Below are 54,677 nucleotides of genomic sequence, written 5' to 3'. Positions count from 1 at the left end.
GGTCGGGCTCGAGCTTGTTGGCACGCCGACAGCAGCGGTCGTGCGGGTTTGGGATACGGGACCCGGCATTCCCTTCGAGGAGCGGGGCAACGTGCTCCGGCGCTTCTATCGCCTCGACCGCAGCCGCCATGATCCGGGATATGGGCTCGGATTGAGCCTTGTCGCAGCCATAGCGCGGCTGCATCAATTTTCATTAAGCCTTCGCGATCACGAGGGCGGCGGACTGAGTGCTGAACTATCCTGTCCGGCAGCCCGAGTGAGTAATAGGCTTTGATAAAAAGGGCGATGTGATGGCGACGTCAAGTCCGGGCTTTTAGAGCCTCACTTTCGGCAGAGTCGGCGTAGTGCGGCCATGGACATCCCGGCGTCTCCTGGGACCGTGTTGACGTGAATTTCGGTCGGCACGAAGGGTGCGTTTACCATCCGCTTCATTGGGCTCTCGCACCACCAATGCGCATGCGACAATCGCGCCCTCCGCCAACGACGGCGCTCCCCAGCCGTAGGGAATCGCTCTGTTGTCTGAGGGGATCAAACGCGCTTTGACCTATTTCGGCTTTCCGTCCAACAGCCATGCGCGACACTCCACGCAGCAGGTCGTAACCAGCATAATATCACAGCGAATGGAACGCCAACGCGCAAATTTTCCTTCCGAAAATCCTGGATCGACGCAGGCAGTAATCCCGTTCGCCGCCGCTATCCCCTTGTGCACTCGCCGAGCGTGTTTACTGTAATCGGTTCCAGGTCTGAGGAAGGCTATTGCACGAGGTGCCGGAACGCAGCCACCACATCCTCATAGACCTTGCCCTTGAACGGCACGATCAGGCCCGGCAGATCCTGCATAGGCCGNNGCAGCGGCTCCTCGCCCTTGTCGATGCCGCCTTGCGGCATTTGCCACAGTTGCGTTGCACCGGCATATTCATTGTCCTGTTCTGCATTGCGGCGCCCGACCAGACCAGGCCGTCGATACTGAGGATCATCAACCCGACACAGGGACGATAAGGCAGCGTTTCGCTGCGCATTTCGCAAAAGCCGGACAGTGATTCCGCTAAGTCGCGGACAGCTGTTTCATTAAGTCGCGGACAGTTTGGCGGTGTCGGTTCTCGGGTGCCTTGTTGCGTTCATGGATGATTGATTTCGCCGTTTTCGGCGCCGGTCAAGAGGGGCGCGGCTTTTTGCTTTCGCATGCTGTCGCCCTGGAGCACGATGCGGTGGGCGTTGTGGACGATCCTGTCGAGAATGGCGTCGGCGACGGTGGGGTCGGCAATCAGGTCATGCCATTTGGCCACGGGGGCCTGGGCGGTGATCAGGGTGGATTTGCGCCGATAGCGTTCCTCGACGATTTCGAACAGATGGAAGCGCTGCTGGTCGGTGAGGGAGTGGGTCCCGAAGTCGTCGAGGATGAGCAGTTGCGCGCGGGTGAGCTTGTCGATGAGGCGTGGGAAGCGGCCATCGAGACGGGCGAGCGCCAAATCCTCGAACAGGCGCGGCACGCGCACATAGAGCACGGAATGATCGAGCCGTGCCGCTTGCCGGCCGAAGGCGCAGGCCAGCCACGACTTGCCGGTTCCGGTCTGGCCGGTGACGATCAGGTTCTCATGCGCCTTCAGCCATTCGCCCTGGGCGAGCGCCATGGTGCCGCGCCGGTCGAGCCCGCGCGGCGCGGCAAAGTCGATGTCCTCGATGCAGGCTTCGGGAAAGCGCAGCCTGGCTGAGGCGAGCCGGTTCCGGACGCGCTTGTCGGCCCGCATGGCGACCTCGCGGTCGAGCATTAGGCCGAGCCACTCGTCACGGCTGAGCTCGTTGGCGTTGTTCCGTTCGGCCAGTTCGCGCCAGGCGGCAGCCATGCCGGCCAGACCGAGGGCCTGCATCTGGTCGAGGGTGGGGTTCGTCAGCATTCTTTCTTCCTTTCCTTCACTGGTAATAGGTGGAGCCGCGGATGTTGGCGTGCTGGGGTGTCGGCTTTGCCGGTTCTGCGGAGCTGGCTCGGTCGAGGCCGGCTTTGAGGATGGCGGTGACGGAGGAGTAGGCGATCGCGTTGATCAGCAGCGCCCGCTCGCAGGCGGCATCGAGACGCTCCGGCCCATAGCGCGGCGCCAGCGACAGGATGCCCATGGCCGAGCGGTATCCCTGCTCCGGATGTGGCCGGTCGTGCATCATGCGCTCGACCAGGACGGCGGCGTTGGGGCCGATCCTGGCCGCCCGGCTGATCAGGCTGGCCGGCGTGGTGTTGGCATAGCGCTGGTGCGCCTTGGGCATGTGTTCGTTGACGGTGACATGGCCGGAACGCTGCGAGCGACGCACATGGCTGGCGACACGCTGGTGATCGTGGAAGATCTCGACCACTCGATGAGTGAGCCGCACCTCGACGGTGCGCCCGATCAGCCGGTGCGGCACCGAGTAGAAGGTCTTGTCGACCTCGACGTGGTAGTCAGGATGGACCTTCGCCGACTTCCACTCGGCGTATTCGAACGGTGCCGCCGGCAGCGGCTTCAAGGCAGCCCGCTCGATCTCCTCGAACAGTTCGCGGCGGCTTTGGCCGATATGGCGCATCGGCCGGTTGTTCAACTCCTCGAGCAGTTCGGCGATCGCCGCGTTGAGCTCGGCGATCGAGAAGAAGGATCGATTCCTCAGCCGTGCCAGAATCCAGCGCTCGACGATCAGCACCGCGCCCTCGACCTTGGCCTTGTCGCGCGGCTTGCGGCTGCGGGTCGGCAGGATGGTGGTGTCGTAGTGCTCGGCCATGGCGGCAAAGGTCGCGTTGAGCGTCGGCTCGAACCACAGCGCCTTGACGACACCGGCCTTCAGGTTGTCGCACACGATCGCTCTGGTGACGCCGCCGAAGAAGGCGAGCGCTCGTACCTGGCCCTCGATCCAGTCCGGCAGCTTTTGACTGGAGCTGGCAAAGGCGAAGGTCAGATTGGATGCGCCCAGCACCGCGACAAAGATCTGGGCGGCGTGGATGACGCCGGTAGCAGGATCGATGATCGGCACCGTCTGCCCGGCATAGTCGGTTTGCATCACCGCGCCCGCCGCATGCCGATTGCGGAACGTTGCGCTCGTCCGACGCTCGAAAGCGGCGAAGTGCTCGCAGAACCAGGTGTAGCCGTAACCGTCGGGATGGGCAGCGCGATACTCCTGCCACAACAGCGTCAGCGTCACGCCCTTGCGCTTCAGCTCCCGGACGATCAGCGCCCAGTCGGGCTCACTCAGATCCTGTGGCGGCCGGCCCATCCGGCGGAACAGAAGCCGCTCGAGCGCCGCATCGTCGTCGTAGCCGGGCGGCAACGGCCAACGCGAAAGCCCCGCCTCGCTCGCGCGTAACAGATAGGTCGAAACCGTCGTCTTGCTGATCTTCAGCCGTTCCGATACCGCACGCACCGAAAGGCCATGCTCATGCGTCAGGCGCAAGATCGCTCGGATGTCCTTCACCGTCGTCTGTCTCGTTTGCTTCCGTCTTGGCATGGCCCCTCTCAACGTCATCGTGAGAGGTCAAAATGCCAGAACGGCGCAGCCGAGAACCGACCGTCAAATCCGCCCCGGAAACTGTCCGGGACTTAGCGGAAATGCTGTCCGCGACTTACTGAAATCACTGTCCGGGACTTAGTGAAATCGGCGTCCGGGACTTACCGAAACACGCATTTCGCGATCGACGCGAAGGGGCGGCGTGTCGTCAGTCCATGTGCCGCTGCTTCTTGCGGCTGTTGGCTTGCGAGAACAGCCTCCCCATCAACTTGATAAACATCGTCACGGAATCATCGGTAAGCTTCTGGCCGAGTTTGATGACCTGCGCCACGATCAGGGCGTGCTGACGGCTGGCGTTGAAGTCGTTGGCCAGCCATGCTGGCGTGGCATTGCCTTCGTATATCATCTGATCCCAACGTCCCGAAGAAATGCGGACATGTAACGCGGGGTCGATCTCCAGCGTCGGCAGAAACGTGATCCGCTCGGTCAGTCCAACCAGGTTTGACGCTCCAGGCGCTTCTGACGCTGATCTCAACCAATGAAAGCGCGTTTGACTGATCGTCGGGTCGACCTCCAAACACACGTCCAACGATGCAAGCCGATCAGCTGGTATCGCTTCGATCAGTGGCCCCTCTGCCCGTCGCCGGGCAATGGCCCGCGCCGTGATCCCCATCCGCTCAATGATGTTGGCTGCCGGGAGCAGCGAATTTCGATTGCGGAACTCCGCTGCGATGACGCCAGCTATCGAAGCACCCGCGTCTGTTGTTGAGGCTTTCTCGATTGCCGACAGCAATGCGGCACGCCGATCTTCGGCTGTTGCGTTTCGCTTCTGCAAATAACCCAGGAGGTGAGCAAGGTGATTGCTGCGGGTTTCCTCACGACGAGCATACAACCTGAACATGCAAAGTTGGATCGCAAAGCCGAGCTGATTGTGTTCACGGCGCCGTAGCTGGATTTCCATCAAATCGGCCGGCGAAGGAGAATAGTGGAGGGTCAGACTGGCTTCACCGGAATGTCGAATAGCGCTTTTCGCTCGTGTTCTTTGAGAAGCGCTCGTCGGGCCACTTTCCACTCCACTCCAGAACGGTCGTGGCAAAGCCTCTGTCCAAAGCGGCGTAACGGTACAAGACGCAAATGGCGTATCGACAGCGAGCATCCGGGCGTTCACTCTCCGTTCGACCTTAGCGCGTTGTTTAGCGTACTTTCAACGTAATGCCCTCGTTTAGACTCGGAGCTGATCCTTCCCGGTCTATCACCAGGATTTGGCTCGCGACCCGGCACCGGCGGTTCGTCTTTGTGCGGCGAATCCTCCTGTGTCATCCAGGCCGCATCAACTCGGCCATCAGGCTTCTCACGACTTATGCATGCGATTCCCACTTTTTATTAGCATTCGGCGCGAACCCGCACGCTGCGCTAAACCTGCGAAAGAACCCTTGATTGTTGCCGCTAAAGCTTATTGTCCTCTTGAGCGTTCTCTGCTTCTCGTGGAAGACGCTAAATCCGCTCGTGCGTTATTGCCGGCCAGCAAAGGCTGCGGGTCGGCGGTGAGGGTGTCGAGGGGCGGCGGGCGTTCCCCTTCACTCAATGGTGCCGCCGGCGCCTGGATGATTTCCACGACGCCGCCCCCGCGATCGTAGCCGTTGTTATGATCATCGTGCATGCGCTGCGGTGTTGGGGACATGCTGATGGCTGTGCCGGAAGCACCGGAGACACGTGAACCCTCGGCAGCGGGCAGAGCGGCTTCTCTGTCGCTGCACAGGAAAGCGTAGAGTTCCTTCACGCAAATGCGGGCGTCCTTCTTGTCTTTTTGAAAGGGCGGGACGAGGGGCAACCTGATATCGGCCTTTTGGTAGGACGGACTGCGCTCTTCGTACAGCTGGTCAACCTTCTGCTCGATGTCGGCGCCTTGCAGCAGCGGCCGGCTGGTGTCCTTCTTGAGGCGCCTGCGGAGCTCTTTCAGATCGGTGTCGAGCCAGATCGACCTCGCCTTGTTAAGAATCAGGGCTTGATTGGACTCCTTGCCAAAGCAGCCTCCGCCGCTTGCGATGACGATGGACCCTCTCTCCAACTGCTTGGCGAGCTCTTTGGTCTCCAGGTCCCTGAAGTGCGCCTCGCCGCGGTCAGGGTCGGCGAACATCTCCATCAGATTGCCGTGCTCGGCGACGATACGCTTATCGATGTCGACAAACTCCACCCCCAACTCCTTGGCAAGCTGAGCGCCGATGGTCGACTTGCCGCTCGCCGGCATGCCGACGAGCACGACCGGCCGCGTACCGAGGGCCGCGAGGATCTCGCCGGCTTGCGGCGAGCGAGCGACCGCAATCTGTTGTCTTGCGACGGTGGGCGATCTGGAGGTCCCTGCCGCCCTCGACCTGCTTTCTCCTGACGAGCTCCAGTGTAATATCTCCCAGGCACCACGGGGAATGGGGACCTCCTTGCATTCGCCCTGCGCGCGCTGCGCGAGCTCGGCCTGGTAACTGGCCGGCGTATGGAACTCGAGCTCGAAGCGATAGTTCTGCGCGGTTCTGAACGCCGTGTGAACGCCGCGTAACCCCGGCGTCTCCTTCCTGATGAACCAGTTGGTGGTCTCGACCTCGCTGCAGTCCCGCTCCTCGAAGGTCAGTGCCGCCTTCCTGAAGGCGCGCGTAAAAGCCTCGTCCGGGATCTCGAAGACATGGCGCACGGCATTGGTGACCAGTTGGGCCTCCGGCGCGTTCACGCTCTGATCGGTCAACTCGTCGGCTATCCAGACCTGCCCGCGCGACCGTTGATCCAGATGCGGCACCTTCACCTCGATGCCGTCCTGCCGCAAAAGCTCGGCAACCGCATGCACAGTTTCGTTAATCGCGCTTTCTTGCGCTTCGGCGGGGGCGGCTTCGAGCCTGGCGCGCTCCTGGGCCTGTTCGCTGCTCAGCGTTATCCTGCTGGCGCGGTCGTCGTCGGCCGAGATTGCTAAGGCGCTGGGCAGGATGCGCTTTTCGACGGCGAGGCTGATCGAGGCCTCCATGACCGAGGCCGCCAGCGTGGGGTTGTCCTTCAGATTTGCCAGGCTGCCATCGACGTCGAACAGGCCCTGGTGGAGCTTTGCCGCCTGCGCCTTGACATAGGGCGCCGACTTGAAGCCCGGCCTCCGCTCCAAGAGCCGCTGCAATCCGGTGGTTTTTTGCATGAACATCCGCGCACCGGTATCGGACTTGTAGGCGTCAGTGCCGACCTTGATGCCGACGCTCAACAGACTGATGGCGCTTTCATGCAGATCGTCCGGTTTGTAGCCGTCGGGCCGCGGATCAATGCGCGGCTGGTAGCAGTTGAGCAGGAAATCGATGCGCTTCCTGGCGTCAGCGGTTGCCGGATAGGATTCGCTGAGTTGCGGGAAGAGCGCGCCGGCGTCGGCGCTGACGGCAGGCTTCGCGCCGGTTGAGGCCACGGATAGCGCTAACTGCTGCTTGACGTCCGACTGCTCATGAGCCGGCTCGCTATTGAGCTGCAGGTTCCAGTCCTGGAGCTCAGCCACTAGCAACCCGGCCAGTTCGCAGGCCACCGGATGCCTGGCGGCCTTTCTGTCTTCCCCCGCCCTGGCGATGAGGTCACGGAGGGTCTGGCCATCTGGCCGATCTTCCTGCAACAGTGCGCGGATGTCGGCCTTGAGCTCATGATGAATTCCCTCGTAGGTGCCGAAGATGGCACGCTCGGCAAACCAGCGTTGCGCCTCCAGCGGCTGCGCCAGCAGGTCGCGCTGCAGGCAGCTGTAGGTCTCCAGCACCAGCCCGGTGGCCGACAGGATCTGCTTGGACCGGCTGAACTGGTAGCCGCCTTTCTCAATGGCCGGCGTGTGCGACTTCGGCGGCTTCATCGAGGCGATGCCGCGCGCCTGCAGCTGCGCGTCGAACTGGCGCACATGCTCGTAAAGACGAGGCTGGTCGCCGATGATGACGACCGGGTCGCCGTCAAAATCGCCGTCGAGCATTTTTTGTTCGACGCTCGGAACCGCAACCAAAGAGCCGGGCGCGAACACCTCCGTCGCCTGCAGGATGCCGACGCACTCGAGCGCGGTGTCGGCCTTGACCCGGTCCTTTTTCTCCAGCCAGCGCGAATGGCACTTTACGTCCTCGGCAGACATCACCACCCCGCGCTCGGCGAAGGCCGCTGGCCACATTTCGTCGGGCACAACGATCAAGATGCCTTTGGCAAAGAAGGTCGGGTCGTCGGCGGCAAGCCCAGCCCCCGACCTGTGCGCGACGTTGAAGCTGTATTGGAAGGCCACGCACCGATCCAGGAACGCCGCGGTCCGATCGCCATCGCGCGCCGACCTGACCCGGTCGGCGGCGAACGGGCGCAGGTTGGGCTTGTCATAGGGGGAGCGTCCGACAAGCACGCCAGCGTCACGGGTCAAGGTCTTGCTCTTGCCGGTCGGCACATGCAGGCATTCGTCGCTGGACGGCACGGCGATAGCGCCCGGACCCTCGATATGCCCGCCCGTGACCGTCCGGAACAGCTCCTCGGCGGTGAGGCTTTGATGGGTTTCGAGCCAAGCCAGAGCCTTCTCGCGGGTCTCCTGTGCCACCTCGACGCTGCGCGGATAATGTTGCAGCGCCGAGGGCGGTACCGCCGATTGCTTTTTATCGGCATAGGCAGGCATCCGCTCGGGAGCGTCGTGGCGAGCCCGGGCAATGGACGGCATGCGCTCGGCCAGTGAGGCCCTGATGAAGCCGCAGCCGTCATGCGGCCGCAAGGCGATCTCGCCGTCTCGCCCCTCTAACCGGAAGGGATGCACTGCTCCTGCGGGGCGGTCGGGCAGAAGGGACAGCTTGAAGCACCCTTCCAGCGCATAATCATGCGGGCCAATGTCGGGGATGCCCGGCGGCGCAGCAAATCCGCGGCGCTGGGTATAGTAATAGGCTTCCTTGAACGGCGCCCAGTCCCGCGACAGCTGCTCAAAGGCCGTACCCGGAGCCGTCTCGGCATAGGGGATCGCCAAAAGCTTGCCGCTTGGGGCCTCTGCGGCCGTGAAGGGCAGGTGAGAGGCAAGCTGGTTCAGGCTCTTTTGCGGCGGCTTCAGTTTGCTGCCGCCGAACAGGTCCATGCGGTAGGGCACGCCCTCCACGGTGAACGTGCGTGTCAGCATGGCGCCAGTCGGAGTTCCCTTTAGCTGCACCGCCAACACCTTCACCGAGCCCGAGGTCAAGCGGTGGAAAATGGAATATCGCAACTCGGCTTCGCTGGCCAGCGGCCGGCCTTGCATGTCGACCACCGGCAGCCGCATCAGTCCGGCATCGCCTTGCGGCGGTTTCGGCTCGTGGTCCATGGCCTGAAGGACGCCATGGACATCGAAGCTGGCGGCTGCATGCTGGGCCTGGATCATCGATGCGTTCTGCGCCATGAAGGTGTCGAGCGCTTCGAGCGGCTCCTTCGCCTCGATCTCGGCGATCACGCTCCAGCTCATGTGGGAAAGGTCGGCGTAGATGAGGGCGCGGGAACTGTCCAGGATCTGCCTGGTCTTGCCGTGCAGCTCTTCCTGCCTGGCCTGCAAGGCGCGCTCGTCGCCGTCGACATAGGGCCGCCGATAGAGCGTCTCCAGCACCGCCCGGGTCTTGAGCACCTGATAGATCGAAAGCGCCGGGCAGCGGCTTGAATTGGCGTCGCTGGTGCGCTCGGCCTGGCCTCGTTTGAGATGGGCATCGATCTTGTGTTCCACCACCGGCTGGATGGCGTTGAGCAGGTTCAGCGTCGATTTGCGGTGCCAGCGCAACATCGGCTTCGGGCTGCGAGCTAGTGGCAGCAGGGAGGCGCAAAGATTGCCCATCGTCTCGAGGTTGTTGTCGAGCTTAAACCCGGGAGCGGCACGTAACACCTCGAGCCTGTCCAGCCCCCGCTGTGCCAGCGCACCGAAATCGTCCGACAACTGCGCCTTGCCCAACGCCTTGAATATGCTCGCGATGGCATGGACATCGGCCTGCTGCAGCCGATCCTCGGCATATTGGAGGTAGTGCGCCAGCTGATGCAGCCGGTCCTTCAGCAAGGCGGGTTCCGCGACCTCGCCGGCGGTCTCTCCCTCCTCGATACCGCGCGACAGACCGTTGGCGATCCTGGCTAGCGCAGGCGTGCTGAAAGTAGTGAAACGACGGCCCTTGGAACCGAGCTCGCCGGCGATGGCAACGATCCCCTTGCGTGCTTTTTCTTCTTCCGGCCACTTGCCGAAACCGTTCACCAGATTGGCCAATTTTTGATCCGCGAATCCGTCGAGATTGCCGTCGCGGGCAACCACCGCGCCGGCGATGGCAACCGTCGCTTCACGCGTCTTCTGCTGGTCCGGCCATCTGCTGAAGCCGTTCACCAAATCGGCCAACTCTGAATCCGAAAATCCGTCGAGATTGCCGTCGCGGGCAACCACCGCGCCGGCGATGGCAACAGTCGCTTCGCGCGTCTTCTGCTGGTCCGGCCATCTGCTGAAGCCGTTCACCAAATCGGCCAACTCTGAATCCGAAAATCCGTCGAGATTGCCGTCGCGGGCAACCACCGCGCCGGCGATGGCAAGCGTCTCTTCGCGCGCCTTATGCTGGTCTTCGCGCGCCTTATGCTGGTCCGACATTGCGTCGGAGATGCGATGCGGGCCTCCTTCGCTATCAGGACGCCCTTCTTGTCCGACCAACTCTCCGGTGCTGCCCATATTCCCTCTCCGATCCAGCAAAACGCATCGCCTAAAGCCTGTGAACAACAGGGCATCATTGGTTTGAGGGCGGTCACGCGAGACTGCAACGGCATGCTTGAAAGCCGCAGCATTCACGCAGCGGCAACTGCCTCGACAACGCCGCAATGAAAAGCTTCTTCGCCACTCGATCGCTTCGACATCAGGCTGAAGCTCAAAGGGCTGAGCCCTGTACAAAGGCCCGTAAATCACTGTGAACCCTACCGCTTTACGGGGAGAATCTACGGTTTTTTCATTGCGGTACAGATTGAGCGATATCGATCAGGCAGCGTTCGAAATCCAGTTCAAAAGAGCTGTCTTCGGTTTGGCGCCGACCAAGAAATCGGCCACTTCGCCGCCCTTGAAGATCGCGAGCGTCGGAATGGAGCGCACGCCCAATTGGGCGGCGAGTTCCGGGTTTTCATCGATGTTGAGCTTGGCGACCTTGATCTTGCTTTCCATCTCGACGGAGATTTCCTCGAGGCTCGGAGCAATCATCTTGCAGGGATCGCACCATTCGGCCCAGAAATCGACGACGACGGGTGCTGCGGATTCCAGAACTTCCGACTGGAAGTTATTTATATCGACTTTCACGGTAGCCATGGCTGCTCCTTCTCATCGGCCGCTCCAGTTTGCGCTTCCTCTACCGGAGCTGAAGTTCCGGCTTCAAGTTGGACCCGACACTGATCCTGATCGGCAAGATCGAGATATTTCTCGCCGTGACCGAGAGCAATGGGATCCGGGGGGGAAGTATCTGCTTCACAAGCGGCAAAATACCCGCCGTTATCAAGAAGCGTACTCAATCCACGTGATAGCCGAACGCTGTTTCCACTTTGACTGAACCTCGGGTGAGATGATGTAAGTTTTCCGAGCGGCACGTGGACCTCCGTTCAATATCGAATGCGCCGATTTGAGCGTGTCCTTTAATGAAGATCCAAAATTCTGAAGCGTCAACGTCGAAACGGGTTACACTCGTAATATGGATAGATCGGACATGCTGGACTTGGCTCGCAAGCATGGGATCTCCGAAGCGACGATCTACAATTGGAAGGCCAAATTCGGCGGCATGGACGTTTCCGAGGCGAAGCGGCTGAGGGCCTTGGAAAAGGAGAACGCGAAGCTGAAGAAGCTTCTGGCTGAGCAGATGCTCGACGCGGCCGCCCTTCGCGAGCTGCTTTCAAAAAATGTTGACCCGCCCTGTGTAAGGGTCGTTTCGATCAGGACGATGCAGTCTGCACAAATGTATCCGGCCTCTTGCAAGTGGGCCGCTGTCGCGGCCAGGCCATGATGAGATCCGCCCGTGCGGTTCCCAAATAAATGGTCGGGCTCACAACCCGCTTTTTTGCACAGGGCTTATGGCGCGCCGATCGACTGTCTCGTCCTCACTTTCACGAGCCTCGCAGTCTGGAACAAATGGGATCAGCTAGAGGCCGGATCCCGCCGTTCGTAGCTTGCGCCGGGCTTAGTCATCACTACCCATGCGATCCGCCCAATCTTGGCCGCCAAGGCGACGGTGACCTTGTTAGTGTGCATGCGTGCCTGAAGTCCATCAAGCCAGGCGCCAAGGTGATATCGCGAGCGATCAAGGTGTGTCACGCAGGAGCGGGCGCCATGGATGATCATCCGGCGCAGATATCGGTTGCCGCGCTTGCTTATTCCCAACAGCTTCGTTTCTCTCCCGTAGAGTATTCTCTGGGAACAAGACCCAAGCTGCCATATCGCGGGCCTCTTTGAACTGTCGGGCAGATCCAGCTGCTGCCAAAAGCGCCCTCGCCGCGAGTGGACCAATGCCCGGGATAGTCATTAATCGACGTGCGGTATCGCTTTGAAAGGCAATCGCCTCGCGGTTGACTTCAGCAATCCGCAGCTCCATCTGCCGCAGCTCGTCGAACGTGTAGATGCAAGAATGCGACGCATACCCGAAGCTACCCCAGAAGAGATGAACGGGGCTGACTTTGCCCAAATATGAGGCCCGGAACCTTTGGAGCACTACCGACACTGATATGAACGCCCTAAAGACCGCGCGACAGCCTCGCTGTCATAGGGCCGCTCGATCAGCGAATGCGACGCGTGCTGTCCGTCCATCGGTGGATGTACCGACAAGCTGGTGATCGACAAGGTCGAAGCTCAACTCGATCTCACCCACGCTATCCGGCACCAGGCCGGTGGTGAACCCACGGGCGTTCGGGTAGAACATCGCATGCCATGAGTGGTTCACCCACGGTGTTCGCGCGAGCCGATATTTGCGCACGATCTGTGCGTAGAGCTGCAGCGCAGGGCTGTATCGCGCCACGGCAGATATGGGATATCAGGCCACCTCTCATCCATGTCTCACTCCATGTCTCCGCCGTGAATAGAGAATCGATCCATTTTGCGCCCCATTTACAGGTCCCGACCTGACCGCAGCCTGCGTTCTTAGGCACCTGGATACGCCCAAATGGTGCATGATCGGACTGACGATGAACGAGGCCGCGAGCTCCTGCGCAGTCGGACCGGCAAACACTTCGGTGACGGCGATCGTTCGAGGCTCTCCCGATTTGTGAAAGCAATCGAGGAGACAATCCGAGCCAAACTCGGAAATAGTCGGATCGGCCCCAGAGATAAGGTTCAGGAGCGATGGGGCTGGGGGAATGGCAATATTCGGGAACAGAACCAATCCACAGAAGAATTTTGTTGGTATTTCTGTTGGCTTGAGCGGCCGTCGGCCAGCGCTAACCGCTTAGAACTAAGTCCAGATTTCCCCCGCTTGGATTCCGCCTGGGCGGGTGAGCCCAATGCGCATATTGACCGATTTCAAGCGTCGCATTTCAAAAGATTGCTTCGCTGTGGCCTAGACCCTGCCACGGTGTCGATGAGGCTGCGAAAATCCGGTCGACCTTCGCTGCGATCTGCAACGTGCGACCGGAGGCCACAAGCGCAAGGCTGTGCCAGTACGCCTGATCTGAAATTTCGCGGGAGGGCCGAGAGCTGCCTCGATTATGCCGAACGATACAAGCGAAAGACCACCAGTTCTCTTCTGAAATCCTGATCACGACATCGTTGCCGCTCTGTCATCCGGCGTGCCAAAATGAGGGCGTCGTTCGAACGATATATGCAGCCCGCTCTCCGACAAAAACTGACGTGCGCGATCGGTGTCGCGCTGGCCAACCCGAGATACCCAATCGGAAAACAAGCGAACCGCGCGCCGGTTCATGTGCCTGGAAGGACAGACCAGCCAATAGCCGGGAAACTCAATGACGTCGAACTCGGTCGATACCGGCACCAGGGAACCCGACACGAGATCCTCGAACGCGATTGTCGTGCTTTCCAGGACGACACCTGCTCCGTCCTTCGCCAGCTGAACTGACATCGATGAACGGTCGAAACGATAAGGGTAGGTCATCCGAGCACCCTGGATGCCGTTGCGCGGCAGCCAATAGTCCCAGCGGAAATAGGCCTTCACGCTGTCAATCAGTCTCGCATGACGAAGCTGCTCGCGTGGATCGACTGACAGTTCGCGCAGCTCGGCCAGATAGGATGGCGAGCACATGGGAAGGATGAGGTCGTTGACGACGCAATCCGAATAAAGGCCAGCCCAGCCGCCGTCGCCATAACGAAGATCGAGATCGATGACCTCGGTTTCGAAGTCCGAGAAATTGGGCGTCGCGTCCACTCGCAGGTTCCAGCTCGGATAGTCCTTGCTGAATTCAGCCAACCGGGGCGCCAACCACTTCTCGCCGAAAGAAGGACTGACGCGAAGGCTGAGCTGGAAGCTTTCGCGCTGGCGAACAATGGCGTTTCGCACCTCACGAATGGATTCGAAGGCCTGGGTCGTGGTCTGGAAAAGTCGTTCGCCGTCGATGGTCAGCGAGAGATGGCGCTTTTCTCGCTGGAAAAGCCGCACGCCGAGTTGGTGTTCGAGCAACCGCAGTTGCTGGCTGACCGCTGAAGGTGTCACCTGCAACTCCTGCGCAGCCTTTGCCACGCCGCCGAGCCGGGCGACGGCCTCGAAATGGGTCATCGAATTGAACTTGATATCCGACATCTTTCTGGTCAGTTAGTTAAGTTCAGCTACACAGAATGTTAAGAAACGAGAATTGAGCCGAATGTCAATCAGTCGCATGATCCTGTCGTCTCGGGAGGAGATACAGGATGGAACCGGGTTCAACCCAAAGCTTGGGTAGCGCCGGCAACGTGCCGGGAGTTGGACAGGTATCGACCAGGAAGCCCCTGATCGAAGCTGCCAATGTCGAAAAAAGTTATGGCGCAACCCGTGTCCTACGGGGTTTAAGCTTTCAGGTCCGGGCTGGCGAAATCCACGCGCTCCTGGGCGGTAACGGCGCCGGCAAAAGCACTCTCATCCGCATCATCACGGGGCTGACATCACGCGATGCCGGCGAAATTAACGTCGCCTCGTCGAAGGCCGGCCGCACCAGCCCGATCATCGCGGTGGTGCATCAGGAGCTGGCGCTGTTGCCCGAGCTGTCGGTCGCGGAAAACATCGGCATCGTACATGCAAGGTCGGGCTCGTCGCAGATCAGCCGTCGCCGCATGCGTGAAATTGCCCTTAGAGCGCTCCAGCTGATCGACCCGGCGATCGGCGAAGAGATCATCGATCTGCCAGCACGCAAATTGTCGCTTCATGAAGGCCAGATTGTCGAGATCGCTCGTGCCCTTTCCACTGGAGCGGAAGTCCTGCTTCTCGACGAGCCCACGGCCAACCTCACCGCCGGCGAGACAGCCAAACTCTTCTGGGTGCTCAAGCGGTTGGTGCACGAGGAAGGCATCGGCATCGTCTTTGTTTCTCACCGCATGCGGGAAATCCGCGCGCTCTGCGATGTCTGCACGATTTTGCGCGATGGCGTCACGATCGCCAATGCCACGTCACTTGCCCTGCTTAGCGACGCCGAGATCGTCCAGCAGATGGGACAACCCGCACAGGGTCCGGCAATGCACCGCAACCCGCAAAAACGCCGCCGACAGGGCGCCCCCGTCGAACTCCTTGGCCCTGGAGATGTCAGGATCGCGATTTCGTCTGGCACCATCCTGGGACTGGCCGGCGCACCCGCGGGTCCGACCGGTCTCATAGCTCCCCTTGTGGGCGCCGGGCTTGGAGCTGGCTGGCGCCTTTCCAGAGAGGGTTTTGCCGACCGGTTCTCGTCTCCAGCGGCAGCGGCGCGCGCAGGCATTGGCTTCGTCTCGGGCGACCGGGCAACCAAGGGCATCCTTTCTCAGCTTCCCATCGTCGACAACGTGCTTGCAGCACGCAGGGTTCGCGAGAGGCGGCGGATCGTTGCCGCGGCGGAGAGGCAGGAATGTCGCGATCTCGTTTCGGCGCTGAAGTTGAAAGCCGCCTCGATCTGGGACCTGCCGCTTCGCTGTCCGGCGGCAACCAGCAAAAGCTTCTCGTGGCACGCTGGCTTGGGTTGCCGCTCAGGATGGTGGTGCTGGAAGAGCCGACGCGGGGCGTCGACATCGGCACCAAGCATGACATTTACGGCTTGATCCGGGAGATGGCCGACGCCGGCGCGATCATCATCTGGTGGTCGACCGAGAATGTCGAACTGCTCGAGCTTTGCGATGCCATTTTCGCCTTCGACACCGATGGGCAGCCAAAGGGATTCCTGCCTGAGGAGCACTACACCGAAGACGGGCTCGCCGAACTGACGGGGATGGCGGCATGACCGACGCGACCAACGGCAACACGACCACCAGCAAACTCCGGAGCGCCACGTCACGCGTCCCAGCAGTTCTTTTGTCCTACCGCACGGAAGCCGCGATTGCAGCGGCAATCGTGGTCCTGCTGCTGGCCGTTGGCATGTTCGTGCCCGCCGCACTCAGCATGGGTAATTTGCAGAACATCGTCCAGGCCGCCGCGCCTCTCATCATCATGTCGCTCGGTGTTTTGCTGGTCGTGGTCACCGGCGGCATCGATCTTTCGGTCGGTTCAATCTTTTCCCTGACCGGGATGGTGACCGCGCTGGCGATGGCCAATGGCGCTGACGGACTGACCGCCAGCGCCGCCGGCCTGGCGGTCGGCTTGGGGTTCGGCGCGATCAATGGTCTTCTGGTCACGGTCGTCGGGCTCGCGCCTTTCGTCGTCACGCTCATCACCTACGCGGTGGCGGGCAGCCTGGCCTTCATCGTCACCAACGGCCGTTCGATGCCGATCGGCGCACCGGATTTCTGGCTCCTGAATTCCGGCGAGATCGTCCCCGGCATGCCCAACCATCTCGTGGTCTGCATCGTACTGATGGTCGCGCTGGAATATGTGCTGCGCAAGGTCGTGGTCGGACGCTGGTTCTATGCCGTCGGCTCGTCGGCAATTGCGGCACGGCTGCTTGGCATCCCGGTTCTGCGCATCAAGTTCGCGGCCTATGTCGCTTCGGGCCTGCTTGCCTCTTTCGCGGGGCTGCTGACGGTCAGCTACATCCTCAACGCCGAAGCCACGGCAGGGGCGAGCCTGATGCTGCAGGCGATTGCCGCTGTGGTCATTGGCGGGGCCAGCCTTTTTGGCGGAACCGGCAGCGCGATCGGTGCCGTGCTGGGCGCGCTGATGATCACCTGCATCCAGAACGGTGTGAACCTCATTGGCGTGAACAGCTTCTGGCAAGGCTCCGTCACAGGCGCCGCAATCCTGCTCGCGGTTTTGATCGACCGCTTCAGCAACAAGAACCGCATCTAGATCATCAACGGGAGGAACCAAGATGAAGTTGAAGAGCATCCTGATTGCAGCTTTGGCGACGGCCGCCTTGTCAAGCGCGTCGTACGCCGAAGACAAGAAGACCGTCGCCTACATCGCCCCATCACTCGACATTTCCTATTGGCAATGGGTCGGCTACGGCGTGAAGGAGAAGGCCAAGGAACTCGGCATGGACTATGTCGAGTACACGTCGGAAAACTCACCCGCCAAGCAGATGGACAATGCCAGGACCGCGGTGACCAAAGGCGTCTCGGCCATCGTGATCGGCCCCGTCAGCTCGACATCGACACCGCCGCTGCTCGACTATCTGGCGAAGCAGAAAGTGCCGATCGCATTCGCCGGCATCGGGCCGCAGCCAGGCCTCACCAACTACACATGCTCGGTCACCGCCAACAACTATGAGACCGGCAAGGCGCAAGGCAAATTCACCTGCGAGCTCGCCAAGGAGCGTGGCGGCAACAAGGTTGGCATGCTGTCGCTGCCGCAGGATCGGGAGAATGCGCAGAAATATCTCAAGGGCGCCAAGGAAGCCTTCGCCGCCAACGGGTGCGACCTCGTCCAGATACTGGAAACACGCGGCCTCACCATCAACGAAGCCGTCACCCAGGCAAACGACCTCTTAACCGCCAATCCCGACGTCAAGGCCATTTACGGTATGTATGACGAAGCCGGCACCGGCGCCGCCAAGGTTGCCGAGACCCGCGGCCTGACCGGCAAGATCGGCATTACCGTTGCAGACGGCTCGCCCACGACGATCGCGCTGCTCAAGAAGGGAGCGATCCAGGGCATCTTCTTTCAGGAGGCGGTCGGCCAAGGCATCGACGGCACCCAACAGGTCTACAACGCCTTGACGGGCGCGCCGGTGACCCAGGACCTGGCCCTGGTCATGCCGCTCGTTACCGCCGACAAGGTCGACAGTCCCGAGGCCAAGAAGGTCATCGCCCGCGTCTTTCCCCCGAGCAACTGACCGCCACCCTCTGGACCCGCCGGCAGAGGCCGGCGGGTCCAGATCCCGAGCGAGGAATCCTGACCGTGGCCGAGCTGCCGTTCATCGATCCGCACCATCATCTCTGGGACCTGGAAGTTAATTACTATCCGTGGCTGACCGACCGGGTTAAGCCGTCGGCCTTCGGCGACTACGAAGCGATCCGCAAGAGCTATCGTCTCGACGACTATCTTGAGGACGCCAGGAACCAGAACCTCGTGAAATCGGTGCATCTGGACGTTGGGTTCGATCCCAGCGATCCGGTCGGGGAGACGCGCTGGCTGCAGGAAATCGCCAACAAGCGAGGCTTTCCGCATGGCATCGTCGGCTATGCCGACCTGTCCAAACCCGATGTCGGCGAACTCCTCGACCGGCACATGGAGTATCCGAACTTCCGGGGTATCAGGCAGTCGATGAACTATCATGCAGACCCCGCCAAGACCTATCAGGCGCGGCCAGAGGTCAGCCGGACGCTAGAATGGCGGCGCGGCTTCCGGGAACTGGCAAAGCGCCGGCTAAGCTTCGACTTGCAGCTCTATTATCCGCAGATGGAAGAGTTTCTCCAGCTCGCGCACGACTTTCCCGACGTCCAGATCATTCTCAACCACACCGGCATGCAGGTCGACGGCCCTGAGCATTTCAACGCCTGGAAAAAGGGCATGCACCGATTGGCGCAAGCGCCGAACGTCGCCTGCAAGATCTCCGGTCTCGGCATGGGCGACTGGTCCTGGACCACGGCGTCGATCCGCCCCTATGTAGAGGAGGCGATCGCGGCCTTGGTGTCGGCCGCAGCATGTTCGCGACTAACTTTCCGGTCGACAAGCTTTTCTCGAGCTTCGACGCGGTCGTGAACGCCTTCAAGGAGATCACACGATACTACCCGCACGAGGAGCGGCTTGCGTTGTTCCATGACAACGCAGCCCGGTACTACCGGCTCTAGATCATCCGCCGAAACAATTGAAACAGCAGGAGACTTTGACATGTTGCTGAAGGGCAAGGCCGTGGTGATTTCGGGTGCCGCGAGCCCCCGGGGAATTGGCCGCTCCACGGCAACGCTGATGGCGGAGCAAGGCGCGCGCATAGCTATTCTTGACCTTGATGAGGAAGAAGCCCGTGACGCCGCCGCGTCGCTTGGACCCGAGCACATCGGCCTCGCCTGCAATGTCGCCGACCTCGATGCCTGCAAGAGGGCTGCGGCAGAAGTGACCGAAGCGTTCGGAAGGGTCGAGGTGTTATGCAACATTGCCGGGATCACGCAGCCCGTAAAGACACTGGACATCGGTCCGGCCGACTGGGACCGCATCCTCGATGTCAATCTGCGCGGCGTGCTCTATCTCAGCCAGGCCTTCATCCCGCATATGCGTGAAAATGGCGGCGGCTCGATCATCTGCATGTCGTCGGTTTCAGCGCAACGCGGCGGCGGCATCTTCGGTGGCCCGCATTACTCAGCCGCCAAGGCGGGTGTGCTCGGGCTCGCCAAGGCCATGGCACGCGAATTCGGGCCTGACGGCATTCGCATCAACTGCGTCACGCCCGGCCTGATCCAGACCGACATAACCAGCGGCAAACTGACCGATGCCATGCGCGCTGACATCATCAAGGGTATCCCGCTCAGTCGCCTGGGCGATGCGCGTGACGTGGCGGGCGCCTACCTCTTCCTCGCCTCCGATCTGGCCAGCTACATCACCGGCGCCGTGATCGACGTCAATGGGGGGATGCTGATCCATGGCTGACGGGACAACGGAATTCGAGATGCCACGCGCGGGCAGCAATGTCAGCCTTGCCGAACGCGCCTATCGCATCCGTCGACATGCCGTGCGCATGGGCGAAGTCCAGGGCCAGGGCTATGTCGGGCAGGCGCTCGGCGTCGCCGATGTGCTTGCGGTCGCCTATTTCCATGCACTTCGCTACCGGCCGGACGACACGCTGTGGGAGGGACGCGATCGCTTCCTCCTATCCATCGGACACTATGCGATCGCACTCTACGCGGCATTGATCGAAGCAGGCGTGCTGCCGGAGGAAGAGCTCGAGACCTACGGTACCGACGACAGCCGCATGCCGATGTCCGGCATGGCGCCGTACACACCTGGCATGGAGATCACCGCCGGCTCGCTTGGTCACGGTCTTGGTATTGCCGTCGGCATGTGCCTGGGACTGAAACGCAAGCAGAGCGACAGTTTCGTCTACAATCTCTTGTCCGACGGTGAGCTCGGTGAGGGCTCGACCTGGGAAGCAGCGATGTCTGCCGCCCACCACAAGCTCGACAACCTCATCGCCATCGTCGACTTCAACAACCAGCAGGCCGACGGCCCGTCGACGGCCATGCTGTCTTCCGAGCCGGTGACCGACAAGTTCGAGGCCTTCGGCTGGCACGCGCAGCGCGTTGACGGTAACGACATCGAGGCCCTCCGCGCTGCGTTCGACAACGCCCGGGGCCTCAAGGATCCGCGTCCGCGGATCATCGTCTGCGACACCCGCATGGCGAAGGGTGTGCCGTTCCTGGAGGCTCGCGACATCACGCATTTCATCCGCGTCGAGCCCTATGAGTGGGCTCTGGCGCTCGAGGCTCTGGAAAAGGGACGTCCGCAGTGAGGCAGTCAAAATTCGCGCGGCGCCACGCCGTCAACGCGGGTGAGCGCAAGACCACCTCGGCGATGATCGCCTCGATCGCGCCCAATGGCGTTCCGACGCGCAGTGCTCCGTTCGGACACACGCTTGCAAGGCTAGCCCATCAGCGGCCCGGGATCGTGGGTTTGACGGCTGATCTTGCGAAATACACCGACCTTCATGTGTTCGCGCAGGAGCATCCGGATCGCTTCTATCAAATGGGCATGGCCGAGCAGGTGCTGATGAGTGCCGCCGCCGGCCTGGCGCGGGAGGGTTTCACGCCCTTCGCCACGACCTACGCTGTCTTTGCCTCCCGACGGGCCTACGATTTCATCTGCATGGCGATTGCCGAGGAGAAGCTCGACGTCAAGATCGTCTGCGCCCTGCCGGGGCTGACCACCGGCTACGGCCCCAGCCACCAGGCGACAGAAGACATCGCGATCTTCCGCGGCATGCCGAACCTGACGATCATCGACCCTTGCGACGCGCTCGACATCGAACAGGCCACGGAGGCAATCGCGGACTACAAGGGCCCGGTCTACATGCGGCTTTTGCGCGGCAAAGTTCCTGTCGTGCTCGACGAATACGACTACACGTTCGAGATCGGCAAGGCGCGGCTGTTGCGCGATGGGGCGGACGTGCTGTTCATTTCCAGCGGCCTGATGACCATGCGCGTGCTGGAGGCCGCGAAGGCGCTTGAAGCAGACCGCATCGACTGCGCAGTGCTGCACGTGCCGACGATCAAACCTCTGGACACGCAGGCGATACTTGATGGCGCGCGCCGTCCGGGACGGCTGGTGGTGGTGGCGGAGAATCACACCATCATTGGTGGCCTAGGCGAAGGCGTTGCCGCGTTGCTGATGCGGGAGGGCGTGGCCCCAGTCTTTCGCCAGATTGCCCTGCCCGACGAGTTCCTCGATGCTGGCGCACTGCCGACGCTTCATGATCGCTACGGGATCTCATCGTCCGAGCTCGTGCGTCGTGTCCGCAAATGGACAGAGTAAAAGCAAAGCAGGAGCTCGAGCTAATTCTTCGCGGTCGCATGTCCGCTTTCGGCAACGGGCCAGAATTGGTGTTGATCACCGACATGCTACGCAAAGCTGCCGTGTTGACGAGCGGTCTGTGGATTGGTTCGGTTCCCGAAAATTGCTTATCGCTCCGACGCCAGGCGACGCAGCGTTGAATGACGCGTGGCGCGACGAGCCGCGCTGCCGATTGTGGGAACCCAGACGTGGTCATTGCCGAGATTGTCGAAGATTGGGATCGAAACAGCCTTGCAATTTGAACGGCGGCGGTTGGCCCCAGGGTTGTATCGGTTTGCCGCAAAGATGTTGCCTCAGGAATGGCATGGCGAAGCATCGTGAGCGGTGGGACGCCATAGAAATCGGCATGGCGCGTGATCCACGACGACAGGAGCTCATCTGGGACGGGTTTGAGAATGACTGAAAGCGGCCGTGTGCCGTTGAGCTCTCGGATCATGCGTATGCTGTTTCGGTAACTGGCGGCCGTCAACTTTCCACAGCTTCATCGTTGATATGCTCTAAGCCGCTCTCGATCGACTCGGCTGCCAGGCTCGTGATCGCCTGGAAAATATTTGCAGTGATGCCGCCGCTGATCTGCAGAATTCGGCGTAGAGATTTCGGCGTCAGCACCGTCGGTCGGCGAAGCGGCATATTCCGCAAAATGGACGAAACTAGTTCTTCGAACTGTTCGTTGGCCGCCCACCTATTCAAGGTCAGCTCGCCGAATCGGCGGGCAAGCTGTACGTCGCCACTTATCGCTTCGCGCGCTTCGATAACACCGAAGCAAACGAGGGAGATCTGAAGCCGATTGCTGAGAAATCGCAGCGTGTTCAGCACGACCCGCTGTTCGCGGTACGAGCCGGCGAGAATGTTATGTACTTCATCGATCACAAGAACGTGGACGCCGACCGTTCTCAGAAGCCGCAACGCCGCTTGCTCCATCTGCACGATGTCGGCGCGGGGTGCCTGTGGCGCGCCAAGTGCAGCCAGGATCCCGGCATATAAACGGCGCTCACCTGGCTTCCCGGTCATCTCGATTGCCAGGACCGGTATAGCCTGTACGCCGGTCGTCGGATCAAAACGGGAGGGGTTGTTGTCGCAGAATTTTTCCAGGATCATCGTCTTGCCCATACCACTGTCGCCGTAGATGGCCACCGAGGGCATACGCGTGCCGCGAGGATGGTCGACCAGCAGGTTGAGACGATCGAGCGCCTGCTTGGCGCGCGGATAAAAAATCCAGCGGCGAGCCTGAATTGCGCGAACTCGCACAATATCAGGCTCGCCCAGGAGGTCTTTGGCCGCCTGCGTCAGATGGACGTTATCCGTGCTCAAAGGGGCTCAATCCAGATCTTCAACGGAGGGAACAGGTTTGCTTGAATCGACGCCCCGAAGCGAGCCCACTTCATCGTCATCCACATTCGTTTTCGTAAGCCGCAGACGCCCTTGTGTCTTGTGTTTCGCCTCCTCGATCAGTTCGCGCTGCGAAAGCGCAGTACGAACAAGGACGTGCATGTCAATTTCGCGTTTGCCCTGAGCGTTGAGTTTGCGCCGGGCAGCCTGCGCCTCCGACAGCGTAATGGGCGCGAGCGTCACATCGGCATAGCGAGCCTCAACAAAGCTGCCGGAGTGACGCCTAACAAAAACGCGCGACAAATCGCGGGGGTCGTATTTCACAATCAGGCGGGCCTTGGACCGTCCGATATCGGCGGCCAGCGCGGGAGACCAGTAGCGGGTGTTGAAAAGATGGATGCCGGTCGGGCGCAACGTTCTCTCTGCCTCCGGCAGGAAGGAGATCCAGAATTGCATACGATCGTTCGGCAGGCGCAACACCAACTCGCTCTCCTGCTGCCGCCAGACCGCAATCGGTGGCCGACGGAGTGCGCCATGGATAGCATGATGGTATTGCCCGACGATCTCGAGTGCGATGTAGCGCTCAAGCTCTTGAAGCGTCAGTGTCGCATGGCGTTTGGCATCGTACTCGCGCCGTTCCTCGATGTTGCTCGAGGTCGATCCTGGCAGCAGGTGAACCGCGCCCATCTGCGTGCCAATCAACCGTTCGATGTGGCCGCCGAAATGGGGCGTCCCCGGCGGACGCCAATCGATCTGTATGCCGTTGTCCCTGCAAGCACGTTCGAATGCATGACTACGAAAATCCGCGCCGTTGTCGACATGTATCGTTCCCGGCAAACCGGCCACTGGCCACGCTTCATGGGTACCCCTCTCCTGCAACCACGGGGTCTTGTCGAACACCGAGTGCAGTATGCATAGGCTTGCGATTATCGCGAGAGGCCCGTCACCATCCGAGAAAAGACGTCCAACGCTAGTGTCAGCCAGGGCCGTCCGAGCGGCCGACGCGTTTCTTCGTCGACTACGAAAACGTCAACTTTGGTATGATCGATTTGCACAAGTTCAAGCGGCCGCGACGCCGAAAGGGCACCTGGCGTGGCCGTTGTAGCTTTGACGACCTCGCTCTCGCCGCGCTTACGCCCCCTCACCCGTAGATCGACTTCTTCAACCCGAGATTTGATGGTGCGCCAGTTTGGTGGAGCAAGGCCGGCCGCTGCGCAGGCGATTTGGACCTGACGAACCAGCTGCGCGAAGGACGGGCGTGTCGGCTTGAGATAAAAGCCTTCAATCGTTCGTCGCACGAGGGCTTCTCGATCTTTGTTGAGGGCGCGATGTCCCTGGCGCCGACCGCGCTTTCGGTCCATCAGTGAACTTACAGTGCCACCCGCTCTAAACAGCCTGATCATCCTGTAGAGAGTGGCCCGGCTGAGGTCCAGTTCCCACGCCAGATCCGCTACAGCCTGTCCGCTCAGACCTTTTGGATAGCGCTCCACGAGCTTGCGGATTGCCTCTTCGCGCCGGCACGCCTCGTTCCAACGCGCTCTCTCTCCGTAATCATCATTGGTGTCGTCGCCCATGCCGCCTGCGAACAATTCAAGCTAACGTTAGACCGACTAAATCTTACGTTAACTGCAGTGAGCCAAGCGCGAATCTCAAATTAAATGCAAATTCTCAATTTAAGTACAAGGCTAAGGGCTTGATATCATTAGGCGAGAAGTCTCACCTTTAAATACAGAGCGACAGTGGTGACCTCGTTGAATCGGCTGACGTCGACTTCGAACTTCGTTGCACACGTTGAGGCGCCCAACCCGAACATCATCATGAGGCATTCGACCTCGGAAAGGACCATGACCCCGGCGATGACAGAGCGAAACTCGGATTGACAATCACCCGCAATTAAAGGGCCGATTCACACCTAACGCCCAATCCGTCGTTAACGATCATCTCCGCGCGTTGGCCAGCCCGGGCGGGAGCCCGGACGCCCGCGTCCACCGCTCCCGCGTCACCGCAACCTAGCGCGGGTCCTTCGCGAAGTAAGCGTGCTCGATGAGTAGGACCTGCAGGCCTCTCCGCCGGACGCGCGGTTGCTCGCCATAGGGTTCGGGCTTCCGTCGGATCAGCTCTCTCCGTTGCCTTTGTTCGCTCCTCCGCAAAAGGAAGTCCAGGCTCCATCGAGCGCAGCCAGGGGTTCGCCGCAGCTAGACTGGCCCGTTCCGTGCAGCTGAAGTCGAGCTGGAATCATGCCCTCTTGTTTGTGCCATGCTGAGCATAGCTAACTTCCTCAACCGAGCCAATTTGAACGGTTCTGCAGATACGATCGGCCTTTGGTCCGTGACCATATCAGCGACTAGATGGGCCGCCCCCGGCCCGATCCCAAATCCATGGCCCGAGAAGCCGCTGGCGATTACCAAGCCCGAGATTTCGTCGACCGTATCGATCACGGGCACCGCATCCGGCGTGACATCGATAGCGCATCCCCAGCTTTCCTCGACTTTGGCATCGGCAAACTCTGGGAAAACTTTCCTTAGGTTGTTCAGCCCCTCGCTAAGAATTTTTTTCGAAGGCTTTGGGTTGAGAACCCGCGTCGTTTCAAAGGGAGTGACCTCATCCGATCGCCACGTCTTCGGGGTGTTCATCTCCCTAAAGAACTGACTGCTGAAGCGCAGTCTTATTTCATTCCCTTCCGACCGAAAGGCGGGAAGGAACTGGAAGAACAAACGGAAGCTATCCGGAACGATTTGCGCAATGTTCGCGTTTTTCTGAGCAATCGTATAGCCACCATCAAGGCGCTTGCGAAAAGCGAAATCCCGACCGGCGACCGCACACTCAGGAGGTCCGTCGAGCCGCTGCGTGCGCATGACCGATCCGATGACTTTCAATTGCGGGAAATCGAAGCCCAAGTTGCCGCAGAATAGTCTCGTCCAGGCGCCGGTCGCCAGGACGACGGACTTGCAGCGAATCTCCCCATGCTCCGTTACGACGGAATGTACCGAGCCCGCCGCTGTTTCAATGCAACGCACAGCACAATCTTCAATGATCTGCCCGCCGCGCGTGCGTAATGAAGCCGCCATGGCTTGCGTCGCCATGGAAGGTTCCGCGCGTCCATCGCTTTTGGTAAATAGCGCACCCTCCCAATGACCCTTGAGCGTTGGGAACCGCTCTTTCAAACCACTTTGCCTAATTAGGGAGGAATCGAGATCATGCTGCTTGGCGAATGCTAGCCATTCTTCGTACTTTTGGATGTCCTTCTGGTCTTTGCACAAATAGTAGATGCCGGTTTCGCGGAATCCTGTCTCGATGCCTGTAAACGCGTTCATCCCAGCCCATAGCTTTGCGCTGGCGATAGCCATGGGTATCTCGGCTGGATCGCGCCCCATCTTGCGCACCCATCCCCAATTGCGGCTGGATTGCTCGCATGCGACATGACCTTTTTCACACACAACGACAGACAGCCCGCGTTGTGCAAGGAACAGGGCGGTGGCAGTTCCGATGATTCCGGCGCCTACCACGACAACATCCGCTCTCGCGGGTATCGGCCTAGGCATCTGATTTGTTTGGTGAGAAACAGAGGAAAATTCGGTGCTCGGATAGGTCATTTGTTGGATCCGCCCACTGCTCGATCAGACAGCGACCCTGCCATGGCCGATATGGCAACATGCAATGCAACCATTCCCGGATCGTCGGTTCCGACCCCTTTGGATGGCTCAAGCCGCAGCCTCCCCATGATTGCCGGGCAACCGCGAAACTCCGCCAGCGCGTCAGCGGTCGCTTGTTGCGCTGTGGCTCTCATCTTTTCTGTAGTTGAGATCCCCTCGATGTCCCTTGCTACCCGAGCTATTCCATCAAGCACCGTCTTGTCGCCAAGTCTGGCCTTTGACCGGGCCTGCATGGTCTCAAGGGCATTTGACAATGCGGGCGCCATCTCGATCCAGGCAACTTCGTGTTTCGCCGACCAAGTCTTTCCCAGTGTGATCAGTCCCGTCATTACTACGGCACTCAGGCTTGAGCCCGAGGTCCGCGCGATGGTTTTTGCAATCCGCATTACGCTCTCGCCCACGTCATCCGGGTAAAGGGTCTCATCGGCAAGCAACGCCTGTGAAACTGTCGCCAAGGTAGTGCCCATGTCACCGTCACCACCCGCAGCATCAAGCTTGTTAAATCGATCTTTGTTCTCGACGAGCGCTAGTGCGACGCGCCGCATGGCTGCGCCGACATCCGTTCCCGTGAAGACGGTCGCCATCACGCTCTCCACAGGGGACATTGGGCAGGGGCATTCAACAGACCGAGCAGTTCATCGTCGACCTGCATAACGGTCACCGAGGCGCCCGCCATTTCCATTGAAGTCGCGTATTCACCAGCAAGTGAGTAGGCGATTTTCAGACCCGCTGCCTCGAGCAGCTGGGCTACTTTGCGGTACAGGATATAAAGTTCTTCCAGCGGTGTGGCGCCAAGACTGTTGACTAGTACCGCTACCTCGGTCCCCGCTACGGGTTTGAGATCGTTCAGCAGTCGCTCGACCATCTCTGCGGCAATTTCGTCAGCGGGTTTAAGCGCACCGCGCCACAATCCTTTCTCCCCGTGAATGCCCATGCCCATTTCAATGGCATCTCCTTCAAGATGAAAGGTCGGCTCGCCCGCCTGCGGTACTGTGCAGGCCGATAGCGCTACTCCTATGGACCGGCAACCAGCCATGGCCTTTTCAGTCACAGCTTTCACCTCAGGTAGACTAAGTCCCCTTTCCGCCGCGGCTCCAGCAACTTTGAATGCGAATATGATCCCGGCCACACCGCGACGGGTCTCGGCTCGATCCTTGTCTGCACTTGCAACGTCATCGGCCACAATCACGGTGGCGCAGTCCTTGCCCTCAGCGGTCAACGTGTCATTGACCATGCCAAACACCATAGTGTCGCCGCCATAATTGGCAATGACCGACAGCACGCCGCCGCCGCGGTCAGCAGCGTTCAGGCTCTCGGATATATCGTCGTACGACGGGCCGGCGAACACATGCCCGACAGCACAGGCATCCAGCAGTCCTTCTCCGACATATCCGGCAAACAGCGGCAAGTGGCCAAAGCCACCGCCGGAAACAACTCCAACTTTGCCTCCGGCCTTTTTCTTGGCCCGTTCAACGACCCGGCCGTTGCTGCCGGAGATTTTGTAGGCACCCTGGTGCGCCAAGCTCATCCCCGCCAGCGCTTCATCCACATATTTCTCAGGACTGTTGATCAGCTTCTTCATGTTCTCGCTCTGCCAGTCTATCGCTTCAGTACTTGTCCGGCGGGGCCACAAGCCACCTGCAGTGTTTTCAAAAGCCCTCGCAATCCGGTTGGGCCCGGTATTGGCATGGGTAAATGAGAGAGCTCGCCAGGTTGTGGAAATCAGCCATGGACTTCATTGGGCCAGCAACCCCGGCGCAGGCACAAACAGGCCACCACGCTCACGTTCCAACGTCCGTCCGATGCGAAGTGCCAAGGCATCGTCGAATTTTCTGACAACAATCTGCAGGCCAGCTGGCAGGCCATTTGATGTCAATCCGACCGGGACTACTAGGCTGGCGAGATCGAGATAGTTCACCAGTCTTCCAAAATGATTGGGAGGCTGGCTTTCGTCTACCTCGCCAAGCGGTACTGGACTTCGATGCGAGCCAGGCGCGACGAACGCGTCAAATCCTGCTGCCGCTTCCTGAAAGCCGATCTGCGCCAGCCGGCGGGTTTCGAGAAGGCGGTAGTAAGCCGGTCCGCTGATGTCGCGGCCGCGGCTGATGCGTTCTGCAATGACCGGATCCACCGGGCTGTCCGGATGTTCGACATAAGCGCTGAGAAAGGCATAGCTCTCGACGCTCATAATGTCGCCGCCACGGCCGAGATAATCGCTGATGGACAATGGCAGAGCGATTTTGTGGAATTGGGCGCCAAGAGCTGTCAGATCGGCGATTGCGCGATCATGCAGCATCCGGATGTCGGGCTCGACGCCTGCCAAATCCCGCTCGTGGAGCATTCCGATCCGCAGGCCCTTCACGCCGTCCTCGATCGTGGTAAGGGAACGCACGGAGGGAACGTGCCACGTGGCGACATCGCGAGGATCCGACCCCACCATAGCTTCCAACAGAAGCGCGGCGTCACGGACGGTACGGGTCATCGGTCCGACGCTGTCATGTGTCGGGCATAGCGGCACGACACCGCCGCGCCCGACTAGCCCGACTGAAGTCTTGAGGCCGACGATTCCGCACCAGGCGGCAGGCGTGCGGATCGAGCCGCCAGTATCGGTACCCAAAGCGGCTGGGGCGAATCCACCAGCGACCGCAACTGCCGAGCCGCTGCTTGAGCCGCCTGCAACGACATGAGTGTCCAGACCCCAAGGATTGCACGGCGCGCCCTGAACTTGGTTTGTTCCCCATCCGCCATAGGCGAACTCAACCATGTTGGTGCGGCCGATGGCGATCATGCCTGCGGATTCGAGCTTTTCGACGGCATTTGCCGATCGGATTGGCAGCCTGTCATTCAGAGCGTTGGAGCCAGCATGCGTGCCATGCCCGGCCTGATCGAAGATGTCCTTCACGGCTAACGGCACGCCGAGCAGAGGGGACGTGGAATTTCCGTTAGCTCGTGCTTCGTCCGCGGCTCGGGCGCGTGCCAGCGCGCCGTCCTCATCGACCTGACAAAAGGCGTGCAGCCGGCCATCCAATGCCGCTATGCGCCTGACGAGCTCCGTTACAGCTTCCACGGACGACAGTTCCCGCCGAGCGAAGCGTTCCGATAGTTGCTCGATTGACCAGAACGGGTCAAATGTCATTGAACAAATCCTCTGGTGTGCCGCTAGGCGGCCGATCCGCGACTTCCGATCACCGCGTCAACGACCAAGACTGCCGCTACGTTGACGACGACGATGAGCGACGACACGGCGAACACCGCCGGGCTAAAGGATGTGTTCGCCTGCTGGAAAAGCCAGATGGAGAGCGGGAAGACATCGACGGAGTAGAGAAAATAGCTGAGCGTGAATTCATTGAAAGACAAGATGAAGACGAGGATGGCGCCGGAGGCGATACCGCCGCTGGCAAGCGGCAAGACAATCTCCCGAAAGACCTTAGGCGCGGAAGCGCCAAGCGTCATCGCAGCCTCCTCCAACATCGGATCAATGCCGCGCATCGCCGCCATGCAGTTGCGCATGAGGAACGGCAGTCCGATGATCGAATGGGCAACGACGATCTGAAAGATGCCAAAATCGAGACCGGAGGCGCTTACCAGAACCAGCAACGCAATTCCAAGCACAACGGCTGGAAATATCACCGGCAGACCGATCAACTCTTCGATAAGCGTCTTGCCGGCGAAACGATATCGCACCAGCGCATAGGAGGCCGGGACACCAGCAAGCACGCACACAAGCGAAGTTAGGGCCGCGATTTCCAGGCTAACAAGCAGTGACTCCCGCAATCTCCCGATCCCGGCGTCCGGGCCGACCAGCATTGTCCAGACCTCCTGATACCAGCGCAGTGAAAGCGCCGGCGGCGGAAACTGCAACGTCTCGCCGCTGGTAAACGAAATCACCAGGACCATACAGATTGGTGCAAGCATCAGCGCCAGCAGCATGCAAGTGATGCCATTGACAAGCTGCCACTCGATTCCGAAGCGCCCGGTTGCGGTCGGCATGCTCATCCCTTGATCTCCACGTTGGTGCGGACGATGAGGCGGTTGAGCGACTGCACGGCGAGTGCCAACAGGATCAGCAAAACCGATAGCGCTGCACCGAGCGGCCAGTTGGAAAGCGAGCCCATCTGATCGCGGATTACGACCGCAATCGTCGTCACCTTCAACCCGCCCAGCAGCAACGGCACGACAAACGCACCCGTGTTGAACCCGAAGACAAGAATGGCTCCCGCAGCCATGCCCGGCCAGGCCAACGGCAGAATTATGTGCCGATAGGTTCTGATCCGGTTTGCTCCAAGAACATTTGCTGCCTCTTCAAGCGATAGAGGAATTGAGCGCAGCGCGGCGGCGGCGGGCAAGACGGCGAGCGGGATGCTCGTCTGTACGAGCCCGAGCATGACACCCGCGCGGTTGAAGAGCAGCGAAAAAGGCCGTTCGATTCCGGTTGCGGCTGAAATCGCTTGGTTGAGGAGCCCATTCGGCCCGAGAATAGCCATCCAGCCGAAGCTTTGCACGAGCAGGCTGATGATCATCGGCAAGAGGATTGCAATCAGCACGAGCCGTCGGGCGATTGGCGATGTCGTCCGTGTCAGGAAAAGCGCGATGGGGAAGGCTACGAGCGTCGTAATCAGAGCGCTCAGCAGCGCCATCCAGATAGTGTCTATTATGATGCCGAGGTTTCTGGAGCTGGCCAATTGCATGTAGGCCCTCAAACTCCAGCCTGTCCATTCGGCATTCCGCTCTCCGACGCTCATGCGCAGGACGACCAGGGCGCAGACCAAGAGGAGACCGATCAGCGTGCCAGCCGGAAGAAGAAGAAGCCTGATCGGCGGCTTGCGGATCGGCGCGTTTTTTTCCTTCGACGGGAGCGGAGCGACGGGGTTCTCGATCGCGGTCATTGGCTAACGATTCTCGCTTTGCCGGAGTCAATCGTAACCCAAGCGGTCTCGCCGGCGGATGAGGCAAGTCTGTTTTCGGTCGACTGCGCAATGAGCGTGTTGCCACCGGGAAGTGCGATCTGCCAGCGGTGGAGACCGCTGCGAAATTGCGACGACACCACCCTGCCCTCAAAAGCGCCGCCGGGGTCGGCGGAATGAACGATTGTCTGCTCGGGTCGAAAAATCACAAACGCTCCTTCAGCTATGTCGCTGCAGTTTGCGACACGAATTGCCAGCCCGGCATCGGTCTGTACCAGCGATGTCCCGTCCGCCTGATCGAGCACGCGCGCGATGCGAAGGGTGTTGGTGTCGCCGAGAAAATCGGAAACAAACCTAGAATTCGGTGCCTCGTAGATTTCCTCCGGGGTCCCGGCTTGCAGGATCTTGCCGGCACTCATGATGATGACGCGGTCCGACATCATAGAAGCCGTTTCCTGGTCGTGCGTAACATAGACTGCCGCAATGCCGAGCTGCTTTTGGATAGCCCTGAGTTCGACCGCCATGTAATCGCGAAGGCGCCGGTCGAGTGCCGCCATTGGCTCGTCGAAAAGGACCAGCGCCGGTTCAGTCACCAATGTCCGTGCCAAAGCTACCCGCTGAAGCTGCCCTCCGCTCAGCTCGCTTGGCCGTCGTCCTGCAAATCTTTCCGGCGAAAGCTGTACGAGTTCCAACGCTTTGGCGACTTTGGTTTCGATCAGGTTGCTGGCGAGACCCTTCATGCGCAGGCCAAAGGCGACATTCTGTTTGACGCTCATGTGAGGAAAGATTGCCAACGACTGGAAGACCAAACCGACATTGCGCTTGTGCGGCGGCTTTCCCGCAACGTCTTTGCCGAGAATGCGAACCTCTCCGGAAGTCGGCGAATCCAATCCCGCAATGATGCGCATGATCGTCGTCTTGCCGCAGCCGGAGGGACCGAGGATTGACATGATCTCGCCCGGTAGCACGTCCAGATCGATATGGTCGACTGCCCTCACAGCACCATGAGCAAAGGTGCGTGAGAGGTTGCGGATCTCAAGGACAGGATTCTGTTCCATGTCACCTCAGAAGATTGCACTTGTGAAAGATGATGCGGGCCGGTGTTGGGCCAAGTGGCCGACCCAACACCGAACCTGATCTTACATTACTGCGTCCGTGTAGCGCTGGATCCAGTCGTCACGCACCGAAGCAAGGAAGCCAGAATCCAGCCTATTGGCGCGTTCCTTGATCACTGCGGGGCTTGGAATGAACGGGCTCTGTTTTGCCTTGTCCGACAAAATTGCATCTTGGTTGATTGGACCGTACCAGACCTCTTCGGCCATCTTACCTTGCACCACTGGATCAAGAGCGTGATTAAGAAATGCATTCACGGTTGCAGCATCGCCTGGGTGGCCTTTCGGGATGACCATGTACTGAAGATCCACGAAGAAACCTTCGGCGAGATCATACGTGCCACCAATGTTGAACTCCGGGTTCGGGATGAATGTCGAGAAAGTTAAAGGAGACATTACACCTGCTGCATTCACAGCGTCCGAACGAAACAAGTCGGCGATTTGGTTCGAGTTCGTTGTGACGGCCAAGGCCTTACCCTTCATCTTTTTCAGCAGTTCAAATCCTGGGTCAGGATTCTTGAGGTCACCGCCAGCGGCCTTCGCTGCGACAATTATTAGTTCAAGCGCACCGAGATTATCCGGTGTGGGAAGTACGATCTTACCCTCATTGGCCGCGTTCCAGATTACATCGTAGGATTTCGGTGGGGTGGTATAGCGGTTCGTATTGTAGATAAGGCCATCACTCCAAAGGAAGTAGCCGATCCCATGACCATTGGCACCGGTTTGATACTTGGGATCGACCCGGGAAAGGTTGGCGATTGCGCTAGTATCGGGCTTTTCTAGAAGCCCGGCTTCGGCCAAAGAGTCCGCGCCAAACCCCGATAGGACGACGACATCATATTGCGGCTTGGATGCGGACGCCTTGATCTTCGCAATCATATCTGATGTGCTACCGGTAAGGTCGGCAATGACCTTGGCGCCGGTCTTTGCCTCGAAGGTTTGCATAATGTTCTTTACGGCGGCCTGGCCAGTCGGATCGGACCACGTAAGGACCCTAATCTGCTTTCCCGCAAACTCCTGTGCAGAGGCTGATCTGATCAGAGGTGATGGCAGCGTTGAAGCTGCAATTGCAGCCGAGCCAGCAAGAAAGCTTCTGCGGTCAACGCGGATATTGAAGATTTTGTCTGTCATGCTCTTTACTCCCTTTGTTAGGACCCCTCTTAGTTTCTGATCACTTGATCAGAAGTGCACGCCCGTTCGAACCGGTGAGGCGCTCAACCCCATTGCCCGTTACGACGACAGTTTCACTGATGCCAAACCCACAGGCCAGCGCCAGCATGTGGAAGGCCATGCCTTCCTTTAGTTCCCAATCTTCCTGTTCATTGAAGTCGAGCGCTTCCCACTCTGCAGTCTTCGGCGGGAATCCGATGCCGGTCGAGTAGCCAGTTCGGTTGTAATATTCCGGCCGAATTTTGCGGATCGGCTTTCGCACCAGCGCGTCGACTTCCCGAGCTGAAGCACCAGGCTTCATCGCAGCGATGCCGGCATCCTGAGCCGCTATAACGATATCGGCGGCTTGCCTTACCTCATCCGACGCGTGGCCGATGGCCACCGTGCGCATTTGGGTTGCATGATAGCGCTCCAGACATCCGTAGAGCTCGAAGAGCACCAGTTCGCCACGCCGGATGATCTTCGGGCTCCAGTTCGCGTGGCACACATTGTAGCGGTATCCGGACATGATATGGTGTGGCAGGCCGGTGTATTCGCAGCCGGCGTTGACGCCTGCCGCGAAAACCGCCGCTGCCACTTGGGCCTCCGTGGCTCCGTCGCAAATCGTCGCAAACGCGACCTGCTGCTCGATCTCAGCGATTTGTGCTGCACGTCGGATGTAGCCGACCTCGGCAGGTGATTTGATCACCCGCACGCGATCGACAAGCAGGCTCGCATCAACGATGGTGGCCTCGCTAAGTCCACAGGCCAGTGCATCTGCGATTGCAGATGTCAAAAACCAGCATCTCTTCTCTAATCCGACGCTTTTGCCGGCGGCACCGAAATCGCGCACCAGGGCGAGCGTTTTTTCCGCGAGGTCGTCGCCCTCCTTCCAGGTGGAGGCGTCCGAGAGCCACGAATATTCGTCGACATTGCCCTTTTCCAGAAGGCGCAACAGCAGTTGCGGGTCACCGGACTGAGCGAGCACGGCGGTCTGATAGGCGAAATAACCGGACGTCTGGTGGCCGGTGAGGTAGTAGATATTCTCCGGAGCGTGCAGCAAAAGAATATCGATGCCCCGCACCGACATTTCTGACTGCACCCGCGCCACGCGCGCCTTAAATTCTTCGGTTGTAAACGCTTGCCGTTTCCCGGTCATGTGCTCATCCCATGTATGTGCATTTAAAGTGCCGAAATAGAGAGCTGAAAGTGGCGGCCTTCGCGAAACGAGGTGTAGTCGGCGGGAGGGTGCCGTCCTGACCATGCGATCCGTGAAGGCCGCCTGGGCCGCTGCTCGCCACCGACGAGCACCCGGCCTGATCCCGGTTGCGCGACCTGGGATAAGCTTGTCGTCCGAATGTCTCAACTTCATCAATGGCGACCGGATGCTGGTCAGAGGCAGCAAAGGACACCCGGAACCCTTCCGACTGCTTTAAAGCGCCATCTGCCATTGGTCCCACCCAGCTAGCTCGACATCCATCCTTAATCCATACTTCCACATTATGGGATTTACAAGCATATTCTTTCATATAATGATGTTTGCGATCAAAAACGTTCATTCGTGTTCGCAGGCGGCAGCAGCTCCATGACCATTGCCCGACATTTTGCAGATTTCCTTTTCGACGTTCGCGAGATCAAGGGCCCCGCTACGGAACAAGCGAAGGCGGCGGTTCTGGATTTGGCGACTGCTGCGCTCGCCGGCGTCAGTGAAGATGCGACGGTCGCAGCACGAAACGCGGCCTTCATGATCTGGCAGCATGGAAATGCCCCAATTTGGTTCACCAAGCACCGCACCAGTGCGGCTGGCGCGGCCTTTGTTAATTCAACGAGTGCGTCGAGCCTTGATCTCGATGATGGTCATCGAGCGGCGGCTGGACATCCCGGGGCGTCGATTATTCCCGCTGTTATGGCCACAGCAGCGGAATGCAAATGTGCGACCAACCGAATATTACCCGCGATCGCGCTCGGCTATGAAATCGCGGTCCGCGTGGCTGCCTCCCGGGATTTCGCGACCCTGACGACACTTGTTTCAGGCCCATGGGTTGGCTACGGGGCTGCCGCTGCAGCAGCGTGGTTGCGCGGTCTTGAGCCCCGCGCAATCGAGCAGGCCATTGCTATAGCGGGCTCGACCGCGCCGAACCTTTCCGCGATCGCATACTCGAAGGTGATGGGCAACCACGTGAAAGAGGGTATCCCATGGGCAACCGCTACAGCTCTGGTTGCGGTCGAACTCGCGGCCCAGGGCTTTACCGGGCCTGACGACCTACTGGACAACGAAAGGGTCTTCGACCGCGGTCGCCTGCTCGATGGGCTTGGAACCGAGTGGGCAATCAACGGCATTTATTTCAAGCCTTACGGTTGTTGCCGTTGGGCGCATTCTGCGATTGATGCGGTCCTGGCTCTTAAGGCTGAGTATGGGCTGCATGCCACCGAAATACAGGCGATAGAAATAGAAACGTTTTCATGGGCACTTCGTCTGAACAACGAAGTGGCGCCACGCACAACAGAATCCGCCCAGTATAGCGTCCCCTTCTGCGTGGCTATGGCGTTGACAAAAGGAGCCGAGGCGCTTTTGCAGATCACGAACAGGGACTTAGCTGATTCCGGTACGATCGCACTTGCGAGGCGAATTCAGTTGCTGGTTGATCCCGGCTTTGACGCGATATTCCCGCAGTCCGTTCCAGCACGCGTGATAATAAGGACGAAGAACGAACGGCTGCCTAAGGAGGTTCTCGCCCCACTGGGTGAGCCCACAAATCCGATGGGCTGGGCTACCTTGGAGAACAAATTTCGAAACGTGGCACGGCCCAGACTGGACGAGCAGCATCTGGAAAAGTTTCTGGTGGCATTTCGGGATCTTCGAGATGGCGAGCTAGGGAGCCTGATGGAGACGTTGCAGCGACCAATTCCGCGCTTTTTGCCGATAGGTGAGCCCGCGCTCGAGGCGAAGTGCCAATAGCCCTGTCGCTAGCCACGTTGAGAGCGGTCGTGATAGTTGGGTGACGATCTTGCGGATTGTTTTGATCCGTCGGCTGGTTGATCGAGGTGCACGTGAAGACGACGAACGAAAGCGAGGAGAAGGCGACTGGAACCCAATTGCTGGACCGTTCCATCGCTATCTTGAATCATCTTGGAGAGCTCGGCCGTGGCGGTGCGCGGGTTTCCGAGATTGCTGAAGCCTTCGGCCTAAACATGTCGACGGCACATCGCATCATCACCGGCCTTGAGCGGCATCGCTACATCGAGCGCGACGACACTACAAAGCGGTACAGACTGGGGCTGGCCCTGTTTGCGCTCGGAGCCAAAGCTGCGGACACGACGGGTATGCGACGGGTTTGTCATCCTGCTTTGCTGCGGATTGCGGCCGAAACGGGTGATACTGTCTTTCTTATGGCTCGCAACGGCTTCAACACCGTCTGTGTCGACCGACAGGACGGCGGCTACCGGATCGACAGTCTCACCGGACAGGTCGGTGGCCAGATACCCCTTGGGGTGGGTCCCGCCAGCCAGGCGATCTTGGCCATGCTGCCACCAAACCAAGCCGAGGTCATTCTAGAAACCAACGCACCACAATTCGAGCGCTACCATGGATTGACAGCGGACGAAATCCGGCATGCGCTGCCAGAGATCCGCGGGCGCGGCTATGCCGTGGATGACGGGCACCTTGTGGAAGGAATTTCAGCGATAGCGGTGCCAATCATCCTAGAAAGCGGAAATGTAGCAGGCGCGCTCGCCATCAACATGACTAGCGCAAGGCTGCGGAGGTGCAGCGTAGGCGACTTCGTTCAGATTCTGCGACGTGAAATCGACGAAATCGAACGCACGATGAACCCACACGATGTTTCGATTGCCAGTTAAGCTGGCAACCTTGTCAGAGCGGAGAGATATGGAGATGGAAGCCCCTGTTCACTACAATTTGATAGGAGACACAGGATCGCGAGCCCCTGCAGTACATTGAGGCTGTGCGGGCGGCAATCACCCAGCCCCTGGAGCACGAGCCCGGTCGAAGGCCAAGATCAACCGCCTCAAGACGATCGATGTACGGGCGCCGCCGATCCACTTCTCAGGAGCCGACTGCTGGAAGCGGCTTGACCCAACTGGACAAAGAGACACCGAAAAAGTAGTCCCCGCATAAAATATGCGGAACAAGCCAGATAGTCGGGCCAGAGGTCAGGCGGAGCTATATCGTGTCTAGGCTTAATTCGTGACAACGAAAACCAGCGCGGAGATGCTTCCCAATGATTTTGAGCACACATGCAGTCGTTGGCGGCGCGATTGCCAGTCTATTTCCTTCCGATCCCATCCTGGTAGCCGTGGCTGGCTTTGCGAGCCATTTTGCGATCGATGCCATTCCGCATTGGGACTACCCGCTTCGGTCGATCTCAGTTGGGGAGGGTGCCGACAATCGGCGCCTTAGATTGAACCGAGACGTAGTAATCGATCTGATCTGCATTGGTGTTGACGCCTGCGCAGGCCTAGCGCTCGCGATGTGGCTGTTTGCTACACCTTCTTCAGCTTGGGTTGTCTCGCTCGGCGCCGTCGCCGCAATCTTGGCGGATCCGCTGCAGTTCGTGCATAGCATCCATCCACGAGAGCCCCTTGTGTCACTCCAGCGCTTTCATGAGTGGATCCACTCCAACCGTAAGTTGGGTTGGAGGTTAGGGATCAGCTCTCAAATAACTTTCGCCGCCGTGGTGTCTTCGGTGGCACGCGCCTTCAATTGAACAAGCAGTTCCGTTAATCGGCAGGTAGATTCCGAAGTGAAAGCACAGCGGCTACGCCGCCGGCCTTTCATGGCTCGGGAGAGAGAACCTTGAGCGTTGTCTTTGACGACGGAGCATCCACGATCGATCGAATCCGCCATAACTTGGTTGGCTGAAGATGCCGCGCTCTGGAGGCGCTCGGTCATGTCGTGCGTCGTCCCGACCAGGGAATTCTTGGCCTCGGTGGCCCTTGACATCCTGTCATCCGAAGAACTGGCACTGCGCGAGAAGGGCGAACAGCCGAACCGAGGGGGCGCCGCGGATGAGCTGCCTTCCCGCCATCAAAACACTTATAGGCCTCGGTGTTTTAATCGCGCGACTGCCAGTTCGTCCTCATCCCCGCCGCCCAGTCCGCTTCCTTGGGCCGGCCGGAACCCGCAAGAGGCACTTGGGCGACAGCCCGCGGCATCGGCATCGAGGCCGTGTTCTTTTGCTCATGCTGATCCTAACCTGCTGGGACTCCATGGCTCGGGCAACCAAAGAGCAGTTCTCCGTACATGGCTAATCGATCCACACTGCTAAAGACAACTGCATTCTGTTTTTGTCTGCAATCTAACGATGTCGAATATGCGACACGGCAGTTATGGCGCTATCGTTCTGATACAAAACATTTTTCCCTTTGGCACGGAACATGCTTGATTAGCAGCAAATGCATCGCAGTAAGGGACTAGGTTTTGCACTGAACCGCATGATAGCGGTCCGCACGAACGAAAGGCTGACAAGTGGTCTCAGCAGTTTCTTGAAATTGGGTTTCAGCTTATTGTAGGTCAGAGATGGTGAATACAGCTCTAGTTACCGGAGGTTCGGGATATTTTGGGGAATTGTTGACCAAACAGTTACTTGAGCAAGGAACCCACGTTCGCGTGTTCGACCTAAATTTCCCTGGCTTCAGTCATCCTAATCTGGAATTTTTCAAAGGCACGATCCTGGACCGTAACGCGGTCAAACAAGCAGTCTCCGGCGTCAAAAAGGTGTTCCACAACGTTGCCCAAGTGCCTTTAGCCAAGGATGTGGACCTATTCTGGTCCATCAACAAGGACGGTACTCAGATCCTTGCCGACGAATCGGTTGCGGCAGGAGTCGTGAAGCTGATCTATACTTCTTCCAGCGCTGTTTTTGGCGTCCCCAAAGCGAATCCCGTCACAGAGGATACAGTGACCAATCCTGCTGAAGACTACGGACGCGCAAAATTGGCAGGAGAAATGATTTGCAAGGAGGCAATGCAACGCCATGGTCTGGATGTGGCGATTGTGCGCCCGCGGACCATTCTCGGACACGGCCGCCTTGGCATCGTCCAAATTCTCTTTGACTGGATAGAACGGGGCCTCGACATTCCAGTTTTTGCTGGCGGGAATAACAGATATCAGTTCGTTCACTCGGATGATTTGGCCTGGGCATGCATTGCAGCATCGGATATGCGGGGATTTGCGGAATACAATATTGGGGCGGCCGAATTTGGCACAATGCGTGAACTTCTGCAGACGGTAATTGACCATACTGGAACCGAAAGCCGTATCAAGTCTATTCCAATGAGGCCGACTGCCCTTGCAGCGAATTTAGCAAGTACGCTCGGGCTTTCTCCCTTGGGTCCCTACCATTCGCTTATGTACGGGCGCTCGATGTATTTCGATATTTCGAAAGCGCAGAGAGAACTTGATTTTATGCCGAAGTATTCTAATTCTCAGATGATCATCGAGACTTATAATTGGTATCAGGCCAATAAGGCCTCTCTGAGCAAAGGCGGAGCGTCACGCCATAAGTCGCCGGTCAAGCAGCAGATTCTGGCACTGGTTCCTTACGTATTGCGGATGGCCCCGGGATGAATACGCCACCTGTGATCATGGTTCTTGCTGCGGGTTTGAATTCCTGTATCGGCAATATGTTGCTGAAATGGAGCCGGATCTCACTGCCTACCGACGCTGGACCAACCGATAAGTTTCTCTCAATTAGCTTTATAGGCGGATTGCTATTTTACGGCATCAACGTGGTGTTTTTTGCAAAGGCTCTCGACTCCATGGAGGTGTCCGTCGCCTATCCGATTTTGGCGGGTTCCGCGTTTGCGATGCTGGCGGTTGCATCATACTACATTTTTGGAGAACCGTTCCATCTGTCCAAACGGATTGGCCTCAGTCTTGTCTTGGCCGGTATTATTCTTCTGGCTCGAGGAGACTGAAATGGTATTCGATCGAGTGATTGTGGCAACACTGATACCTGCGTGGCCACTACTCGACGGAGAAGAAAAATCAGCCGTAGTAACTGAAGTCGTACCGAGCGTCACCCGAGCCATTGCAGGTGCGCCCTTTCATATTCGCTTGGCGGTTCGAAGCGTTTCGATCTTCCTGAGCCTTTGCGTCTTAGTGATTTCAGCCGGCGCGGGCGGTCCGTTGGCAAGCGCGCTTCGCGCAGACAGGTTTTATAATCTTCTGCAGAGATCGCCCGGTCCCATGACATCCGTCGTGCGCCTTTATCGATCGATGACGCTGCTCGCATTTTATGAGCAGATGCCCGTGGCGGCAAGACTGTTATACGTACGGCCTGCAGGGAATTAAGGCTTTGACATGAAAGGCCGTTTTCAACCGGGCAACGCACTGCAACTGGAAGCAGATGCGGTGATTATCGGCTCTGGCGCGGGCGGTGCCAGCGTAGCAGATGTGCTGACAGCTGCTGGCATTTCTGTAATCATGCTTGAAGAAGGTAAGCATATTCCGTCATCATCAGCTTCTCCTATCGCAAGCGAGGCATTTTTAGCAGCCTGGCGCAGCGGAGGACTAACCGCCGCGATTGGGCGCCCCCCCATTAACTATGCCGAAGGCCGCTGCGTCGGGGGAGGAACAGAAATCAACAGCGCTATTACCCAGCGAGCCGATAGCAATCTCATTGATCAATGGCGCGAGCTCTATAAGATCGAGAATTTTACGCCGGATGAATTGGCGCAATATTACGAGCGCGCGGAGACGGCGGTAAATGCAAGCTTGACCCCCGGTCCGCTCGGACGTGCCACCGACATTCTGCGGAAGGGGGGCGAAGCGCTCGGCTGGAAAGTGTCGGAACTGAAACGGGGGCAACGTGGCTGCAAGGGCGCCAACCGCTGTTCTTATGTTTGTCCGAACGGCGCCAAGCAGTCCATGGCGGTTACCCTTCTGCCAAAGGCAGTGGACCGCGGTATGCGTCTGCTGACGCAAACGCGGGTGGACAACATACGAATTGAAAAGGGCCGTGCCACAGAAGTCCTTGCCCGTTCACGCGATCCAGGCGGACATGCCATGGCAGTGCGCGTAAAAGCCGGCATGGTGTTCGTGTGCGCAGGTGCAATTCACACCCCGGCGCTTTTGCGCCGATCCGGCCCGCGCAAATGCATTGGCAATACGCTGCGCGTTCACCCGACAATCAGGGCAACGGCGCTGTTTGATGAGCCGGTCGATGCGCATCAGTCGCGGCTCCCTCTGACGGCGATTACCGAATTCATGCCGGAACAGCGGATCGGTGGATCAGTATTTACGCCCGCGATCTTTGGCCTCTCGCTTGCGGAAGACTGGACCAATCGCGGCGATCTGATGCGGAACTGGCGTTTTTGCGGCTCATATTACGGCATGATACGGCCTCGCGGAGTTGGCTCGGTGAGGCCGCTTCCCGGCATCAATGAGCCGCTTGTTGGTTTCAAACTCGCCCCTGACGACTGGATCGCTTTGTGCCAAGTTCTCACCCGTCTTGGCCAAGTCATGTTTGAGGCCGGCGCCCGCAAGGTGTTCCCGGGCATATCCGGCCATGAAGGGTGGACGAGCCCTAATCAGGTGCATGAGTTCTGGAACAAGCCTTTGCCCAAACAGGCAACCAACCTGATGTCCATACACCTGTTTTCGAGCTGCCCGCCTGGCGAGCATCGGGATGCTTGCGCGGTCGACAGTTACGGACGGGTGCGTGGCGTCGAAAACCTCTTTGTCGCTGATGGCAGCCTCATTCCGGAAGCGCCCGGCGTCAATCCTCAAATGACCATCATGGCCCTGGCGTTCCGGGCCGCGGAAGCAGCACTCTGTCATTCCGCACAAGAACGCGCCCGGTCAGCCGCAAGAGACAGAAACTACAACCTGCGGTAACCGGGGCAGATTTCCGGGCAGTCAGGCTTGAGCGGCTTGCCTAACGAGATCCGGGAGCGGTGGAATCGGCGATTGTGCGTGTATGCCGAGGCGGCCGCCGAGATAGCGGAGAATGAGATGTCGAGCTTGATGCAGGTCTTCATCAGGCCGAGCAGGACGTCGCGGGCGTTCTTGCCTGCCTCACTGACGGTTCCGCCGGAGATCTTGCGCTTGGTGACGAAGGCGCGGATGTCGTTTTCGGACCTGTGGAGTGGGATCTCGAGACGATCGAGAACGCGCAGGAGTTCATGCTTGCGGCGATGCAGCCGGGCCAGCGTTTGAACAGGTGCTCGAAGCGGGCCCCGCAGTGCGGCTGCCCTTGGGGGCATGGATCAGCTTGGTAGCTCTTCAGGTCGCGATAGAACCACCAGATCAACTGGCGCATGATGTCGACGACGCGGCGGCGGTCGAGGTTATGGGTATTAATTTGTGGACGAGCCGCTCGGCGTGGACCCAGCACAGCGCATGCTCGCCAATGCGGAACTGGCCGGCATCATCGGATACGACGACGGTATCGGCGAGAAGCCGTGGTGGCGGATCGCCCCCCACATCGCCCCTTCGGTGGCGATCCTGACCGGGTTTGAAGACCGCGCACTTCGCCGATCAGCGCAGCAACCAGCCCGTGGAGCTGAGCGAGCGACAGGCCTTCAAGCGAATCAGTCGGTGGTAGCGTCACGCAGATGGTGAATCACGAACGTGCTCGCCCGCAAACCCCCTCCACCCGGAAATCTGCCCCGGTTACTCCGACAGAATCACAACCCGCTGAAATCACTCACCTCTTGTTGGAGCAGACACTAAGACCGGCCAGATTGCCGGTTTTAAGGCTGAGAAGAGTGTTGGGAGTGCTGACGCAGCATTGGCGAGCCTTGCAGGTAAGACCTTATGTCCTTTCTGGCTACCGGCTGTGAGGTGGTTCGCGGAGCTACGCCAACGCTTCCGCGACCTCGGTCACCGACGACCCCGCCGCACTCGCCAGGTCGACCAACGCCGCTTCTCGTTGCAACTCCACAGCCTTCGTTGCTGCACGCGCCCGGGCACCGTTGCAAGATCTTCGGCCGTCGCGGCCCCGCTTAACCCGGCGCCCCGATCGTCCCTTGCATGTTCCAATGTCATGGCTCGAAAACTCCATGTTCATCGGCCTATTGCAAGGTGCCTGGGCGCATCGCTTACCTTTAAAGGCGTATTATCGATAAATCCGCCACTTCCCTTCTTTCTCGGACACGAGCTTGTATACTGAACTGTTGTTCAGCTCCGGTTTATCCCATAAACCATCTCGCGCTGTAACCACAAGAGTCTTACAAAGATACTTTTCTTTCATAACTCTAAGATGACTTTCGGAAACCTCACCTCTGAACGCTTCGACGAAGAGGTTGTAGACTTCTGATGCCTGATTTGGCGTAAGTTGAGCTGCATAGGAGCGCAAAAACCCCAGTGTCGTTGCGCAATTTCGCCTTTGTGACAATGTTGCCCAAGAAATATTCCCTGGTCGATATGTCACGTTTGCAAAATCGAGCGGATTGTTGGCGACCGCTTCATCTGATGGCGTTAATTGCCGAACAGCTTTCCACATTTCAGGAGATGCTCTGAAAGCTGTGCCCTCTAACGTTTCGGGTCCTTGAACTCGAAATTGGAAGTCGGACAAGTATACAAACTGAGCGCCGGCCAAAATTGAAGGCGCCAGGAATACAATTGCTGTTATAGTCGTTAGACGACCGGTTAACGTGCTTTCGCCAATTTGCGAAGAGAACAGCGCAGCTGTAACCGCGATCATAACTAGCAATGATGGAATTATCACACGCCACCCCAAGTCATTATACAGAATGACGCTGTGCATAAACTGGGCGCAAAATAGTGGCGCCAGAACGGTGACAAAGATCGCCCGGTCGATGTGGGAGTATGCTGCGACATCGCCAGGGGATATCGATAATGTCCAAATAAGAAATGAGGCATACAGAATACTGAGGTCGATGATAATCAAGAACAGCCAGAAGCCTGGAAGATCCATAAGCCCGTCCATTCCCACGAATATGGGAAATATCCAAAATGCCACGGCTTTTCTGGCATTTAATATGACAGCCTGTTCGTAGACCAATACGCCCGCGCAGAGTACGGCTATGCTAACAGCGACTGAAAGTAATATGAGAACTTGAAGCAGCCGTTTGGCCCTTGCAACATCCGAAATCGACAGCCCCCCCACAATGGGTAATATCAAAAGCAGTGAGAGGCCGCCTGCCCACATGGAGCTGCCATAAGCAGAAGCAAGCATCGCCCCCGTAAACACTGCCAAGCTGACATCACGCCCGGCGTTACAATGTAGAATTCGTATGTATGCCATGATGGCAATTAAGGCTATGGATCCAGAAAATACGTGCTGGGGTGCCCATGAGGTTTGAATAATCCACGCGTCGAAACTGTATTGCTGTACCATCCATGTGTCGAGCCACGTACCAGAGACAAATCGCACGATTGGCTTAAGGGAACTGGCAAGCAAGAGCGGGAGTACCCACCAAGCGGCATCTGAGCTTCTGCTTCGTGCCACTGCCAGCCACGTTACGACAAACGTCGAGAACAACGCCGTCATGCCGGTAAGAGCAATATCGGCCTCCCAGCCGCTAGCGCCGGTGATGACTGATGAACATGCCGCGATGAAGTGCCAGACGTAGTAGTAAATAAGTGTGCTGGGAGTACCTGCTTCGGAATAGTATGGATTGCCGGGAGGCAAGCCGTTTTGAGCTATTTCATTTATAATAGCTATTTTAGCATGGTCCCAGATCGGGTCACCGACGCCGGCACTTTCCCCATAATGCTGCGGAATGATCGCGAAGGCTGGCAAAAGGCAGAGGAGAAATGCAACAGTTAACCAGGAAAAGCCAGGATTGGTCGGGGAGCGCAACAGCGGATCGACGGCGCCTTTCGATAGCCAGAGTGCGACAGCGAACAACGCAAGGACGATCAGAATAAGATTGACCGCGGTTAAAGGTAACAAATGAAAAATGGAAACACCTGCAGCGCCGAATATTCCAAGTCCGATGACCGGCGCGATAAGCAAGCGCATCCGAATATTGTTGTCGAAAAACTTCGAAACCGGAAACCCTATGGCATATCCTATGGCGCTCGAAACGAGAGCACTGGAAATAACGGAAGAAGTTTGTACTAACAATGGCGATCTCCGAATTCTTCGGCAAGCCTTAATTAAAATGCCTGACCGTTCTTCATGCACCAATCGACCGAACGTCGCATGCCTTCGCGCAAGGCGATTGTGGGCGCGTAACCGAGCACTTTTCTGGCTTTGGTGATATCGCAGGCAATTGTCTTGTTCATTTCGGACAGCACATGGATTTTCTGGTGATAGACGCCGGCATACTGGAGAGTCGCATCAACTATCGTTGCGACGTCGCCGAGGATGTCCGGCAGATGGAACTTGTTGGGCTTGACCGTCATGCCGAAATCTTCGTGCAGGACCATGCCGGCGACCTCGACAATTTCTTTCATGGTGTACGGCGTCTCGTCTGCAAGCCAGAATATCTCTCCTACCGCCCGCTCGTGAACTGCGGCAAGAAGAATGCCCTGCGCCAGGTTGTCAGTGTAGCCCATCGAGCGGCGGTTCCGCCCCGATCCAACGATTGGAAACTTGCCATCCTTGACCATCTTAAAAAAGAGCGTTTGCCTTTGAGGCTGGTTGGGACCGTAAAACCAGGGCGCGCGGACGATGACGACTTCCATCGGGCTGCCAGCAGCAAGTTCCGCACGCAGTGCCTTTTCCATCAGCATCTTGGAACGGCCATATCCCATATAGGGGTTATAGGGGCTTTCCTCCGTGAATCTGTGGTCCGGGTGCGGATTGCAGCCGATCGGCGAATTCGATGACATGACGACCGCGCGCCTCACACCTGCCTTTTGCGCTGCCGTAACCAGATTGATCGTGCCCTGTGTGTTGATGGCTTCAAATTGGGCAACCGTTTTGGGATGAATGATGCCGGCCAGGTGGATCAATACGGCGCCCTCGGCACCAGCCACGAATGCGCGGACAGATTCCATGTCCCGGATATCGCCTGTCACGATATCCAGGCCTTGGTCGCGCAGCTGCGATACGTCTTCTCCCGCAGGAACGAACGCCCTTACCCGGAAGCCGCCGCGTGCGAGAAGTCCTGCTTCCGGCAAACCCGTCGTCAGCGCCGCCGCGACGCGCCCGCCCAACCAGCCGGCAGCTCCAGTCAGGAGTACGAGGGGCGCATTCAGGGTTACTAAGTTCGTCTCTTGCATATTGGCAACCGCTTTGTTTTACGCAGCCAACGCAAACGCCAGTGCGATGATGGCGCCGATCAACAAGCTGGTCTTGTCCTTGAGCGCAAAGACAATAGGATCGTCGTGCAAACCCATGCGATGACTCAGGAGCCATATCCTTTGCAGCCACATGAACACGCCCGCCGGCGCAACATAGAGCCATGCTGGATTGTGATATTCTTGGGTGGCTCTGGCTTCGAGCGCGATGAAAAGCAGCATGATGACGATTGAAGCCGAGGCGGAAGCAAGGCCATAGCCCAAGGTGAGCGGCCAATCGTCAGGCAAGTATCCGCGACCTTTGATGGCGTCCCTCCCCTTTGAGCACGCGCGCATTGCTTCCACATGACGCTTTGCCAGAGACAGCGAGAAGAAGAACATGGCTGAAAAGGACAAGAGCCAAGGCGAGAATGCCAGATCATTTAGCACCTGACCCATGACAATCCTCAGTGTGAACAACGCTCCGATGACCGTCACATCGAGTAACGCGTAACGCTTCAAGCGGAATGAATAGGCCAGCGTCAGCACCAGATAGGCTGCGACAGCCAGTGCGAATTGAGGGTGCAAAAGTAAGGCCACCCCAATGCCCGCACCCAGCATAAAAATGCTCGCCAAAAAGCCGTTTATAACGCTTATTCTGCCTGCAGCAATCGCCCGGAAGCGCTTGGTCGCATGCGCCCGGTCCGCCTCCAAATCAGCCAGATCGTTGATGATATAGGTTGCCGAAGCAATCAGGCTGAAAGCAACAAAGGCGACTATTGTCCTCAGCACTGCATGCAAATCGCCCGCAATATGGCCGAGAAACAGTGGAACGAAAATCAGCACATTTTTTGACCACTGGTGTACCCGGAGTTCAAACAGCCAGTCCTTCACCGGATTGGCTTTTTCAGGACTGATCGCCCTGACCTCAACGCCAGCTTTACGGAGCTGGCTTGCGTATTTCACTCCGTTGCCAACCAAAACCGCTCCGGAAGCCGCCTCCCAGATTGGCAGGTCGGCGGCACTGTCGCCCGCATAGATGAATCCCTCTGGGAAGCTAGCCTGAAGCCATTTCAACTTGTTGCGGCTCTTCAGGTTCAAAGACCCATCACTTCCCTTCGCGCCGGCGAAGCCGCCAAGGTGACAAATGATACTATCCGCTATGCTCTGATCCGCTGCCGTAACGAGATAAATTTCACGCCCGTCAGCTTTCGCGCCACGCATCAATTCCAACATCTCTGCCCGATAGGGAAGCGCCCGCGGCTCAATCGAACAAACGTTTGCCAGCGTTTCCTTCAACGCCGCGCGGCCCTTGAACCAACTTGGAAAAGTGCGAAGCAGGTGCTGTGGCGAATGAAAGAAGGCTTCAAAGAAGCTCTCGTGGAAAGTATCTGATCTTATCAGAGTGCCATCCAAGTCACAAACCAGGGGCAACTGACGGTCAAAGCCGTCCAGATCAAGCATCATCATCTCATCCCCCAAATCAGGTTTGTACAGCTTCATCGCTGCGCCTTCATCAAAGACGAAATTATTATCGGCGCCGAAGGTCCGATACGGGCAAAGGATCACTACCGCGCTTTGTGCTGGGCCGTCAGCCACCCACGCCAATAGGTCGGCAGCTCCAGCTGCGTCGCGAAAAAGGAGCATCAAAAGTCGTGCCAACTGTGCCCAAAAAGCTCCAGAAGAGAGTTTCTGCGTGCTGTTCAATGACATGCGTGAGATTCGGCCAGAGATTCTGCCTAATTAGACTGTGTCGCGGACTGGGCAAAATCGACAAAGGTGTCGTTAGTTGGCCTTCCCGTTCGCGACGCGGTCCACGTCAATTCGATGGAAGGTTTCAATTCCCGCGTCCGGCGCACGATGGTTGGCGTCTTTCACCAGATCAGCCCGCCACATGCCGCCTGTATTTCCATGAAATCGGGTTAGACTGGTCTCAGCGCGTCGCGTCTGGAAGCGCCGTTCGCAAAACTCGGCACGGCCGGGAAATCGTGCAAACTCTCTGGTGCCGCCAGCGCTGCAACTGCCGACTGTCCTTCGCGCTGCCACGGGACGTCAGATGCGCCAAAGACCGATGGCGGCATCACCATCAAGCTGGCCGTAGCTGTCTTTGGTTGATAAAGGCCATGTCGGCAGAGGACAAATCGACACCAACCGACGACGGCATCGAAAGTGTGGAACACCCGCCAACGGGAATGACGGTGCGGCTGCCACCGCACGCTTGCGCGCCGCATGCATCAGGTCGCGCGGCAGATATCCATGGACCCAGACGACGGGATGGAACTGTGAGACCTGTCGGTGCGGTCGGACAAGAAACAACGACTGTCGGGTATCTCAAGCCGACCTAAAGCGGGCGGCTTTTGGACTTTGCAGATTGGTGAGAGCAATCAACTTCGCTCATCGCAGAGTCCGATTGCATCTTTCCTCTCCCCTGACGCGGATGAAAAAGAGCCGGGTCATCGTCAAACGACTGGATCGGATCGACGGTTGCCTTCAGCGGCTGGAGCGAGATCTGGAAATCGCGAGCGCGTTGTTCATCCGGTTCTGGCTGAATTCCGCAGTTCCATTAACAGAGACAGCGCAGGCGGCCGCTCGAGTTAAGGGCGGAGAGCGCAATAACCAATTTATTGAGGCTCTCGGCCGCCTGTCCCGGGCCGAAGCTTCAGCACGAAGTATCTGAAGAGCTTGCTGAGGAGTAAGAAAATGCTGGGGAATGAAGTGGTGATTTCTCCATCCGCCGTTCAATCGAGATGTTGGCAAGAGGCTCTTCGTTTTATCGTAGAGTTTCTTCATATATCGTAGAGTTTCGTCACATGATGCGGAGTTCGTTCGGACTTGTCCAATGGGGCATGCCGACCACCAGGATGAACACCTGTTCAAGGCCCGCCAACGGCGTCAGGAAGTCGAAACAGCCCCAGTGCCGTCTCATGAGCAAGCTCGGAGAGCTCGGCAAGCATGGCGTCGCTCGTGTGCCGTACCGCGATCAGTCCGCTCACGCCGATGGTGACGGCTTCTCGCGCCATCCCAAAACTGTCGACCACAGCGATCGCACCGAACCCCTTTGCGACCGCCGTACGCAGTAGATTGATTTCGGTCCTCACACCGTATCCCAAGTCCTCGAGGCTGACGCGCATTTCGCCGTCGATTGCGGTCACGCTCGGGAAGTTGACGACGCCGGGGCATCTGGCCGTCCCAAGGGCCTTCAGAATGTCCACGTGGCGGCGGAATGGATCGAGAGCAAGCACACCTGCGAACATCTGGCTCCCGTGTAGAATTCCGTTCCGGAGCTCTGCCAGAAGACGCCCGTTTGTGTCGTGAATCGGAAGGAGCACGAGGCTGTCATAGGCGCTGCCCTGTAGTCCTTCGCAGGAAGGGCAATAGAGCGTGACGGACCGAGGCCGCTCGTCGGAGATAGCTGCCAAGTCCGTCACGATCCGCACTGATGGAAGAGTGGAAGGAGAGTGCATTTTTCACCCATGAAAAGATTTACCCAATTTTACCCAAAACATCGGTCTGCGCCAATTGATTTGCTACAGGCGTGACGTTTAGGGTTTTTCAAGTGAAGACGATCGAGTGAGCCGACCCCGGGAGAAGAACGATGACAAAAATCTATGTAGTGGGCACTTGCGATACCAAAGGCAGCGAACTGCGCTATGTCCGCGACCTTATCCGGGATGCAGGTTGTGACGTCGTCCTGGTCGATGTTTCGCTGTCCGAGTTTCACAGCGAAGCCTTGGATGTCGACGTCCAGCCGTCGGAGGTGGCACGCTTTCATCCGAATCCGAAAGCCGAAAAGCTCAAGGACCGTGGTAAGGCAGTCGGCGCGATGTCGCAGGCGTTGGTGGAGTTTATTCGATCGCGCAAGGACGTCGACGGTATCATCGGTGCGGGCGGCTCGGGTGGCACCGCCCTAATCGCACCTGCCATGCGCGCGCTCCCGATCGGAGTGCCAAAGGTGCTCGTTTCGACAGTCGCCTCCGGGAATGTCGCCCCCTATGTGGGGCCGACCGACATCAGCATGATGTATTCGGTGACGGACGTTTCCGGACTGAACCGCATCTCGCGGGTGGTCCTCGCCAATGCTGCCCATTCCATTGCAGGAATGGTCCTCAACAGGGTTGGCGCCACAGCCGACGAAAGGCCCGCAATCGGCCTGACGATGTTTGGGGTCACGACGCCATGTGTTCAGGCCGTGGCCCGGTCGCTGGAGGCAGCTTTCGATTGCCTGGTGTTCCATGCAACCGGAACAGGCGGGCAATCCTTCGAGAAGCTCGCCGATTCCGGTCTGCTGGTCGGCGGGATCGATGTATCTACCACCGAGGTTTGCGACTATCTGGTGGGCGGCGTTTTCCCCTGTACGCCCGATCGCTTCGGGGCCTTCGTTAGGACGGGACTGCCCTATGTCGGTTCCTGCGGCGCTCTCGACATGGTCAACTTCGGGGCCATCGACGCAGTCCCGAATCAGTTTCGCTCGCGCCGGCTGTACGTCCATAACCCGCAGGTCACGCTGATGCGAACGACGCCGGACGAATGCAACAGGATCGGTGAATGGATCGGAGAGCGGTTGAACCTTTGTGGGGGGCCCGTTCGCTTCCTGATTCCGGAGCTGGGGGTGTCGGCGATCGACGCGTCGGGTCAGCCCTTCCACGATCCCGAAGCCAATGCTGCGCTATTCGCGGCGCTCGAACGCACGCTCCGTTGCACTGACAAGCGACAGCTGACGCGCGTCGCCCTTCACATAAATGATCCGCAATTTGCGGAGCACCTCGTTACCAGTTTCAAAGAGGCCCTTCGTGAGCACTGATCCCGCCTTCAAATATCCCACCCGTTCGGAGCTGATCGAGCGCTTCCAGAAAAAGATCAAGGCCGGTGAGCCGATCATCGGTGGTGGTGCCGGTACGGGCCTTTCCGCCAAGAGCGAGGAAGCCGGCAATATCGACCTTATCGTGATCTACAATTCGGGCCGCTATCGCATGGCCGGCCGCGGGTCCCTTGCCGGGCTTCTCGCCTATGGCAACGCCAATCAGATCGTCGTCGACATGGCGCGCGAGGTTCTACCCGTTGTGCGGCACACCCCGGTGCTTGCCGGCGTCAATGGCACGGACCCGTTCATGGTGATGTCGACCTTCCTGCGCGAACTGAAGGAGATCGGCTTCGCCGGCGTGCAGAATTTCCCGACCGTGGGTCTGATCGACGGGCTGTTCCGTCAGAATCTCGAAGAGACGGGCATGAGCTATGCCCAGGAAGTCGAGATGATTGCCGAGGCCCATAAACTCGATCTCTTGACGACACCATACGTGTTCAGCCCGGAAGATGCGGTAGCGATGGCGAAAGCCGGAGCTGATATTCTCGTCTGCCACATGGGACTGACGACGGGTGGCGCGATTGGTGCGCGTTCGGGCAAGTCGATGGACGATTGTGTCTCGTTGATCAACGAGTGCATTGAAGCCGCTCGAACGATCCGCGACGATATCATTATTCTGAGCCATGGCGGCCCGATCGCCAATCCGGAAGATGCCCGTTTCATTCTCGACTCCTGCCAGGGATGCCATGGGTTTTACGGCGCAAGCAGCATGGAGCGGTTGCCGGCGGAGGAGGCGATCAAGTCCCAGACACTCGCCTTCAAGGCGATCCGCCGCAAGACAGCCTGACAGTAGAAGGGGAAGAAAAAGATGTCGGTTTTCAAAAGCGGAGAAAAGCCACCCACTTGGTGCGAACTCAGGGGGTTCGAATTCGTAGACCTTGCCAACCAGCCCCTATCGCTTCCGCTCTCCGGCAATAGGCAGCGGCTACTCGTCACACGTGGATCGTGCCGCCTGACGAGCGGGAAAGGGGCACAGGTGCTCAGCGAAGGCCAGTTCTGGGACTTGGATGCGGCCGACGGTCCCTTCACAGCGGATGCCGGCGATCGCACGGGGCAGGTGCTCATTTTTTCCGGCAAGTGGGGCACCGAGCTGGGTGGGTGCGGCATCTTCGAACTCAGTTCCAGCACCTTGGTTTGGTCAAAGGGTGACCCAGTCACTTATCCTAAGTCGACCAACTTTGACTCTCACTACCATGATTGCGACGAATACTGGGTGATCATCGAAGGAGCAGGCACGGTCGTTATCGGATCGCGCAGTTTCGAAGTCGAGGTTGGTGATTGTGTCGCCATCGGCATGGGACACCACCATGATCTTCCGCAGGTTCGCTCAAACGTGAAGGGTGCCTATTTCGAGACGACTCTCGAAGGCAAGAAGCGCTTTGGCCATCTTTGGGAGCACAAACACGGCCCTGCCGATTTTCGCCCCGAGCGGGTGTGATTCTCGCCTAAATTCTGCTCATCTGAAGGGAAAATCCATGACGTATAAAGTCCTACACGTAGGGGCAGGCGGCTTCGGAGAGCGCTGGTGCGACACATTTTTGCCGTCGAACACTTCAGACGGGACGATCAAAGTGGTCGGTTTGGTGGATATCGATGCCAAAGCGCTCGAAATCGGCCGGAAGCACCTCGGATTGAAGGCGGAGCAGTGCTTCACCTCGGCCGCACAAGCCTTCCAGGCGGTAAATGCCGACTTCTGCACCATCGTAATTCCCCCCGCTCTACACGAGGAGATCATCGACCTGGCCCTTGCACGCGGCATGCATATCCTGTCCGAGAAGCCGATCGCCGATACCATGGAGGCCTCCGTCCGCATCGCTGACAAAGTGGCAGCGGCGGGCCGCAAGATGGCGGTGACCATGAGCCACCGGTTTGATCAGGACAAGTCGACACTGAGGGCACTCGTGAGTGACGAGGCCCTCGGTAGGGTTAATACCGTGTCATGCCGCTTCGCCGGTGACTACCGCGCCTACGATTCCTGGGGGCGTTTTCGACACGAAATGATTCACCCGCTGTTGATCGAGGGAGCGGTCCACCACCTTGATATCATGGCCGATCTGGCCGGGGCACCCTGTACGTCGATCTATGCTCGCTCTTGGAAGCCAGAATGGGCGGCGTACAAGGGTGAGACTGACGTCATGGTATTGATGGACTTCGCCAACGGCGCTCATGGAGTATATGAAGGGTCGTCAGCGCAAGCCACGGGGCTCAATGACTGGACGTTTGAATATGTTCGGGTGGAAGCAGCGTCCGGGACTGCAATCCTAGATCATAGAGAGGTCGAAGTGTTCCACAGGGATCCGAAACGGATCTATCAAAAAAACCGACATGGAAAGGGGCAACAGGTTTCGCTGCTCGGGGGGAAGAAGTGGAAGAATTCGCTGTTGATCGAGCAGTTCTGCCATTGGCTCGACGGCGGACCGCCGATGGCCACTAACGTCGAGGACAACTTGCAGTCTGTTGCGCTGGTATTCTCAGCGATCGAAAGCGCACGCCTCGGCCAACCCGTGAAAGTACAGGAATTCCTCCAGTCCTTCAGAAAGAGCGCTTCGATCGAGACCCAATAGGATGTAGTTTGCCTCACAATGGCTGAACCGATCGCTCATTCTGCGAATTTTTTTTCTGCATTCTCCGCCCCCGCCCATGTTGGACCGGAGATCGTTGCGGGCCTCAAGGCTACGCTGAGAAAGCCCAATTCGACGCTCGTGGGTGCCGCAATCGGCACGGGCATGGCCGCCCAGGCGGCCTCACGCGGCGGCGCGGACTTTATCCTCGCGTTGAATGCGGGACGATTGCGGAGCATGGGTGCCCCATCCATCTTTTCCCTGCTCGCGTTGCGCAAGAGCAATGACTTCGTCCTGGATTTCGCCCAATCGGAAATCCTGCCCTTTGCCAAAGTTCCAGTCTTCTTCGGCGCCTGTGCTTTTGATCCCCGGTGCTCGGTAGAAGCTGAACTGCAGAGAATTGCTGACGCCGGCTTCGGCGCCGTCGTCAACTTTCCCACGTGCATCTTCCTCGATGGACGCTTTCGGGCTGACATAGAGAAAGCAGG

The 54,677-nt window shown here is 58.7% G+C and carries 44 protein-coding genes and 8 pseudogenes (1 of these 52 only partly in view); 24 read left to right on the top strand and 28 right to left on the bottom strand.

What is annotated here, in order from left to right:
• On the top strand, positions 1 to 274 hold a 274-nt coding region (locus tag FCU66_RS29040; RefSeq protein WP_281285552.1), incomplete at its 5' end, for an ATP-binding protein.
• 479 nt (positions 275 to 753) lie between these two features.
• On the opposite strand, the pseudogene FCU66_RS29035 reads toward FCU66_RS29040, so the two are convergent.
• The 6 genes and pseudogenes from FCU66_RS29035 to trxA all read right to left on the bottom strand — a co-directional run bounded on the left by FCU66_RS29035 (position 754) and on the right by trxA (position 10,750).
• Positions 754 to 1,019 (bottom strand): annotated as a pseudogene (locus FCU66_RS29035) (NUDIX hydrolase).
• Positions 1,020 to 1,118: 99 nt separating this feature from the next.
• Positions 1,119 to 1,895, bottom strand: a complete 777-nt coding sequence (istB, locus tag FCU66_RS29030; protein ID WP_136620857.1) for an IS21-like element helper ATPase IstB — start codon at positions 1,893 to 1,895, stop codon at positions 1,119 to 1,121.
• Between the two features lie 16 nt (positions 1,896 to 1,911).
• Positions 1,912 to 3,462 carry an IS21 family transposase gene (gene istA / locus FCU66_RS29025; RefSeq protein ID WP_136620858.1) on the bottom strand — a complete coding sequence of 517 codons (1,551 nt, stop codon included), beginning with the start codon at positions 3,460 to 3,462 and terminating at the stop codon, positions 1,912 to 1,914.
• A gap of 211 nt (positions 3,463 to 3,673) precedes the next feature.
• Positions 3,674 to 4,618: pseudogene (locus tag FCU66_RS29020) on the bottom strand (DUF4158 domain-containing protein); the annotation flags it as partial.
• 297 nt (positions 4,619 to 4,915) lie between these two features.
• Positions 4,916 to 10,129, bottom strand: a complete 5,214-nt coding sequence (locus FCU66_RS29015) for a shikimate kinase (protein ID WP_136625458.1) — start codon at positions 10,127 to 10,129, stop codon at positions 4,916 to 4,918.
• A gap of 300 nt (positions 10,130 to 10,429) precedes the next feature.
• The gene (gene trxA, locus FCU66_RS29010; protein WP_136620859.1) at positions 10,430 to 10,750 is read right to left on the bottom strand and encodes a thioredoxin; all 321 of its coding nucleotides are present in this window, start codon (positions 10,748 to 10,750) and stop codon (positions 10,430 to 10,432) included.
• Between the two features lie 397 nt (positions 10,751 to 11,147).
• Here trxA and FCU66_RS29005 point away from each other — a divergent pair.
• A pseudogene (locus FCU66_RS29005) lies at positions 11,148 to 11,354 on the top strand (transposase); the annotation flags it as partial.
• A gap of 212 nt (positions 11,355 to 11,566) precedes the next feature.
• On the opposite strand, the pseudogene FCU66_RS42895 reads toward FCU66_RS29005, so the two are convergent.
• From FCU66_RS42895 to FCU66_RS28995, 3 genes and pseudogenes are all read right to left on the bottom strand, one after another.
• Positions 11,567 to 12,038, bottom strand: a pseudogene (locus FCU66_RS42895) (transposase); the annotation flags it as partial.
• Positions 12,039 to 12,119: 81 nt separating this feature from the next.
• Positions 12,120 to 12,398 (bottom strand): annotated as a pseudogene (locus tag FCU66_RS42890) (DUF5996 family protein); the annotation flags it as partial.
• 777 nt (positions 12,399 to 13,175) lie between these two features.
• On the bottom strand, positions 13,176 to 14,171 hold the full coding sequence (locus FCU66_RS28995) for a LysR substrate-binding domain-containing protein (RefSeq protein WP_136620860.1): 996 nt from the start codon (positions 14,169 to 14,171) through the stop codon (positions 13,176 to 13,178).
• A 107-nt stretch (positions 14,172 to 14,278) separates the two neighbouring features.
• Between FCU66_RS28995 and FCU66_RS28990 the strand changes: the two genes are divergently transcribed.
• From FCU66_RS28990 to FCU66_RS28960, 8 genes and pseudogenes are all read left to right on the top strand, one after another.
• Positions 14,279 to 15,631, top strand: coding sequence for an ATP-binding cassette domain-containing protein (locus FCU66_RS28990; protein WP_246094070.1), 1,353 nt, complete (start codon positions 14,279 to 14,281; stop codon positions 15,629 to 15,631).
• Between the two features lie 8 nt (positions 15,632 to 15,639).
• A complete protein-coding gene (locus FCU66_RS42200) occupies positions 15,640 to 15,810 on the top strand; it encodes a hypothetical protein (RefSeq protein WP_246094069.1) in 171 nt (56 codons plus the stop codon).
• A complete protein-coding gene (locus FCU66_RS28985) occupies positions 15,807 to 16,811 on the top strand; it encodes an ABC transporter permease (protein WP_136620861.1) in 1,005 nt (334 codons plus the stop codon). Before FCU66_RS42200 ends, FCU66_RS28985 begins: the two co-directional genes overlap by 4 nt.
• A gap of 22 nt (positions 16,812 to 16,833) precedes the next feature.
• The gene (locus tag FCU66_RS28980) at positions 16,834 to 17,796 is read left to right on the top strand and encodes a substrate-binding domain-containing protein (protein WP_010913492.1); all 963 of its coding nucleotides are present in this window, start codon (positions 16,834 to 16,836) and stop codon (positions 17,794 to 17,796) included.
• A gap of 65 nt (positions 17,797 to 17,861) precedes the next feature.
• A pseudogene (locus FCU66_RS28975) lies at positions 17,862 to 18,754 on the top strand (amidohydrolase family protein).
• Positions 18,755 to 18,794: 40 nt separating this feature from the next.
• The gene (locus tag FCU66_RS28970; protein WP_136620862.1) at positions 18,795 to 19,547 is read left to right on the top strand and encodes an SDR family NAD(P)-dependent oxidoreductase; all 753 of its coding nucleotides are present in this window, start codon (positions 18,795 to 18,797) and stop codon (positions 19,545 to 19,547) included.
• A gap of 19 nt (positions 19,548 to 19,566) precedes the next feature.
• A complete protein-coding gene (locus tag FCU66_RS28965; protein WP_136620924.1) occupies positions 19,567 to 20,406 on the top strand; it encodes a transketolase in 840 nt (279 codons plus the stop codon).
• Positions 20,403 to 21,425: a transketolase family protein gene (locus FCU66_RS28960; protein ID WP_136620863.1), complete on the top strand. Its 1,023-nt coding sequence runs from the start codon at positions 20,403 to 20,405 to the stop codon at positions 21,423 to 21,425. Before FCU66_RS28965 ends, FCU66_RS28960 begins: the two co-directional genes overlap by 4 nt.
• A gap of 202 nt (positions 21,426 to 21,627) precedes the next feature.
• Here the strand turns inward: FCU66_RS28960 and FCU66_RS42195 are convergent.
• The 13 genes and pseudogenes from FCU66_RS42195 to FCU66_RS28900 form a co-directional block, all read right to left on the bottom strand.
• Positions 21,628 to 21,900: pseudogene (locus FCU66_RS42195) on the bottom strand (TniQ family protein); the annotation flags it as partial.
• Positions 21,901 to 21,929: 29 nt separating this feature from the next.
• Complete coding sequence (locus FCU66_RS28950) at positions 21,930 to 22,775, bottom strand: TniB family NTP-binding protein (RefSeq protein ID WP_136620864.1); 846 nt, start codon at positions 22,773 to 22,775, stop codon at positions 21,930 to 21,932.
• A 6-nt stretch (positions 22,776 to 22,781) separates the two neighbouring features.
• Positions 22,782 to 23,693 (bottom strand): Mu transposase C-terminal domain-containing protein, encoded by a 912-nt coding sequence (locus FCU66_RS42190; protein ID WP_246094068.1) that lies wholly within the window; start codon positions 23,691 to 23,693, stop codon positions 22,782 to 22,784.
• Between the two features lie 26 nt (positions 23,694 to 23,719).
• Entirely contained in the window at positions 23,720 to 24,367 is a 648-nt protein-coding gene (locus FCU66_RS42185; protein WP_246094067.1) for a helix-turn-helix domain-containing protein, read from the bottom strand.
• 621 nt (positions 24,368 to 24,988) lie between these two features.
• On the bottom strand, positions 24,989 to 26,386 hold the full coding sequence (locus FCU66_RS28940) for an NAD(P)/FAD-dependent oxidoreductase (protein ID WP_246094066.1): 1,398 nt from the start codon (positions 26,384 to 26,386) through the stop codon (positions 24,989 to 24,991).
• Entirely contained in the window at positions 26,383 to 27,030 is a 648-nt protein-coding gene (locus FCU66_RS28935; RefSeq protein ID WP_168992078.1) for a DAK2 domain-containing protein, read from the bottom strand. Before FCU66_RS28935 ends, FCU66_RS28940 begins: the two co-directional genes overlap by 4 nt.
• On the bottom strand, positions 27,030 to 28,028 hold the full coding sequence (locus FCU66_RS28930; protein ID WP_136620866.1) for a dihydroxyacetone kinase subunit DhaK: 999 nt from the start codon (positions 28,026 to 28,028) through the stop codon (positions 27,030 to 27,032). The genes FCU66_RS28935 and FCU66_RS28930 overlap by 1 nt, the downstream gene beginning before the upstream one ends.
• 153 nt (positions 28,029 to 28,181) lie before the next feature.
• Positions 28,182 to 29,582, bottom strand: a complete 1,401-nt coding sequence (locus FCU66_RS28925; RefSeq protein WP_136620867.1) for an amidase — start codon at positions 29,580 to 29,582, stop codon at positions 28,182 to 28,184.
• 23 nt (positions 29,583 to 29,605) lie between these two features.
• A complete protein-coding gene (locus FCU66_RS28920) occupies positions 29,606 to 30,442 on the bottom strand; it encodes an ABC transporter permease (protein ID WP_136620868.1) in 837 nt (278 codons plus the stop codon).
• Complete coding sequence (locus tag FCU66_RS28915) at positions 30,439 to 31,332, bottom strand: ABC transporter permease (protein WP_136620869.1); 894 nt, start codon at positions 31,330 to 31,332, stop codon at positions 30,439 to 30,441. Before FCU66_RS28915 ends, FCU66_RS28920 begins: the two co-directional genes overlap by 4 nt.
• Positions 31,329 to 32,408 carry an ABC transporter ATP-binding protein gene (locus FCU66_RS28910; protein WP_136620870.1) on the bottom strand — a complete coding sequence of 360 codons (1,080 nt, stop codon included), beginning with the start codon at positions 32,406 to 32,408 and terminating at the stop codon, positions 31,329 to 31,331. The genes FCU66_RS28915 and FCU66_RS28910 overlap by 4 nt, the downstream gene beginning before the upstream one ends.
• 81 nt (positions 32,409 to 32,489) lie before the next feature.
• On the bottom strand, positions 32,490 to 33,593 hold the full coding sequence (locus tag FCU66_RS28905; RefSeq protein WP_136620871.1) for an extracellular solute-binding protein: 1,104 nt from the start codon (positions 33,591 to 33,593) through the stop codon (positions 32,490 to 32,492).
• Positions 33,594 to 33,633: 40 nt separating this feature from the next.
• A complete protein-coding gene (locus tag FCU66_RS28900; protein WP_136620872.1) occupies positions 33,634 to 34,770 on the bottom strand; it encodes a M24 family metallopeptidase in 1,137 nt (378 codons plus the stop codon).
• A gap of 426 nt (positions 34,771 to 35,196) precedes the next feature.
• On the opposite strand from FCU66_RS28900, the gene FCU66_RS28895 reads away from it, so the two are divergent.
• Together FCU66_RS28895 and FCU66_RS28890 are read left to right on the top strand one after the other, a co-directional pair.
• On the top strand, positions 35,197 to 36,570 hold the full coding sequence (locus tag FCU66_RS28895) for an MmgE/PrpD family protein (RefSeq protein ID WP_136620873.1): 1,374 nt from the start codon (positions 35,197 to 35,199) through the stop codon (positions 36,568 to 36,570).
• A 92-nt stretch (positions 36,571 to 36,662) separates the two neighbouring features.
• The gene (locus FCU66_RS28890; protein ID WP_246094065.1) at positions 36,663 to 37,469 is read left to right on the top strand and encodes an IclR family transcriptional regulator; all 807 of its coding nucleotides are present in this window, start codon (positions 36,663 to 36,665) and stop codon (positions 37,467 to 37,469) included.
• Between the two features lie 814 nt (positions 37,470 to 38,283).
• Here FCU66_RS28890 and FCU66_RS41330 read toward each other — a convergent pair.
• Positions 38,284 to 38,520, bottom strand: a complete 237-nt coding sequence (locus FCU66_RS41330; RefSeq protein ID WP_168992263.1) for a hypothetical protein — start codon at positions 38,518 to 38,520, stop codon at positions 38,284 to 38,286.
• A gap of 627 nt (positions 38,521 to 39,147) precedes the next feature.
• Here FCU66_RS41330 and FCU66_RS28880 point away from each other — a divergent pair.
• Genes FCU66_RS28880 through FCU66_RS28865 form a run of 4 tightly spaced genes read left to right on the top strand, consistent with a single transcriptional unit; the run spans position 39,148 to position 42,468 of the window.
• Entirely contained in the window at positions 39,148 to 40,197 is a 1,050-nt protein-coding gene (locus FCU66_RS28880; protein WP_136620874.1) for an NAD-dependent epimerase/dehydratase family protein, read from the top strand.
• On the top strand, positions 40,194 to 40,547 hold the full coding sequence (locus FCU66_RS28875; protein WP_010915920.1) for a DMT family transporter: 354 nt from the start codon (positions 40,194 to 40,196) through the stop codon (positions 40,545 to 40,547). The genes FCU66_RS28880 and FCU66_RS28875 overlap by 4 nt, the downstream gene beginning before the upstream one ends.
• A 1-nt stretch (position 40,548) precedes the next feature.
• Complete coding sequence (locus FCU66_RS28870; RefSeq protein ID WP_168992079.1) at positions 40,549 to 40,923, top strand: hypothetical protein; 375 nt, start codon at positions 40,549 to 40,551, stop codon at positions 40,921 to 40,923.
• 9 nt (positions 40,924 to 40,932) lie between these two features.
• On the top strand, positions 40,933 to 42,468 hold the full coding sequence (locus FCU66_RS28865; protein WP_136620875.1) for an FAD-dependent oxidoreductase: 1,536 nt from the start codon (positions 40,933 to 40,935) through the stop codon (positions 42,466 to 42,468).
• On the opposite strand, the gene FCU66_RS28860 is transcribed toward FCU66_RS28865, so the two are convergent.
• A complete protein-coding gene (locus tag FCU66_RS28860) occupies positions 42,453 to 42,836 on the bottom strand; it encodes a hypothetical protein (RefSeq protein WP_168992075.1) in 384 nt (127 codons plus the stop codon). The two genes, FCU66_RS28865 and FCU66_RS28860, sit on opposite strands and share 16 nt — an antisense overlap.
• Before the next feature lie 100 nt (positions 42,837 to 42,936).
• Between FCU66_RS28860 and FCU66_RS28855 the strand changes: the two genes are divergently transcribed.
• On the top strand, positions 42,937 to 43,194 hold the full coding sequence (locus FCU66_RS28855) for a hypothetical protein (protein ID WP_096459780.1): 258 nt from the start codon (positions 42,937 to 42,939) through the stop codon (positions 43,192 to 43,194).
• A gap of 496 nt (positions 43,195 to 43,690) precedes the next feature.
• Here FCU66_RS28855 and FCU66_RS28850 read toward each other — a convergent pair whose 3' ends face one another.
• Genes FCU66_RS28850 through FCU66_RS28840 form a run of 3 tightly spaced genes read right to left on the bottom strand, consistent with a single transcriptional unit; the run spans position 43,691 to position 48,480 of the window.
• Complete coding sequence (locus FCU66_RS28850) at positions 43,691 to 45,667, bottom strand: hypothetical protein (RefSeq protein WP_246094063.1); 1,977 nt, start codon at positions 45,665 to 45,667, stop codon at positions 43,691 to 43,693.
• Positions 45,668 to 45,699: 32 nt separating this feature from the next.
• Positions 45,700 to 46,770, bottom strand: coding sequence for an NAD-dependent epimerase/dehydratase family protein (locus tag FCU66_RS28845; protein ID WP_136620877.1), 1,071 nt, complete (start codon positions 46,768 to 46,770; stop codon positions 45,700 to 45,702).
• An 18-nt stretch (positions 46,771 to 46,788) separates the two neighbouring features.
• Positions 46,789 to 48,480 (bottom strand): UbiA family prenyltransferase, encoded by a 1,692-nt coding sequence (locus FCU66_RS28840; protein WP_246094061.1) that lies wholly within the window; start codon positions 48,478 to 48,480, stop codon positions 46,789 to 46,791.
• Between the two features lie 87 nt (positions 48,481 to 48,567).
• Here FCU66_RS28840 and FCU66_RS28835 point away from each other — a divergent pair.
• Positions 48,568 to 48,882, top strand: a pseudogene (locus FCU66_RS28835) (transposase); the annotation flags it as partial.
• A 295-nt stretch (positions 48,883 to 49,177) separates the two neighbouring features.
• Entirely contained in the window at positions 49,178 to 49,444 is a 267-nt protein-coding gene (locus FCU66_RS42180) for a hypothetical protein (RefSeq protein ID WP_246094060.1), read from the top strand.
• A 196-nt stretch (positions 49,445 to 49,640) separates the two neighbouring features.
• Here FCU66_RS42180 and FCU66_RS28825 read toward each other — a convergent pair whose 3' ends face one another.
• On the bottom strand, positions 49,641 to 50,231 hold the full coding sequence (locus FCU66_RS28825; protein WP_136620878.1) for a phosphoenolpyruvate hydrolase family protein: 591 nt from the start codon (positions 50,229 to 50,231) through the stop codon (positions 49,641 to 49,643).
• Positions 50,232 to 50,362: 131 nt separating this feature from the next.
• On the opposite strand from FCU66_RS28825, the gene FCU66_RS28820 reads away from it, so the two are divergent.
• The 5 genes in view from FCU66_RS28820 to FCU66_RS28800 are tightly spaced (at most 37 nt apart) and all read left to right on the top strand, a layout consistent with a single transcriptional unit that may run on beyond the window.
• Positions 50,363 to 51,568, top strand: coding sequence for a Tm-1-like ATP-binding domain-containing protein (locus FCU66_RS28820; protein ID WP_136620879.1), 1,206 nt, complete (start codon positions 50,363 to 50,365; stop codon positions 51,566 to 51,568).
• Positions 51,558 to 52,415 (top strand): phosphoenolpyruvate hydrolase family protein, encoded by an 858-nt coding sequence (locus tag FCU66_RS28815; protein ID WP_136620880.1) that lies wholly within the window; start codon positions 51,558 to 51,560, stop codon positions 52,413 to 52,415. The genes FCU66_RS28820 and FCU66_RS28815 overlap by 11 nt, the downstream gene beginning before the upstream one ends.
• Positions 52,416 to 52,436: 21 nt before the next feature.
• Positions 52,437 to 53,066, top strand: coding sequence for a cupin domain-containing protein (locus FCU66_RS28810; protein WP_136620881.1), 630 nt, complete (start codon positions 52,437 to 52,439; stop codon positions 53,064 to 53,066).
• 37 nt (positions 53,067 to 53,103) lie between these two features.
• On the top strand, positions 53,104 to 54,192 hold the full coding sequence (locus tag FCU66_RS28805) for a Gfo/Idh/MocA family protein (RefSeq protein ID WP_136620882.1): 1,089 nt from the start codon (positions 53,104 to 53,106) through the stop codon (positions 54,190 to 54,192).
• 18 nt (positions 54,193 to 54,210) lie between these two features.
• A protein-coding gene (locus FCU66_RS28800; protein WP_136620883.1) for a phosphoenolpyruvate hydrolase family protein crosses the window boundary here: on the top strand, positions 54,211 to 54,677 show its start. 1,363 nt of this gene lie beyond the right edge of the window; only the first 467 of its 1,830 coding nucleotides appear in the window; its start codon is at positions 54,211 to 54,213; its stop codon lies off the right edge, out of view.

It is taken from the genome of Mesorhizobium norvegicum (assembly GCF_004919685.1).
GTDB classification, from domain to species: Bacteria; Pseudomonadota; Alphaproteobacteria; order Rhizobiales; family Rhizobiaceae; genus Mesorhizobium; species Mesorhizobium norvegicum.
Note: the sequence above shows the minus strand (reverse complement) of the source record. Positions and strands in the feature narration are given on the sequence as shown.

Bases quoted from the DNA above. Each gene is read 5' to 3' on its own strand.
- FCU66_RS28940 (WP_246094066.1), bottom strand. From the start codon at position 26,386: ATGACCTATCCGAGCACCGAATTTTCCTCTGTTTCTCACCAAACAAAT.
- FCU66_RS28865 (WP_136620875.1), top strand. From the start codon at position 40,933: ATGAAAGGCCGTTTTCAACCGGGCAACGCACTGCAACTGGAAGCAGAT.
- FCU66_RS42200 (WP_246094069.1), top strand. From the start codon at position 15,640: ATGGCCGACGCCGGCGCGATCATCATCTGGTGGTCGACCGAGAATGTC.
- FCU66_RS28910 (WP_136620870.1), bottom strand. From the start codon at position 32,408: ATGGAACAGAATCCTGTCCTTGAGATCCGCAACCTCTCACGCACCTTT.
- FCU66_RS28880 (WP_136620874.1), top strand. From the start codon at position 39,148: ATGGTGAATACAGCTCTAGTTACCGGAGGTTCGGGATATTTTGGGGAA.
- FCU66_RS28895 (WP_136620873.1), top strand. From the start codon at position 35,197: ATGACCATTGCCCGACATTTTGCAGATTTCCTTTTCGACGTTCGCGAG.
- FCU66_RS28870 (WP_168992079.1), top strand. From the start codon at position 40,549: ATGGTATTCGATCGAGTGATTGTGGCAACACTGATACCTGCGTGGCCA.
- FCU66_RS41330 (WP_168992263.1), bottom strand. From the start codon at position 38,520: ATGACCGAGCGCCTCCAGAGCGCGGCATCTTCAGCCAACCAAGTTATG.
- FCU66_RS28860 (WP_168992075.1), bottom strand. From the start codon at position 42,836: ATGCCCCCAAGGGCAGCCGCACTGCGGGGCCCGCTTCGAGCACCTGTT.
- FCU66_RS28985 (WP_136620861.1), top strand. From the start codon at position 15,807: ATGACCGACGCGACCAACGGCAACACGACCACCAGCAAACTCCGGAGC.
- istB (WP_136620857.1), bottom strand. From the start codon at position 1,895: ATGCTGACGAACCCCACCCTCGACCAGATGCAGGCCCTCGGTCTGGCC.
- FCU66_RS29015 (WP_136625458.1), bottom strand. From the start codon at position 10,129: ATGGGCAGCACCGGAGAGTTGGTCGGACAAGAAGGGCGTCCTGATAGC.
- FCU66_RS28840 (WP_246094061.1), bottom strand. From the start codon at position 48,480: ATGTCATTGAACAGCACGCAGAAACTCTCTTCTGGAGCTTTTTGGGCA.
- FCU66_RS28845 (WP_136620877.1), bottom strand. From the start codon at position 46,770: ATGCAAGAGACGAACTTAGTAACCCTGAATGCGCCCCTCGTACTCCTG.
- FCU66_RS28810 (WP_136620881.1), top strand. From the start codon at position 52,437: ATGTCGGTTTTCAAAAGCGGAGAAAAGCCACCCACTTGGTGCGAACTC.
- FCU66_RS28915 (WP_136620869.1), bottom strand. From the start codon at position 31,332: ATGACCGCGATCGAGAACCCCGTCGCTCCGCTCCCGTCGAAGGAAAAA.
- FCU66_RS42185 (WP_246094067.1), bottom strand. From the start codon at position 24,367: ATGGGCGACGACACCAATGATGATTACGGAGAGAGAGCGCGTTGGAAC.
- FCU66_RS28825 (WP_136620878.1), bottom strand. From the start codon at position 50,231: ATGCACTCTCCTTCCACTCTTCCATCAGTGCGGATCGTGACGGACTTG.
- FCU66_RS28990 (WP_246094070.1), top strand. From the start codon at position 14,279: ATGGAACCGGGTTCAACCCAAAGCTTGGGTAGCGCCGGCAACGTGCCG.
- FCU66_RS28875 (WP_010915920.1), top strand. From the start codon at position 40,194: ATGAATACGCCACCTGTGATCATGGTTCTTGCTGCGGGTTTGAATTCC.
- FCU66_RS28920 (WP_136620868.1), bottom strand. From the start codon at position 30,442: ATGAGCATGCCGACCGCAACCGGGCGCTTCGGAATCGAGTGGCAGCTT.
- FCU66_RS28935 (WP_168992078.1), bottom strand. From the start codon at position 27,030: ATGGCGACCGTCTTCACGGGAACGGATGTCGGCGCAGCCATGCGGCGC.
- FCU66_RS28820 (WP_136620879.1), top strand. From the start codon at position 50,363: ATGACAAAAATCTATGTAGTGGGCACTTGCGATACCAAAGGCAGCGAA.
- trxA (WP_136620859.1), bottom strand. From the start codon at position 10,750: ATGGCTACCGTGAAAGTCGATATAAATAACTTCCAGTCGGAAGTTCTG.
- FCU66_RS28805 (WP_136620882.1), top strand. From the start codon at position 53,104: ATGACGTATAAAGTCCTACACGTAGGGGCAGGCGGCTTCGGAGAGCGC.
- istA (WP_136620858.1), bottom strand. From the start codon at position 3,462: ATGCCAAGACGGAAGCAAACGAGACAGACGACGGTGAAGGACATCCGA.
- FCU66_RS28900 (WP_136620872.1), bottom strand. From the start codon at position 34,770: ATGACCGGGAAACGGCAAGCGTTTACAACCGAAGAATTTAAGGCGCGC.
- FCU66_RS28980 (WP_010913492.1), top strand. From the start codon at position 16,834: ATGAAGTTGAAGAGCATCCTGATTGCAGCTTTGGCGACGGCCGCCTTG.
- FCU66_RS28970 (WP_136620862.1), top strand. From the start codon at position 18,795: ATGTTGCTGAAGGGCAAGGCCGTGGTGATTTCGGGTGCCGCGAGCCCC.
- FCU66_RS28965 (WP_136620924.1), top strand. From the start codon at position 19,567: ATGCCACGCGCGGGCAGCAATGTCAGCCTTGCCGAACGCGCCTATCGC.
- FCU66_RS28995 (WP_136620860.1), bottom strand. From the start codon at position 14,171: ATGTCGGATATCAAGTTCAATTCGATGACCCATTTCGAGGCCGTCGCC.
- FCU66_RS28925 (WP_136620867.1), bottom strand. From the start codon at position 29,582: ATGACATTTGACCCGTTCTGGTCAATCGAGCAACTATCGGAACGCTTC.
- FCU66_RS28905 (WP_136620871.1), bottom strand. From the start codon at position 33,593: ATGACAGACAAAATCTTCAATATCCGCGTTGACCGCAGAAGCTTTCTT.
- FCU66_RS28930 (WP_136620866.1), bottom strand. From the start codon at position 28,028: ATGAAGAAGCTGATCAACAGTCCTGAGAAATATGTGGATGAAGCGCTG.